The organism is Cytophaga sp. FL35, from assembly GCF_014349235.1.
Lineage (GTDB): Bacteria > Bacteroidota > Bacteroidia > Flavobacteriales > Flavobacteriaceae > Euzebyella.
In genome coordinates this window covers 1-57,671 of sequence record NZ_JACSOH010000027.1, presented here as the reverse complement: position 1 = coordinate 57,671, position 57,671 = coordinate 1, and the positions used below count along the sequence as shown (strand labels likewise).

The 57,671-nt window shown below is 40.9% G+C and carries 45 protein-coding genes (1 of these 45 running past the window's edge); 35 read left to right on the top strand and 10 right to left on the bottom strand.

All coding sequences use genetic code 11. The features are described 5' to 3' along the window. Window positions 1–507 carry the final stretch of a hypothetical protein gene (locus tag BIZ36_RS17425; RefSeq protein WP_187459174.1) on the top strand. Its footprint begins 597 nt before the window's first position, so 507 of the gene's 1,104 nt are visible here — the last part of the coding sequence; its start codon lies off the left edge, out of view; the stop codon is at window positions 505–507. Between the two features lie 247 nt (window positions 508–754). On the opposite strand, the gene groL is transcribed toward BIZ36_RS17425, so the two are convergent. From groL to miaB, 7 genes are all read right to left on the bottom strand, one after another. Continuing rightward, complete coding sequence (gene groL / locus BIZ36_RS17420) at window positions 755–2,392, bottom strand: chaperonin GroEL (RefSeq protein ID WP_187459173.1); 1,638 nt, start codon at window positions 2,390–2,392, stop codon at window positions 755–757. A 105-nt stretch (window positions 2,393–2,497) separates the two neighbouring features. Further along, window positions 2,498–2,776, bottom strand: coding sequence for a co-chaperone GroES (locus BIZ36_RS17415; protein WP_187459172.1), 279 nt, complete (start codon window positions 2,774–2,776; stop codon window positions 2,498–2,500). Window positions 2,777–2,918: 142 nt separating this feature from the next. Then, window positions 2,919–3,281, bottom strand: coding sequence for a preprotein translocase subunit SecG (gene secG / locus BIZ36_RS17410; protein WP_187459171.1), 363 nt, complete (start codon window positions 3,279–3,281; stop codon window positions 2,919–2,921). 7 nt (window positions 3,282–3,288) lie between these two features. Further along, on the bottom strand, window positions 3,289–4,209 hold the full coding sequence (locus BIZ36_RS17405; protein WP_187459170.1) for a DUF8458 domain-containing protein: 921 nt from the start codon (window positions 4,207–4,209) through the stop codon (window positions 3,289–3,291). Between the two features lie 23 nt (window positions 4,210–4,232). Next, window positions 4,233–4,721, bottom strand: coding sequence for an LptE family protein (locus BIZ36_RS17400; RefSeq protein WP_187459169.1), 489 nt, complete (start codon window positions 4,719–4,721; stop codon window positions 4,233–4,235). Window positions 4,722–4,779: 58 nt separating this feature from the next. Continuing rightward, the gene (locus BIZ36_RS17395) at window positions 4,780–6,048 is read right to left on the bottom strand and encodes a sigma-54 interaction domain-containing protein (protein WP_187459168.1); all 1,269 of its coding nucleotides are present in this window, start codon (window positions 6,046–6,048) and stop codon (window positions 4,780–4,782) included. A 51-nt stretch (window positions 6,049–6,099) separates the two neighbouring features. Continuing rightward, the gene (gene miaB, locus BIZ36_RS17390) at window positions 6,100–7,596 is read right to left on the bottom strand and encodes a tRNA (N6-isopentenyl adenosine(37)-C2)-methylthiotransferase MiaB (protein WP_286174927.1); all 1,497 of its coding nucleotides are present in this window, start codon (window positions 7,594–7,596) and stop codon (window positions 6,100–6,102) included. Window positions 7,597–7,693: 97 nt separating this feature from the next. Here miaB and BIZ36_RS17385 point away from each other — a divergent pair, with 97 nt between their 5' ends. The 9 genes from BIZ36_RS17385 (at window position 7,694) to BIZ36_RS17345 (ending at window position 19,838) form a co-directional block, all read left to right on the top strand. Continuing rightward, complete coding sequence (locus BIZ36_RS17385; RefSeq protein ID WP_187459167.1) at window positions 7,694–8,431, top strand: hypothetical protein; 738 nt, start codon at window positions 7,694–7,696, stop codon at window positions 8,429–8,431. A gap of 71 nt (window positions 8,432–8,502) precedes the next feature. Further along, the gene (locus BIZ36_RS17380; RefSeq protein WP_187459166.1) at window positions 8,503–9,804 is read left to right on the top strand and encodes an LVIVD repeat-containing protein; all 1,302 of its coding nucleotides are present in this window, start codon (window positions 8,503–8,505) and stop codon (window positions 9,802–9,804) included. A 118-nt stretch (window positions 9,805–9,922) separates the two neighbouring features. Further along, a complete protein-coding gene (gene topA, locus BIZ36_RS17375; protein ID WP_187459165.1) occupies window positions 9,923–12,406 on the top strand; it encodes a type I DNA topoisomerase in 2,484 nt (827 codons plus the stop codon). 155 nt (window positions 12,407–12,561) lie between these two features. Further along, entirely contained in the window at window positions 12,562–13,719 is a 1,158-nt protein-coding gene (locus tag BIZ36_RS17370; RefSeq protein ID WP_187459164.1) for a formimidoylglutamase, read from the top strand. A 190-nt stretch (window positions 13,720–13,909) separates the two neighbouring features. Then, window positions 13,910–15,265, top strand: a complete 1,356-nt coding sequence (gene porK / locus BIZ36_RS17365) for a T9SS ring complex lipoprotein PorK/GldK (RefSeq protein WP_187459163.1) — start codon at window positions 13,910–13,912, stop codon at window positions 15,263–15,265. A 170-nt stretch (window positions 15,266–15,435) separates the two neighbouring features. Continuing rightward, a complete protein-coding gene (gene porL / locus BIZ36_RS17360; RefSeq protein WP_187459162.1) occupies window positions 15,436–16,089 on the top strand; it encodes a type IX secretion system motor protein PorL/GldL in 654 nt (217 codons plus the stop codon). A 56-nt stretch (window positions 16,090–16,145) separates the two neighbouring features. Continuing rightward, window positions 16,146–17,693: a type IX secretion system motor protein PorM/GldM gene (porM, locus tag BIZ36_RS17355; protein WP_187459161.1), complete on the top strand. Its 1,548-nt coding sequence runs from the start codon at window positions 16,146–16,148 to the stop codon at window positions 17,691–17,693. 60 nt (window positions 17,694–17,753) lie between these two features. After that, window positions 17,754–18,656: a type IX secretion system ring subunit PorN/GldN gene (gene porN, locus BIZ36_RS17350; protein WP_187459160.1), complete on the top strand. Its 903-nt coding sequence runs from the start codon at window positions 17,754–17,756 to the stop codon at window positions 18,654–18,656. Window positions 18,657–18,782: 126 nt separating this feature from the next. Beyond that, window positions 18,783–19,838, top strand: coding sequence for an NAD(P)/FAD-dependent oxidoreductase (locus BIZ36_RS17345; protein WP_187459159.1), 1,056 nt, complete (start codon window positions 18,783–18,785; stop codon window positions 19,836–19,838). Here the strand turns inward: BIZ36_RS17345 and BIZ36_RS17340 are convergent. Continuing rightward, window positions 19,828–20,217, bottom strand: a complete 390-nt coding sequence (locus tag BIZ36_RS17340) for a DUF983 domain-containing protein (protein ID WP_187459158.1) — start codon at window positions 20,215–20,217, stop codon at window positions 19,828–19,830. The two genes, BIZ36_RS17345 and BIZ36_RS17340, sit on opposite strands and share 11 nt — an antisense overlap. A 128-nt stretch (window positions 20,218–20,345) precedes the next feature. Here BIZ36_RS17340 and BIZ36_RS17335 point away from each other — a divergent pair, with 128 nt between their 5' ends. The 7 genes from BIZ36_RS17335 to BIZ36_RS17305 all read left to right on the top strand — a co-directional run bounded on the left by BIZ36_RS17335 (window position 20,346) and on the right by BIZ36_RS17305 (window position 30,551). Beyond that, window positions 20,346–22,265: an ABC-F family ATP-binding cassette domain-containing protein gene (locus tag BIZ36_RS17335; RefSeq protein WP_187459157.1), complete on the top strand. Its 1,920-nt coding sequence runs from the start codon at window positions 20,346–20,348 to the stop codon at window positions 22,263–22,265. 163 nt (window positions 22,266–22,428) lie between these two features. After that, a complete protein-coding gene (locus BIZ36_RS17330; RefSeq protein WP_187459156.1) occupies window positions 22,429–23,313 on the top strand; it encodes a leucine-rich repeat domain-containing protein in 885 nt (294 codons plus the stop codon). 159 nt (window positions 23,314–23,472) lie between these two features. Next, a complete protein-coding gene (locus tag BIZ36_RS17325) occupies window positions 23,473–24,600 on the top strand; it encodes an efflux RND transporter periplasmic adaptor subunit (RefSeq protein WP_187459155.1) in 1,128 nt (375 codons plus the stop codon). Window positions 24,601–24,610: 10 nt separating this feature from the next. Then, window positions 24,611–27,889 (top strand): efflux RND transporter permease subunit, encoded by a 3,279-nt coding sequence (locus BIZ36_RS17320; RefSeq protein ID WP_187459154.1) that lies wholly within the window; start codon window positions 24,611–24,613, stop codon window positions 27,887–27,889. 6 nt (window positions 27,890–27,895) lie between these two features. Then, a complete protein-coding gene (locus tag BIZ36_RS17315; RefSeq protein ID WP_187459153.1) occupies window positions 27,896–29,251 on the top strand; it encodes a TolC family protein in 1,356 nt (451 codons plus the stop codon). 90 nt (window positions 29,252–29,341) lie between these two features. Next, the gene (locus BIZ36_RS17310; RefSeq protein WP_187459152.1) at window positions 29,342–30,358 is read left to right on the top strand and encodes a Gfo/Idh/MocA family protein; all 1,017 of its coding nucleotides are present in this window, start codon (window positions 29,342–29,344) and stop codon (window positions 30,356–30,358) included. Between the two features lie 10 nt (window positions 30,359–30,368). Beyond that, window positions 30,369–30,551: a CPXCG motif-containing cysteine-rich protein gene (locus BIZ36_RS17305; RefSeq protein ID WP_187459151.1), complete on the top strand. Its 183-nt coding sequence runs from the start codon at window positions 30,369–30,371 to the stop codon at window positions 30,549–30,551. A 2-nt stretch (window positions 30,552–30,553) separates the two neighbouring features. Here BIZ36_RS17305 and BIZ36_RS17300 read toward each other — a convergent pair whose 3' ends face one another. Then, the gene (locus BIZ36_RS17300; RefSeq protein ID WP_187459150.1) at window positions 30,554–31,237 is read right to left on the bottom strand and encodes a head GIN domain-containing protein; all 684 of its coding nucleotides are present in this window, start codon (window positions 31,235–31,237) and stop codon (window positions 30,554–30,556) included. Between the two features lie 200 nt (window positions 31,238–31,437). Between BIZ36_RS17300 and BIZ36_RS17295 the strand changes: the two genes are divergently transcribed. The 7 genes from BIZ36_RS17295 to BIZ36_RS17265 all read left to right on the top strand — a co-directional run bounded on the left by BIZ36_RS17295 (window position 31,438) and on the right by BIZ36_RS17265 (window position 40,463). Continuing rightward, complete coding sequence (locus tag BIZ36_RS17295) at window positions 31,438–32,481, top strand: formylglycine-generating enzyme family protein (protein ID WP_187459149.1); 1,044 nt, start codon at window positions 31,438–31,440, stop codon at window positions 32,479–32,481. Between the two features lie 63 nt (window positions 32,482–32,544). Continuing rightward, a complete protein-coding gene (locus BIZ36_RS17290) occupies window positions 32,545–33,072 on the top strand; it encodes a YceI family protein (protein ID WP_187459148.1) in 528 nt (175 codons plus the stop codon). A gap of 17 nt (window positions 33,073–33,089) precedes the next feature. Beyond that, window positions 33,090–34,280 carry a M20 metallopeptidase family protein gene (locus BIZ36_RS17285; RefSeq protein ID WP_187459147.1) on the top strand — a complete coding sequence of 397 codons (1,191 nt, stop codon included), beginning with the start codon at window positions 33,090–33,092 and terminating at the stop codon, window positions 34,278–34,280. A gap of 162 nt (window positions 34,281–34,442) precedes the next feature. Next, complete coding sequence (locus BIZ36_RS17280; protein ID WP_187459146.1) at window positions 34,443–36,782, top strand: PSD1 and planctomycete cytochrome C domain-containing protein; 2,340 nt, start codon at window positions 34,443–34,445, stop codon at window positions 36,780–36,782. 3 nt (window positions 36,783–36,785) lie between these two features. Beyond that, complete coding sequence (locus BIZ36_RS17275) at window positions 36,786–38,246, top strand: DUF1501 domain-containing protein (protein ID WP_187459145.1); 1,461 nt, start codon at window positions 36,786–36,788, stop codon at window positions 38,244–38,246. After that, window positions 38,246–39,685 carry a c-type cytochrome domain-containing protein gene (locus BIZ36_RS17270; RefSeq protein ID WP_187459144.1) on the top strand — a complete coding sequence of 480 codons (1,440 nt, stop codon included), beginning with the start codon at window positions 38,246–38,248 and terminating at the stop codon, window positions 39,683–39,685. The genes BIZ36_RS17275 and BIZ36_RS17270 overlap by 1 nt, the downstream gene beginning before the upstream one ends. Window position 39,686: 1 nt before the next feature. After that, complete coding sequence (locus tag BIZ36_RS17265) at window positions 39,687–40,463, top strand: SDR family NAD(P)-dependent oxidoreductase (RefSeq protein ID WP_187459143.1); 777 nt, start codon at window positions 39,687–39,689, stop codon at window positions 40,461–40,463. On the opposite strand, the gene BIZ36_RS17260 is transcribed toward BIZ36_RS17265, so the two are convergent. Continuing rightward, the gene (locus BIZ36_RS17260) at window positions 40,460–41,056 is read right to left on the bottom strand and encodes an RNA polymerase sigma factor (RefSeq protein WP_187459142.1); all 597 of its coding nucleotides are present in this window, start codon (window positions 41,054–41,056) and stop codon (window positions 40,460–40,462) included. The two genes, BIZ36_RS17265 and BIZ36_RS17260, sit on opposite strands and share 4 nt — an antisense overlap. A 117-nt stretch (window positions 41,057–41,173) precedes the next feature. Between BIZ36_RS17260 and BIZ36_RS17255 the strand changes: the two genes are divergently transcribed. The 11 genes from BIZ36_RS17255 to BIZ36_RS17205 all read left to right on the top strand — a co-directional run bounded on the left by BIZ36_RS17255 (window position 41,174) and on the right by BIZ36_RS17205 (window position 57,281). Continuing rightward, on the top strand, window positions 41,174–42,334 hold the full coding sequence (locus BIZ36_RS17255) for a FecR family protein (protein WP_187459141.1): 1,161 nt from the start codon (window positions 41,174–41,176) through the stop codon (window positions 42,332–42,334). A 142-nt stretch (window positions 42,335–42,476) separates the two neighbouring features. Beyond that, on the top strand, window positions 42,477–45,776 hold the full coding sequence (locus BIZ36_RS17250; RefSeq protein WP_187459140.1) for a TonB-dependent receptor: 3,300 nt from the start codon (window positions 42,477–42,479) through the stop codon (window positions 45,774–45,776). A gap of 23 nt (window positions 45,777–45,799) precedes the next feature. Continuing rightward, entirely contained in the window at window positions 45,800–47,281 is a 1,482-nt protein-coding gene (locus BIZ36_RS17245; RefSeq protein WP_187459139.1) for a RagB/SusD family nutrient uptake outer membrane protein, read from the top strand. A gap of 111 nt (window positions 47,282–47,392) precedes the next feature. After that, window positions 47,393–48,925, top strand: a complete 1,533-nt coding sequence (locus BIZ36_RS17240) for a sulfatase family protein (protein WP_187459138.1) — start codon at window positions 47,393–47,395, stop codon at window positions 48,923–48,925. 26 nt (window positions 48,926–48,951) lie between these two features. Then, window positions 48,952–50,649, top strand: a complete 1,698-nt coding sequence (locus tag BIZ36_RS17235) for an FAD-dependent oxidoreductase (protein WP_187459137.1) — start codon at window positions 48,952–48,954, stop codon at window positions 50,647–50,649. A gap of 8 nt (window positions 50,650–50,657) precedes the next feature. Then, window positions 50,658–52,091 (top strand): carbon starvation CstA family protein, encoded by a 1,434-nt coding sequence (locus BIZ36_RS17230; RefSeq protein ID WP_187459136.1) that lies wholly within the window; start codon window positions 50,658–50,660, stop codon window positions 52,089–52,091. 76 nt (window positions 52,092–52,167) lie between these two features. Beyond that, window positions 52,168–52,818 carry an SGNH/GDSL hydrolase family protein gene (locus tag BIZ36_RS17225; protein WP_187459135.1) on the top strand — a complete coding sequence of 217 codons (651 nt, stop codon included), beginning with the start codon at window positions 52,168–52,170 and terminating at the stop codon, window positions 52,816–52,818. 7 nt (window positions 52,819–52,825) lie between these two features. Further along, complete coding sequence (locus BIZ36_RS17220) at window positions 52,826–53,668, top strand: sialate O-acetylesterase (protein ID WP_187459134.1); 843 nt, start codon at window positions 52,826–52,828, stop codon at window positions 53,666–53,668. Window positions 53,669–53,679: 11 nt separating this feature from the next. After that, a complete protein-coding gene (locus BIZ36_RS17215) occupies window positions 53,680–55,377 on the top strand; it encodes a GMC oxidoreductase (RefSeq protein WP_187459133.1) in 1,698 nt (565 codons plus the stop codon). Between the two features lie 3 nt (window positions 55,378–55,380). Continuing rightward, the gene (locus BIZ36_RS17210; RefSeq protein ID WP_187459132.1) at window positions 55,381–55,956 is read left to right on the top strand and encodes a gluconate 2-dehydrogenase subunit 3 family protein; all 576 of its coding nucleotides are present in this window, start codon (window positions 55,381–55,383) and stop codon (window positions 55,954–55,956) included. Between the two features lie 62 nt (window positions 55,957–56,018). Beyond that, a complete protein-coding gene (locus BIZ36_RS17205) occupies window positions 56,019–57,281 on the top strand; it encodes a glycoside hydrolase family 88/105 protein (protein WP_187459131.1) in 1,263 nt (420 codons plus the stop codon). Window positions 57,282–57,671 lie beyond the last annotated feature (390 nt).

Genomic DNA, 57,671 nt, shown 5'->3' with positions numbered 1-57,671 from the left:
TCTATTGATGTTAACAATGGTAAGTTGTTACACCAATGGTCGGCATACCCAAGTAGTTTCACCATGAGCGGTTATACCGTATCTAAAATAAACCCTTCTTGTTGTAGTATGTTAGATGAACAAGAGAATAAATTAATAGGGTTTAATCACTTTACCTTGTGGAAAATTGATTTACAAACTGCAAAACTATCAGCCTTTGATTTACAAGAACAATTTAAAGTCCAAGATTTATATTCAATTCATCATATAAAAGGGTTTGTGGTTAATACAACACATTATATAATTTCGGCCAAAACCAGTTTTAAAGAACAGCTAAACCGTAGGTTAGATTGTTTAATTGCAATAAATAAAGAAACTCTAGCAATAGACTGGAAACAACAATTTAAAGACAATGAAGCGTTAAAAACGGATATCCCACAGTATGCCAACGATAAATTATATCATTTAGATTGGAATAACACCTTACACATTTTTGAAAAGGAGAATATTGACAATACCATAAGTTAATACCCCCGCTAGCACGATCGTCACGCTCGTGCCAACAGTAGAAAAAAGTAAAGGCAAGGATTTATAATAAGCTAAAACAATTACAGAACACCCCTAAAGTCCCCTCAAGGGGACAATAATTCCCCCTTTGAAGGGGGGGCGAAGGGCGGGGGATGTATTCTTTCAATATTGAATCTTGAATTACGTTGAATAAAAAAAGCCGTTCCAAAAATTTTGGAACGGCTTTTTGTTTTTTTGGATGATGGAATTACATCATTCCTGGCATTCCACCACCACCGTGAGGCATTCCTCCTCCGGCAGGAGCTTCTTCCTTAATATCTGTCAAGGCACACTCGGTAGTTAAGATCATTCCTGAAACAGATGCAGCATTTTCAAGGGCTACACGAGTCACTTTCTTAGGATCGATAATACCGGCCTTTAACATCTCAACATATTTCTCAGACTTGGCATCGTAACCGTAGTCCGCTTTTCCGTCAAGAATTTTAGCTACTACTACAGAGCCTTCACCACCAGCATTCTCTACAATGGTACGCAACGGAGCCTCGATAGCTCTTGCAACGATTTGTAGACCAGTCTCTTCATCAGAGTTCTCAACAGTTACTTTGCTCAGTACGGTTTTGGCACGTACCAAGGCAACACCACCACCGGCAACAATACCTTCTTCAACGGCAGCTCTCGTTGCGTGAAGGGCATCGTCTACACGGTCTTTCTTCTCTTTCATTTCAACTTCAGAAGCGGCACCTACGTAAAGTACGGCAACACCACCGGCCAATTTGGCCAAACGCTCTTGAAGTTTCTCTCTGTCATAGTCAGAAGTAGTAGTCTCAATCTGAGATTTTATCTGGTTTACACGGCTCTTGATATCCTTTTGTACACCACCACCGTTTACAACTGTAGTGTTATCCTTATCGATGGTTACTTTTTCGCAAGTACCCAACATATCAATAGTTGCATTATCCAAAGAGAAACCTCTTTCTTCAGAGATAACAGTACCACCGGTCAAGATGGCGATATCCTCTAACATGGCCTTTCTTCTGTCACCAAAACCAGGAGCTTTTACAGCCGCGATTTTCAATGAACCTCTTAATTTGTTAACTACCAAAGTGGCAAGGGCTTCCCCGTCTACATCCTCGGCAATGATCAATAAAGGCTTACCAGATTGGGCTACAGGCTCCAATACAGGTAGCAAGTCCTTCATGGCAGAAATTTTCTTGTCGAACAAAAGAATATAAGGATTCTCTAAATCGGCAGTCATTTTCTCTGAATCGGTTACGAAGTAAGGAGAAAGGTATCCCCTGTCAAACTGCATACCTTCAACAACGTCTACATATGTATCCGTTCCTTTAGCTTCTTCAACAGTAATTACACCTTCTTTTCCTACTTTACTAAAGGCCTCAGCAATCAACTCACCAATAGTTTCGTCATTGTTAGCGGAGATGGAAGCTACCTGCTTGATCTTCTCGGAAGAATCTCCTACTTTTTTAGACTGCTTGGCCAAGTTCTCAACAATAGCCTCAACAGCTTTGTCAATACCTCTTTTCAAATCCATAGGATTGGCACCTGCAGCAACGTTCTTAAGACCTTCTTTTACGATGGCCTGGGCAAGTACTGTAGCGGTAGTAGTACCATCACCGGCAAGATCATTGGTTTTAGAAGCAACCTCTTTTACCATTTGCGCACCCATATTTTCAAGGGCATCTGCCAATTCAATCTCTTTTGCAACGGTAACACCATCTTTAGTTACTTGAGGGGCACCAAAAGACTTGCTGATGATTACGTTTCTACCTTTTGGTCCTAAAGTTACCTTTACTGCATTTGCCAATGCATCAACGCCTCTGCGGAGGCCGTCACGTGCATCGATATCAAATTTTATATCTTTTGCCATAATTATTTATCGTTTTTTAAAATTTAAAGTCCAATAATCCTACACCACGAGTTCTAGGATAATTCTTGGAATTTATTTGTATTTAAGTGTTGTTGATTTTTTAGCTTAGACAATTGCCAAAACGTCGCTTTCGCGCATCATAAGGTAGTCTGCACCTTCCAATTTTAGCTCAGTACCGGCATATTTTCCGTAAAGAACGGTGTCACCTACTTTTAGGGTCACTTTTTCGTCCTTAGTACCAGGACCCACGGCAACAACCTTACCTTGTTGCGGCTTTTCTTTTGCTGTGTCTGGAATGTAAATGCCGGACGCTGTTTTTGTCTCAGCAGCCATAGGCTCGATAAGTACTCTATCTGCCAATGGTTTAATGTTGACTTTTGCCATATTTTTAGTTTTTAGTTTGAAACATTATTAAACTCGTATCCTGTTTGGCAGAAATTATGCCATGCACTAAAAACTGACACATTGTTAAACAAAAATGCCAGCTTGTCATTCAAGCTGGCATTTTATACAATATTATCTCTTGTTAAAGGCTGTCAGACGGCGTAGTTGCCGGTGCAGGAACTTCTTCGGGAAGTGATTCCGGTACGGTTTCGGGAACCGTTGTCTCTATGTCATCCCCATTTAATAACTTGGAATCGTTGGTGCCAAAGTTACCTTTAAGCGCAATGTTGGAAGCTAAGATGAGAACTACCAACAAAATGGCCAAGGTCCATGTACTTTTATCCAGAAAATCCCCTGTCTTTTTTACACCTCCAACAACTTGGCTTCCGCCACCTCCAAAAGAAGAAGATAATCCTCCGCCTTTAGGGTTCTGTACCATAATGACCAGAACCAACAAAAAGCAAACGATGATGATAAGGATTAAAAAAATGGTAAACGTGCTCATAACTTCCTTACTTGTTATCTAATTGAATTCTTTCCACCGCTTTAATTCGGTCTGCAAAGAAACCACTTTTTTCCGGATATTTCAAACTTAAAATTTTATAGGCTTGAATGGCTTTTTTATACTTCTTTTGCTCGAGGTACACCTTTGCCAAAGTCTCCGTCATTAGCTCTTTTTTGTCGATTTTTATCGAATCTGAAATAACTACTTTTGGTACGTTTTCTTTGGGTTTAATTTTGGGGTTTTCCGCTATGAACTTATCAATTAGGTCAAATTTCTTCTTTTTGAGTACCTCTTCTTCCAAAGAACTATCTTCTTTGTTTGATTCTTTCTTTGGTTTGTTTTTAGAAGTCTCTTTCGGGGTATCTTCTCGCTTAACGGATTTAAATGCAGTAAGCTGAAGCCACTCTCCAAAACTGTATTTTTCCCGTTTTGTGAAAGGTAGGGGTTCGCCAATTTCCAAGTCTTTCTCCGCCTTTTGCTTGGACCTGGCAATTTCAGCATCAATACTGGGGTCTTTGGAAGAAAAAAGTTGCGGGTCAAGAATACTATCCGCCTCCTGTTTGGAAATGGGTATAGGTTCTTTGGTGTCCTCTTCTGCTTTATCGATTAAAATTTCCTCGGAGATAATTTCTGTATCTTCCAAGGAAGTGGACTTTCCGGATATGGTATCTGCAATGGCATTTTGTAAAAAATCTTGGGAAGTTATAAAATCGAAAAGTACATCACGATCCGTGGTGTAAGCCGCGGTCAATTTAAGGGCGTTGTTGTACTTAAAACTGTTGAGGTTTTTTAGGCCCTTTAAATGCAATGCCCGTGACGCCTGAAAATAGGGGTACTCCTCCAGAACCTCTTCCAGCTGATTGGTCTGAACAGGGTTTACCACCTTTTCCGGGTTTTGTAATAAGTATGTAAAATCCTTTACATTCATAGAGCTTTGCTAGTAGGCTTAGACTACCAATCTGCCAAAGAGGCATTAAAAATATCTTGGGTAATTCGTTCAAAAATTACTTCTAAGGCTTCGTCCTTAACGGCAGATAGCTGCAGATTATCGGCATAATCATAAAAGAAAGAAAATCGTTGGTCAAAATCTGCATCTTCTTTGGTTTTATTATAAAATCTCACCTTCACTGCCATGGAAAGTCTATTTTGTGCAGCCGTTTGCTGTGCCGTTGCACTCATGGGTGAAATTCTAAATTCTACTATTTCACCTTCATAGAGCAAATCCCCTCCGGAAGATACCAAGTTTAGACTGGTCTGGTTTTGAATACGGTCTTGCAAGGCCAGGGTGAAATCACGGTCAAGGCCCGGTTCAAAGGTGGAACCCGGACTTTGCGTGGCATAATTTTGAAATCTGGGTACACTAAAGGTGGTTGCTGTACCTACATTACCCCCCGTAAAATTATATACGCCACAACCACTTAAACTAAGGGTGAGTGCCATGCAACCAAGATAATATAAAATGCTTTTCAAGATTCTAGTTCTTAAGATATGAATGAATTTACAGATCGTACTGCTTTATTTTTCTATACAGGGTACGTTCAGAAATGCCCAGCTCCGCAGCAGCAGCCTTTCTTTTTCCACGGTTACGCTCCAAGGATTTTTTAATGAGTTCTACTTCCTTTTCCTGTAAAGATAGGGTTTCTTCTTCCTCTATTTCCTCGGCAAAGTGGTACTTGTCCTCTACTGGAGGTCTGCTCACCGGTGCTTCTACTTTGGGTTCAGGTAAATGCAGTACCTCTAGTGAAGAGCGGTCCATGTCTTCTACATCTTCGCCGTTTTCTCCGTAGATTTTTCTAATTAAACCTTCATTTTCTTCCTGTACCTTTTCGCCATTGTCATTCTTCATGAGCTCTAAGGTTAATTTTTTAAGGTCGTTGAGGTCGCTTTTCATATCAAAAAGAACCTTGTACAGAATTTCGCGCTCGTTGCTAAAATCGCTTTCCGCTTTCTTCTGGTTCACCACAGCCGGCAAATTGGTGCTTCCGGAATTTGGTAAATAACTATTTAAGGTAGACCAAGAAACCTGCCTGCTTTCCTCAAGAACCGAAATTTGTTCGGCGATGTTTCTGAGCTGCCTAATATTACCCGGCCAGCGATATTTGAGCAACAGTTGTACGGCATCATCATCCAAACGGATGGTGGGCATTTTGTATTTCTGACCAAAATCTGAGGCGAACTTTCTAAAAAGAAGGTGAATGTCTTCCTGTCTTTCCCGTAACGGCGGAATGTTTATTTCTACCGTACTTAATCTGTAATAAAGGTCTTCGCGAAACTTTTCCTTTTTTATGGCCTCGTACATATGTACGTTGGTTGCGGCCACAATACGTACATTGGTCTTTTGCACTTGGGAAGAACCTACTTTTAGAAATTCACCATTTTCCAAAACCCTTAAAAGCCTTACTTGTGTGGTCAGGGGCAATTCCCCAACCTCGTCCAAAAAGATGGTACCGCCATCCGCCACTTCAAAATAACCGCTGCGGGTTTGGGTAGCTCCTGTAAAAGCGCCTTTTTCGTGACCAAAAAGCTCACTGTCTATGGTTCCTTCTGGAATAGCACCGCAGTTAACGGCAATATATTTAGCATGTTTTCTATGGCTTAGGGAGTGAATAATCTTTGGAATGGACTCCTTACCAACCCCACTTTCTCCTGTAACCAATACGGAAATATCCGTTGGTGCTACCTGAACCGCTTTTTCTATGGCCCTATTAAGTTTGGGGTCATTGCCAATAAGTTCAAAACGTTGCTTTATAGCCTGTACACTTTCCATAATATGCCTAACCGTTAAAAAACGGTACTGTTATTAATATATGAATTGGGGTTAACCCTGATTTTTTGAATAGCCAACGGCCTTGCCCAAAAGCGTGGCAGAAGTACAATCCTCCATTTCGACCATGACAAAATCACCCACTTGGTAATGTTCCTTTGGAAAAACGGCAACCGTATTTTGCGAGGTTCGCCCCATCCAATGGTCGTCTGATCGCTTAGAACTTCCCTCAATTAGAACTTCTTGAACTTTTCCCAAGTTGGCTTGAATGCGTTCAAAGGAGTGTTGTCTTTGTAGGTCAATAATTTCTGTAAGCCTTCTTTTTTTAATATCGTCGGGCACATCATCCTCCAATTTTCTCTCAGCAAGTGTACCTGGCCTTTCGGAATAGGCGAACATAAAACCATATTCGTATTTTACATATTCCATTAAGGACAAAGTATCTTGGTGGTCTTCTTCCGTTTCCGTTGGGAAACCTGCGATCATATCCTGTGATATGGCACAATCCGGTATAATCCTTTTAATGTTGTCTATCAGTTCAAAATATTCTGCACGTGTATGTAGGCGGTTCATGGCCTTCAAAATACGGTCACTACCACTTTGAACGGGAAGGTGGATGTAATTACAGATATTTTCATATTTGGCCATGGTGTGAATAACATCCAAGGTCATGTCCTGTGGATTGGAGGTTGAAAACCTAATACGCATTTTAGGCTGTGCCAAGGCCACTTTTTCCAATAATTTTGAAAAGTTAACGGCCGTGGCGCGTTCCATTTCCGAAGCTTTGTCAAAGTCTTTTTTAAGCCCTCCACCATACCATAGATAGCTGTCCACATTCTGGCCCAATAGGGTAATTTCCTTGAAGCCTTTGTCCCATAGATCGTTCACTTCTTGGATAATGGACTGGGGGTCTCTGCTGCGTTCCCTTCCTCTAGTAAAGGGTACCACGCAAAAGGTACACATATTGTCACAACCGCGGGTAATGGAAACAAAGGCCGTGATTCCGTTTGTATTAAGTCTTACCGGTGCAACGTCTCCATAGGTTTCTTCCTTGGATAGAATGACGTTCACTGCATTGCGACCTTCATCTATTTCTTGAATTAAATTGGGCAGGTCTTTATAAGCGTCCGGCCCAACAACCATATCCACAATTTTTTCCTCTTCCAGAAATTTATGCTTGAGTCGTTCCGCCATACAGCCAAGAACGCCCACTTTTAAATGAGGCCTTTCTTTTTTTATCGCATTGAATTTCTCTAATCGCTTTCTAACGGTAAGCTCTGCTTTTTCTCGAATGGAGCAGGTGTTTACCAATACCAGGTCTGCCTCATTAAGCTGTTGTGTGGTATCAAAGCCTTCTTTTGAAAGAATGGAGGCCACTATCTCACTATCCGAAAAATTCATTTGGCAACCGTAACTTTCAATATAAAGCTTTCTTGCATTGCCATTTTTGCCGTCTAGGGAAAGTGCAGAACCTTGTATAGATTCGTCAATTGTTTTTTCCATGTATTTTTCCATCATAAATGCGGGCTGCAAATATAGGGCTTTATCCATCAGTGTGACAAATTGACAGTGAATTTTAATGGTATTTTAAACAAAGGTCAGTTCCTTATATTTGTTTCAAAACAATCAACCAACCACCACATTAATTATGGATTTTAACGAAGTTACCTCCCGAATTTCAAAAAGCAATAAATTGGAATTCGGAACTATTTTGACCAAGACTTTTGAATTGTATAAAAAAGTATGGCTTCAAGGTTTTATTACCCTATTATTTGGACTTGTATTGATTGCGCCATTTTACATACTGCTATATATGCCCATGATTGCGGCCGGAGTAACTGAGCCTGAAATGTTGAAATCCGAAGAAATGAGTCCGGTTTTGGGGTTAATGATGATGGGGTTAATGCCAATTTTAGTGGTTGCTGCCATGACCACGGCCATCGCCTTAAATGCTGCTTTTCTAAGAATTTGCCATCATAAGTACCACAATCTGGATGTGCCGGATGATTATTTTTATTTTTTTAAAAATGGCAGGTGGAAGAAGAGTTTGCTTCTTGGGCTAATTATGCTAGTTATGGCAATTGTGGGAGCAATGATGTGTGGGGTAGGTATTATTTATTTTATAGTGCCCATTTCTTTGTTGCCCGCATTTTTTGCTTTTACCGAAGGTCTTTCACCTGTTGAAATTACAAAAGCCAGTTTGCAATTGGCCAATAAGAATTGGTTGGTCATTTTTGGATTGATACTGCTAACGGGAATCATTGCGGAGCTAGGCATTATTCTTTGTTTTGTTGGGATTTTGTTCACCGCTATGCTATCTAAAATACCCATGTATTTTATTTACATGGATGCTGTGGAACGTAATTCTGAAACAGAAACTATTTAGTTAAATAATAGTTATGTTACGCAACTAAATGATGAATTTTTCATCTTTTGGGAAACAAACCACTTGCTATTATGAAAAAGACTTTTCTAGTATTGTTCGTAGCCTTCTCGGCACTATTTACCTCTTGCTCAGATGATGATAACGCTGAAAAAAAGGAATATCTCGTAGCGGTACCCCTTACTTCGGATTTAAGGGTTTTTAAAGAAGAGGCCGTTGATGTTATGGAACCAGAACCCATACAGCAATTCGGCAAGATTTATGCATACCAAGACTATGTGTTCGTTAATGACCTTTACAGAGGTATCCATGTTATTGATAATAGTAATCCGTCCAGTCCGCAAAATATAGCTTTCATTAAGTTGGAGGGTAACAATGACATCTCTATTAAAAACGATAGATTGTATGCGGATAGTTATGGTGATTTGGTAATTTTTGATATCTCGGACATCAATGATATACCTGCGGCGAAAAGAATTGAAAATGCTATTTACCAAGAATTTTGGTGTACGGTAGGTTTCGATGTGGATTGGCCTGAGGCCGATTATTTTGATTATAGCGAGTTTGATGCCGGAAATGAAGCTATAGTTGGTTGGGAAGTGAAAAGAGAACGCCTGAGCCAAGCAGAGTTTGAAAGTAGGTTTGGTTATAATGATTTGGCATTGCAAGATGGTATTGCTTTCAGTGAGTCTGCAAGAGGTGAAAGTACTGCTTCCGATAACAGTACCGGACAGAGTGGCTCCTTGGCCAGGTTCAAGATTGTGGGAAACTATTTATATGCAGTTGAATGGTCCAGTATCAGTATTTTTGATATTACGGATTTGGATAACCCCGTTACCTTAGAAGATGTGTATACCAACGGTGCCATCGAGACTATTTATAATCAGGGTGAAATTCTGTTCTTAGGAGGACCACAGGGAATGTACATCTACGATATTAGTAATCCTGAAAAACCGGTTTATGTATCGGACTTTCAACACGGCACAGCGTGTGACCCCGTAGTGGTCGATGGTGATTGGGCTTTTGTTACACTCAGGGGAGATACTTTTTGTGGCAATACAGAGAGTGGTCTTTATATAGTAGATGTGTCCAATTTGGCAAATCCATCCTTGTTTAGATTTTATCCGTTATCCGGACCTTTTGGTTTGGGCTTTAAAGAGGATTTATTGTTTGTTTGCGATGGGGCGGATGGTCTAAAGGTCTTTGATAAGAGCGATGTGGGCAACATTCAACTAATAAATCATTTTAAAGATATAGTTACTTATGATGTTATACCGCTATCACAGAGTTTGTTGATGATTGGGGATGGGGTACTCTATCAATATGCCTATTCTGAAGGGAATATTGAACTCTTAAGTGAATATAGTCTTAACTAATTTTACATAATAAAGCTTTTAACGCCCCGTTTTATCGGGGCGTTTTTATTTTGCTAGCATAGCTATTGTAAGGCAAATTAAAAATTTCAATTACTTTTGTTGCATCAAAAAACCATTAATGGCCAAGAATTTAGTAATAGTAGAGTCGCCCGCAAAGGCAAAGACCATAGAAAAGTTTTTAGGAAAGGATTTTAAAGTTGAGTCCAGTTTTGGGCATATTGCAGATTTACCTTCCAAAGAACTTGGCGTGGATGTAGACAATGATTTTGAACCCAAGTATATTGTTGATTCTGACAAGAAATCCTTAGTTAAGAAATTACGGGATTTGGCCAACAAGGCAGACACTATATGGTTGGCAAGTGATGAGGACCGGGAGGGAGAGGCTATTTCATGGCATTTGGCAGAAACGCTAAAACTGGATAGGGACAAGACCAAAAGAATTGTTTTCAATTCTATTACTAAAAGTGCCATTCAAAAAGCAATAGAGAACCCGCGTACCATTAATTATAATTTGGTAAATGCCCAACAGGCAAGGAGGGTGTTGGATCGTTTGGTAGGTTATGAACTTTCACCAGTGCTTTGGAAAAAGATAAAACCGGGCCTTTCCGCAGGTAGGGTACAATCAGTTGCCGTGCGTTTGATCGTTGAAAGGGAAAGGGATATAGAAGCTTTTACCCCGGAGGCGTCTTTTCGTATATCGGCAGAATTTAAAACAAAAGAAGGCAGTACGTTTACTGCAAAGTTGAATAAGACTTTTGCATCAAAACAGGAAGCTCAAAACTTTTTGGAGCAGAATATAGGTGCTGATTTTTCCGTTGGAAGCCTGGATAAAAAACCGGCAAAAAAGTCGCCATCCGCACCTTTTACAACATCAACTCTGCAACAGGAAGCCTCCAGGAAATTGTATTTCTCGGTGTCCAGGACCATGCAAGTTGCCCAACGTTTATATGAGGCCGGTCTTATAACCTACATGAGAACGGATAGTGTTAATCTATCCGGCGAGGCCATAAATGCAGCAAAGGATGCAATAATTAAAAATTACGGGGAGAACTATAGCACTGTTCGTAATTTTAAGGGCAAAAGCAAAGGTGCCCAAGAAGCACACGAAGCCATACGCCCTACAGATATCACCAATCAGTCACCTTCTTTGGAACGAGATCAGATGAAGCTTTATGAGCTTATCTGGAAAAGGACCATTGCATCGCAAATGAGTGATGCCCAATTAGAAAGGACCAATGTGAAAGTGGTGGCCAATACCCATCAAGAGCAGTTTAGTGCCAACGGGGAGGTTATCAAGTTTGATGGTTTCCTTAAAGTGTATATGGAAGGGGTAGATGAGGAGGACCTCGTCGAGGAACAAGAAGGAATGCTTCCTGCCATGGTAGAAGGGGAGGCTGTTTCCAATAACTATATCACCGCTACCGAAAGATTCTCGAGAGCCCCGTATCGTTTTACGGAAGCTTCTTTGGTGAAAAAGTTGGAGGAGTTGGGTATCGGGAGACCTTCTACGTATGCTCCAACCATTTCAACCATTCAGAATAGGGGATATGTAGAAAAAGGTACGATAGAAGGAACAGAACGCGCTTATGTGCAGTTATTGCTTGAAGCAAATTCCGTTCAGGAAAAGAAATTATCGGAGATGGTCGGTTCCGATAAGGGCAAATTGGTACCTACGGATATAGGAATGATCGTAAACGACTTTTTGGTAAGTCACTTTGCCAACATTTTAGATTACAATTTTACGGCCAAGGTAGAAGAGGATTTTGATGAAATCGCGGAAGGAGTAGAAGATTGGCAAAAGGTAATGAAGGAATTCTATAAGGATTTTCACCCTACCGTGCTGGATGTGGAGGAAAACGCCGATCGAGCCAGTGGAGAACGTATATTGGGAGAAGATCCAAAATCGGGTCGTCAGGTCTCGGTTAGATTAGGTCGTTTTGGGCCCATGGTACAGATAGGTACAGTAGAAGATGAGGAAAAGCCACAATTTGCAAGCCTTTTGCCAGATCAATCCCTAAATACCATCACCTATGATGAGGCAATGGAACTCTTTAAGCTGCCTAGAAAGTTAGGGGTTTATGAAGGAGAGGAGGTAGAGGCCAATGTAGGTAGGTTTGGGCCTTATGTGCGTTTTGGTAAAAAGTTCGTATCCTTGGAGAAAGGGGAAAGTGCTTTTGATGTGGATTTTGAGAGGGCCGTAGAGCTAATTAAGGAAAAGCAAAAGGCAGATGCCCCAATTTATAAATACGAGGATAAGGATGTAACCAAGGGTGTTGGTCGTTTTGGGCCTTTTATCAAATGGGACGGAATGTTCATAAATGTGAACAAGAAGTATGATTTTGATAACCTTTCTGAAGCCGACCTAATTGAACTCATTGAACAAAAGAAGCAAAAAGAGATTGAAAAGGTTGTCCAAAATTGGGAAGAAGAAGGGATTAGGATAGAAAAGGCCCGTTGGGGAAGACATAATATTATAAAAGGTAGGGTCAAAGTAGAATTGGCCAAAACCGTGGATGCCGCAAAAATGTCATTGGAAGAGGCCAAATCTTTAATTGAGGCCAAAACTCCAAAAAAGAAAACGCGAGCAAAGAAGAAGAAATAGAAGTTTTTTCTCAAAAGGAATAAAAAGCAGGCCTCAGATTCAAGGGAGCCTGCTTTTTTTCTTTTAAAGCCCCTTTTCAGTCGTAAACTTTCAAAGTGATAGTTATCTTTGAATTTATTGAACGTAACCTAGACTACTCGCAAACTTTTTAAGTAATGGAACTAGATTTTTTAGTGCCGGTGGATGATAGGGTTTTGGCCCATTGCGAACTTCTTCCCCAACAAGCTATTGGTAAACATGTAAAAATACATTCAAGACAGGAAGGCATGCCCCAGATGCATGGGGTTGCTCTGGCTATTTTGGGTGTGAAAGAATCCAGGAACGCTTTTGAAAAAAAGCCGGAAAAACTAGACGTATCCGCTATTAGAATTCAATTGTACAAACTGTTGTTGGGCAATTGGAATACCAGCTTGGCAGATATTGGGGACATTGAGGAAGGGGCAACCGTAGAGGATACATATTTTGTGGTGAAAAGCACCGTTGCGGCCCTGCTAAAGGAAGATATTGTACCCATCATTTTAGGTGCCACCCAAGATATTACCTATCCCGCCTACAGGGCTTTTGATGATTTAAAAAGTTTGGTCAACCTTGTTTCCATAGATAGCAGGTTCGATTTTGGAATGGACGATGAGCTCATTTCTTCCCATTCCTATATGAGCAAAATCATAACGGACAAGCCTAACAATCTATATAACTTTTCCAATATTGGGTATCAGAGCTATTTCAATGCCCAAGAAGAAATGGATTTAATGGAAAGGTTATTCTTTGATGCCTACCGCTTAGGGGAATTGGGTAACGATATAACATTGGCAGAACCGGTGTTGAGAAACGCTCATATGGTAAGTTTGGATGCCCGGGCGGTTAGAGCCAGTGAAATGGGCTACTCAGATAGTTTTTCACCTAATGGCTTTACGGGTCGCGAAATTTGTGCCATTGCCAGATACGCCGGTTTTGGGGATAAAGTAAGTGTTTTTGGTATTTATGAGATGGAGAACGCCAACCAATCCAGTCAATTGATAGCTCAGATTATATGGTACTTTATAGAAGGTTTTAATTTTAGGATAACAGAAAGCCCACTTGAGGAACTGGATAATTTTACCAAGTACAATGTGCCCTGCGATACGGAGCAGCTAACCTTTCATAAAAGTAGTCTTACCAATAGGTGGTGGGTAGAAGTTCCTTCGATCTTGACACCACACACTAAAACCAATTCAGTAGCGTTATTACCTTGCACAAAAACTGACTATTTACAGGCTTGTGACCAAATAATACCAGAAAGATGGTTAAAAGCCTATAAAAAAGGGTTCAATTAATTAAGGTTTGTTTCAAAAGGCTGTTGTACAAGGGTTTTGGAAAGAATCAAATCAAAAAGTAGAGAAGCCGAAAAAAAATTAAGTATATATCCTGTTGATACAATATTTTAAATAAATCACAGTTTTAGAGTGTAGAATTAAAGCATAGTATTTGCAGTTAATAACCAAGAATCGAAATTTAACCTAAAGTATGAAAAAGCTATTGTTATCATCTATAGCGTTTGTCTTTTTGCTGAGCAGTTGCGGCTCAAGAACAAAAGGAGAGCTAGTAGGGGCCCAAGGTAATAAGTGGTACCCGGAAAAGCCTTATGGTATGGAGCTCATTCCAAGAGGTTCCTTTATTATGGGTAAAACCGAGGAGGACCAGGCCAAGCTCTTGAACGCGCCAACAAAGACCGTAACGGTTCGATCGTTCTATATGGATGATACCGAAATTACGAATAGTGAATATCGTCAGTTTGTAGAATGGGTAAAGGACTCCATTACCAGAACAAGATTGGCGATTCTTGCAGATGAATTGGGCTTGGGCCCAGAGGATGGAGGTATTGGGGACTATGCATTTAAGGATGCGGATACTACTAAACTTTCTGCATACGATAAATACATGTTGGATAACTATGCCGGAATGGGAGAAACCGGTTTTGAAGGAAGAAGCTTGAATAAGGACGAAAATCTTATTTGGGATATTTCCGATTATCCAGATGAGTACTATACTGAGGTAATGGACTCATTGTACATTCCTGAAGAGGAATCGTATAACGGTCAGCGTACAGTAGACGTTACTAAATTGAAGTATAAGTACAGTTGGATGGATATTGAGGCCGCTGCTCGCTCTAGAAAAGGAAGTAGAAAGGACTTCATCCGTCAGGAAGAATTGGAAATCTACCCAGATACTACCGTTTGGATCAGAGATTTTGAATACTCTTACAATGAGCCAATGCACAATGATTATTTTTGGCACGATGCCTATAGTGACTATCCTGTAGTGGGAGTGTCCTGGGATCAGGCAAGAGCTTTTTGTAACTGGAGAACCAAATTCAAGAATGACGACCAAAAAAGCAGAGGCAAGCAATTTGTGAACCAATTTAGGTTGCCTACCGAAGCAGAATGGGAATATGCCGCAAGAGGTGGTATTGAAGGTGGAACTTATCCTTGGGGTGGTCCTTACGTAATTAGTGATACGGGTTGTTTTATGGCCAACTTTAAACCTCAGAGAGGAGATTACGCTGCTGATGCAGCTTTGTATACAGTGGAAGCTAAGTCTTATGAGCCTAACGACTTTAACCTTTACAATATGGCGGGTAATGTTTCTGAGTGGACCAACTCCAGCTATGATCCCAACTCTTATGAATTTGTGTCTACTATGAACCCTAACGGTGGTGATGGCGCCAACGAAAGAAAAGTGATCCGTGGAGGTTCTTGGAAGGATGTTGCTTACTTCCTACAGGTAAGTACAAGGGATTATGAGTATGCAGATTCTGCTAGAAGTTATATTGGCTTTAGAACCGTACAGGATTACATGGGTGAAGAAGATTCAACACAATAAAAAATATTTCCCATGCTTAACGGCTAAAATTGCCCTTGGGAAAGGCACATAATAATTTTTTCAAATACACCGTTCTGAATTATAGTGTTTTATCTTAGTCCAGAACAAAAATACAAACGTAAAACCAAATCTTTATTTTTAACATTAAATTTCAAATTAAATCTTAAATTATGGCACAGTCAAAATCAACAAAGAAACTGTTTAACATGGCCTACGGCCTTGGAGCATCGGTAGTAATTATTGGTGCGTTATTTAAAATCCTACACTGGGAACTTGGACCTCTTAACGGTGGAGTTCTATTAGCTATTGGTCTTATTACTGAAGCACTTATTTTCGCTATTAGTGCCTTTGAACCAGTTGATGACGAGTACGATTGGTCTTTGGTATATCCAGAATTGGCCGGTGGCGAATCTCAAGGTAAAAAGAGCAACCAAGCTGCTGAAATCAAAGAAGCTGAAGCTTCCTTATCAGCTAAATTGGATAACTTATTGAAAGAAGCTGGTGTAGATGCCAACTTAATGGAAAGCTTAGGTTCTAGCATCCGTAATTTTGAAGGTGCTGCTAAAGGAATCGCTCCTACGGTTGATGCAATGGAATCTACAAGAAAGTACTCTGAAGAAATGGTACAAGCTGCCGCTCAAATGGAGTCTTTGAACAGTCTTTATAAAGTACAGTTGGAGAGTGCTAGCAAGCAAGCTTCCGTAAACGAGGAAGTAGTTCAAAATGCTGCTGCCCTTAAAGACCAAATGGAGTCTTTGGCTACCAACCTTTCTAGCTTGAACGGTGTTTACGGTGGTATGTTGACTGCAATGAACAGAAACTAATTAGATATTAGTAGTTACCCCAAATCATTTATTTAATCAAAATCTAATTAGAAAACATGGCAGGAGGAAAACAATCACCACGTCAGAAGATGATTAACCTAATGTACCTGGTTTTCATCGCAATGTTGGCGTTGAACATGAGTAAGGAAGTACTTTCGGCTTTCGGTATTATGAACGAAAAGCTTGAGGCTTCCAACGCCAAAACTATAGAGAGTAACGAAGCCTACTTGGCGAACTTAGGAGTAAAAGCGGAAGAAAATGCAGCTAAGTACAAAGATTTGTACGCTAAAGCTCAGCAGATAAAAACCATGTCCAAAGAGTATTATGACTATTTGGAAGGTTTGAAAACTGAGATGATGGCAGAAGTTGAAGATCCAAAAGACTACATGGTAATGGATAAGTCAGATTATTTGGATCAGAAATTCTTCCAAGGAGATGGCCTTTCAGAAGGTGGACAAGAATTCATGAAGAGAATTCAGGATTACCGTACACAAGTAGCGGCTATTGTTCCTGATGGTATTAAATCATCTGTTGAAGCAAGGTTTGAGACTAACGAGGTTACCACTCGTGACGGTTCTAAGCAAGATTGGATCAATTATCACTACGAAGGCTTCCCTCAAGTGGCTTCTTTGGCCAAATTGACTGCGCTACAAGCCGATATTAAGGCTACCGAAGAGTCTGCTTTAAAGGCGATGCTGGAAGGTGAGTTGAGCGATCAAGTATCCTTGAAGAATTTTCAAACTTCTTTGTTCGGTAGTAAGTCTGCTTACTACAGTGGAGAGAAATACGATGGTAAGATCATCATTAGCAAAACTGATAACAGTTCTAAGCCTGTAAGAGCAGAGTTGACTTTGGATGGTCGTAAGCTTTCAGAAGGTTCAGACTACCAATTGGAAGAAGGTGGTGTTAAAATGTTGATCAGTGCCGGTTCTCCTGGTGACCACGAAGTGAAAGGAAAGCTTTTCTTTTCTCAAGATGGTGAGGAAATCGAAGTACCTGTAAACAACACTTTTGCAACTATCAGTAAGCCAAATGCTGCTTTAATAGCCGCCGATAAAATGAACGTAGTTTATAGAGGTGTTGCTAACCCAATGTCTATCTCTATTCCTGGTATTCCTAATAACAAGGTTACTGCATCTGCTCCTGGTCTTAAATCAGCTGGAGGTAGTAAATACGTTATGAACCCAAGTACGGGTAGAACTGTAACTATCACCGCTAGCGGTAAGTTACCGGATGGTCAAACGGTTTCTTCTAAGTCTGAATTCAGAATTAAGGATATTCCAAGACCTGCAGGTACTGTAAGTAAGCAAGATGGTACGGTTAAAATGCCAAGAAACAACATGGAAATCGCTACTATCGGTGCAATGTTGGAAGACTTTGACTTTGATTTGAACTTGGCTGTTAGTGGTTTTAAATTCAAAGTTCCTGGTCAACCTACTGTAAGCGTCAACGGTAACAAATTGAACGGTATGGCCAAAACTGCTCTTAAGAGAGCTAAGAGAGGTGATGTAGTTCAGATTTTTGATATCCAAGCTTATATTACCAATAACAAAAGCTACAAGCTTAAAAAAGTATCTCCTGTAGTTGTGGAGATTACAAACTAATAAATATGTTGAAAACCGGGTGGTCCCAGGACCACCCGGTAATTTTAAAAATTGAAAAACATGAATTGGAAGAATGTTTTACTAATAGGAGCAGTAACCTTGTTGCCTGTTTCCCTTATGGCCCAGGCGAACATATTGAACGCCAAGAAGCCTGAGGATATTGGTGTAAAGACAGAGGCACAAAAAGCCTTGGACAATGACGCTCCATTGGAATATGGTTACGTAGATGATCGCGATATCTTATGGTCCAAGACCGTTTGGGAAGTGGTTGATCTAGATGAAAGGGTGAATTTTCCATTATATTATCCAACCGATACCATTGATATAGGTAATGACCGTAGGTCCCTTTACGATGTGTTATTAAAAAGTATTAAAAATGGTGAATTAGAAGATGTATATGCTGATTCTTACTTTACCGACAAACGAAAATTCAGTGACCTTTCCGCTACTTTGCAAAAGGTAGATACTACGGATTACGGCTATGAGCAATTAAATGCCGGGGAACAAGTTTCTCCTGAGTTTATCATGAAAAGAGATATCACAGCTGCCGATATTGAAGAATATCGCATCAAGGGTATGTGGTATTTTGACAAACGCCAAGGGGAATTAAAATACCGCCTTTTAGGTATAGCCCCAGTAGCACCGGATGTCAACTTTATAGATGATGATTCTATGGATCCTGCTGATGCCAAGGTTGAGTTGTTCTGGGTATGGTATCCAGATGCAAGAAAAATTCTTCATGAGGCCAAGGTCTTCAACCAAAGAAACTCTGCGCAACCCATATCATTTGATATGTTGTTGAACGCACGTAGGTTCAATGGTGTAATCTATAGGGAAGATAATGTTCATGGAGATCGAAAAGTGAACGATTATATACCGGATAATGCATTGTTTCAATTGCTAGAAGCCAATAGAATTCAAGAAGTCATTAGAGACCGCGAACAAGACATGTGGGCCTACTAAGCCTTAAAAAATATTCCAATTCAATAGTAAAATCCCCGAAAGCTACAACTTTCGGGGATTTTATCTTTTTAGGGTTTTCTACGAATATAATTCAGTGCACAGGGCTGATTGGTTACCTTTGTGCAGATGGTAGATTATTTAATCGTTGGCTTGGGTTTGGCCGGGGTTTCGTTCTGTGAGAAACTATCGGAAAATGGAAAATCCTTTAAGGTAATTAGTGATTCATCCCAAAACTCTTCCCTTGTGGCTGGAGGTTTGTACAATCCGGTAATTTTAAAGCGATTTACGTTAGCTTGGAAGGCGGACGAGCAATTGCAATTGGCCAAACCTTTTTATGGTTCCCTGGAACGAAAACTAGGGGTGCAATTGGATTATCCCCTTAGAATTTTTAGAAGATTCAATTCCATAGAAGAACAAAACCAATGGTTTGAGGCAGCCGATAAAAAGTCGCTTAGCCCATTTCTTTCCACAACACTCCATAGCAACAAAAATGAAAGTATAGATGCGCCATTGGGTTATGGTGAGGTTTTGAATGCCGGTAGGATAGATACCCGTTTGCTAATTCAGGCCTATAATAGTGAGTTGTTAAAAAAGCAGCTGTTGATTCAAGAAACATTTCAGTATCAAAATCTTCTTGTTGAAGCTTCTCAAGTGGTATATAAGGATATTACTGCTAAAAGAATTGTTTTTGCAGAGGGTTACGGGCTTAAGGCTAATCCCTATTTCAATTATTTGCCTGTAAACGGTAGTAAGGGCGAGTATGTAATTATTAAGTCCGAGAAATTAAATGAGGAGAAGGCCATCAAATCCTCGTTGTTCGTAATCCCATTAGGTGATGATCTATATCAGGTTGGAGCTAATTATGAATGGAAGGATAAAACCAACTCCCCTACACCAAAAGGCAGGGATTGGGTATTGGAACGACTTGATAAATTAATTAGGTGCGATTATGAAGTTGTAGGCCAAATGGCGGGAGTAAGACCCACGGTTAGTGATCGAAGACCTTTGATAGGAGCTCATCCAGAGAAAGAGAACTTGTTTTTACTCAATGGTTTTGGATCAAGAGGTGTGCTTATAGCTCCGTTTGCTACAGCTCAACTGTATAATTTCATAGAGAATGGAGGGGCTTTGGAACCAGAAATGGACGTAAATCGTTTCTCTAAAAAGTGGGTTAGCCGTTGACCTCCCGTTTTTTCGAGTCAAATTTTACAAATAGATTGATCCAGATATTTCTGGAGAGTCTAATAATTATTGGCAGAAAGACAACTAAGGTACCTACAATTGCAAAAAAGGAGTTGATAAGTGAAGCACCTACCATTAAATAGCTAATTACAAAGGCTGCGACTGCAAATGCAACCCCAACGGCATAACTTACATACATGGCCCCATAAAAAAAAGACGGTTCCATTTTATATTTAAGACCGCAATGTGAACAACGTTCGTGCATTTTAAAAAGATTTCCAAAACTATAAGGATTCTTAGTGGTATACATGCTCTCCTCATTACATCTAGGGCAACTTCCTGTTAAAATGCTGTATAGTTTGTTTCCTTTTTTTAACATTTGCAAAACTTTATGCAAAGATAAGTATAACCCTAAATTTACAGGTTGCTTTTCTTGGTTTCCCTGGTGTTTTGTAAGGGTGCAAATAGTGATAATAGGCCTTGGCCAAATAAAATAATGCTTGCCAAATGTTGAATATTCATAATCTTTCCGTCTCTTTTGGGGGAGAATATCTTTTTGAGGAAATATCTTTTAGGTTAAACGGAGGTGACCGTGTTGGGTTAATTGGTAAAAATGGTGCGGGAAAGTCAACTTTATTGAAACTCTTGGCAAAGGATTTTGCTCCGGACACAGGTACCATTGCGACGGAGAAAAATATTAGAATCGGTTTTCTTAGACAGGATATCGATTTTGAACTGGGTAGAACCGTTCTGGAAGAGGCATATCAAGCTTTTGAAGAGATAAAAGAGTTGGAACTCCAATTGGATAATGTAAATGAACAATTGGCAGAACGAACTGATTATGAAAGCGAAGGATATAATCAGCTCATTATAGATTTAAGCGACCTCACACATCGGTACGAAATTCTTGGGGGATATAATTACCAGGGGGATACAGAAAAGATTCTCCTTGGTTTAGGTTTTAAGCGAGCGGATTTTGATAGACAAACCGAAACATTTTCGGGAGGATGGAGAATGCGAATAGAACTCGCAAAGCTTTTGCTACAAAGTAATGATGTGTTACTTCTGGATGAGCCTACCAACCATTTGGATATTGAATCCATAATTTGGTTGGAGCAGTTTTTGAATAATTATTCCGGGGCCGTAGTCATTGTTTCGCACGATAAAATGTTCTTGGATAATGTTACCAACCGTACCATTGAAATATCCTTGGGGCGTATTTATGATTATAACAAGCCTTATTCCAAATTTTTGGAACTGCGCTCAGAGATCAAGGAGCAGCAGATGAATGCCTTAAAGAACCAAGAAAGGGAGATTCAACAGGCAGAAAGGTTGATTGAAAAGTTTAGGGCCAAGAGTAGTAAGGCTTCTATGGCGCAATCCCTTATCAAAAAACTTGATAAGATGGAGCGGATAGAAGTTGATCAAGATGATAATGCCGTAATGAACCTGCGTTTTCCTGTTTCTATTACACCGGGTAAAGTGGTAGCGGAGATTGAAAGCTTGTCAAAAAATTATGGTGAGAAAGAAGTCTTGAAAAATATCAATTTGCTTATTGAGCGCGATAGCAAGACAGCCTTTGTAGGACAAAATGGTCAAGGGAAATCCACATTGGCCAAGATTATGGTAGGCGAAATTGAACATCAGGGCAAAATGAAGCTGGGCCATAATGTGCAAATTGGATATTTTGCTCAAAATCAAGCGGAGTATCTAGACGGTAATAAGACCATTTTAGATACCATGATAGATGCGGCCAATGAAAAGAATAGAAGTACGGTCAGGGATGTTTTAGGTTCTTTTTTATTTCAGGGGGATGATGTTGAAAAGTACGTAAAGGTTTTATCCGGTGGGGAGCGTAATAGATTGGCATTGGCCAAAATGTTATTGCAACCATTTAACGTACTCGTAATGGATGAGCCTACCAACCATTTGGATATTAAGTCTAAAAATGTGCTTAAGCAAGCTCTAAAGAATTTTGGGGGAACATTGGTGGTCGTTTCCCATGATAGGGATTTTCTACAGGGACTTACCAACAAAGTATACGAATTCAAGGATAAAAAAATCAAAGAATACCTAGGGGACATTGACTTTTATCTGGAACAAAGAAAGGCCGAAGATTTTAGGAAAATTGAACAAAAATCTGAATCGGATAAGAAGGGGAAAGAAAAAACCAAGGGTGGCAACGAATTTAAGGATCAGAAAAAAATGAAATCCTTAAAAAACAAGTTAAGTTCCGTTGAGAGCAAAATTGCCACATTGGAAAAGGAAATAGCAGAAATAGACCATGAGTTGTTAATGGATTACGATGCTACCATCGCGAAACCTAATTTCTTTGACGGCTACCAACGAAAGAAAAGGGATTTGGAAGGCTTAATGGAAAAATGGGAATTGATCACCTTGGAATTGGAAGAAATAGGAGCCCATTAAATGAAGTAGAAAGACCTAATTTTCCTTCACCACAAAATAACTAGGTTTCACAACATTATAGGGTAGTTGACCGATATTTTTTGGTTTTTGTCTACTTATGAACGTAGTTTGTAGGGTGTTTCTTTAAAAACCCAATTTTACTTACATAAGTGATTATCCAATTATGAAAAACCTACTTTTACTTTTTATAGTTTTATTCTCCTCTTCTCAAGTCCTAAAGGCTGAGGTGCCAGAATCAGAAAAACAAGCCCTAATTGATTTATTCAATTCTACAAATGGATCGGATTGGACCAATAAATGGAATTTAGATACAGATGTTTCCAAATGGTACGGAGTAACGGTTGTTAATGATCACGTTACAGAGATCAATTTGTTCAGGAACAACCTTAGTGGAGTTATTTCATCCAAAATAGGAGAATTGAAAAACCTTCGCTCCCTTAATCTTGCTTTTAATTCTTTGACCGGAGAATTACCATTGGAATTGGTGAACCTTTCCAAATTGAGAATATTAAAGCTGGAAATGAACAGAATTAAAGGGGAGTTGCCAGAATCTATCGGAAAACTTAAAAGCCTTGAGGAGTTCACGGCATTCAATAATTTTTTAACGGGCACTATCCCAAGTAGTATCGGAAATATCAAAAATTTAAAAGTTTTGAACCTTTCCAGCAATAGTTTAAATGGAAGTATTCCAAAGTCCATGGGAAGTCTTTCTTCATTGGAAAGCCTAGGACTATTTGAAAATACTTTGGAGGGTCAAATTCCGTCAGAAATGGGTAGGCTTAGTAAATTGAAAGAATTGGTTTTGGCCAATAATAGCCTTGGAGGGGAAGTGCCGGCAGAATTTGGTCAATTAGCAAGTTTGGAAGTATTTCAAATCCAGAACAACAAATTTAAATCTGTAAAGAATTTGGAGTATATGAAATCTGCCAATGATTACCTGGTCTTTGATTATGATAAAGAGGAGTTGAATATTGACTTTAAAGACCCGAATTTTAGCGAAACTAGAATGGCGGATACTAAATTTGAAGATGAAGGTATAGATGAATAGATTACCATAATTTATTAGTTAGTTTGGTTAAAAGGGACGCAATTATGCGTCCTTTTTTTTTACGAAAAATTAAAAAGACCTACATTTAAGATACATTTAACTTATCTCGCTTAAACTATTGGATAGATTTGTGGTCTAACCACCAGCTAACTTGAACTTATGGATACGCGTAAAATTACCCTTTCGGTAATTGGGGTGTTATTGATTATTGCTTCTGTCTTCGCGGCAAAGGCAATCATAGACAGCAAAACTACTCCTAAACCTAGGCCCCAGAAAATTGTGAAAACTGTGTTTGTGGATACAGTTATAAATGGGCAAGTTCTTATTAAAGTTCCAACCAATGGTAATCTTATTGCCAAGCAACGTGTGGAATTATACTCTGAGGTACAAGGTGTATTTAGAAAAGGCGCTCATTTGTTTAAGCCCGGCCAAAGATATAGAGCTGGGCAAACCATCATAAGAATAGATGCTGCGGAGTATTCAGCAAGTGTTCAATCTGCCAAAAGCAATCTTTACAATCTTATAACTTCCATAATGCCGGATTTAAGGTTGGATTATCCGGAAATCTATCCTAAATGGCAGGAGTATCTGTTAAGTTTTGATGTAAATAAAACAACTCCGGCCTTACCGGAAATGACCACCGAAAAGGAGAAATTCTTTATATCCGGAAGAGGAATTCTAACGGATTATTACAATATTAAAAATCTTGAGCAGCGTTTGGCTAAGTATACCATTTCAGCTCCTTTTAATGGTGTGCTTACAGAAGCTTTGGTAACCGAAGGCACCTTGATCAGGTCCGGTCAAAAATTAGGTGAGTTCATAGATACGGGAATATACGAGTTGGAAGTTTCCGTGAGTAAAACCTACAGCGATCTTTTAAAAGTAGGGGAAACGGTTGAACTCGTAAATCTGGATAGAACAAAAACGTATGAGGGTAAAGTGGCAAGAATCAATGGAAGTGTAGACCAAGCTTCACAAACCATAAAGGCCTATATAGATGTTAAAGATAGCAATTTAAGGGAAGGTATGTATTTGGAGGCCAATCTCAATGCAAAATCTGAAGAAGATGCCATAGAAGTAGATAGAAACTTGCTTCTAGAGAATGATAAAATATTTGTGGTTCGTGATTCCATTCTAGATCAAATAGATGTTAAACCTGTTTATTTTTCAGAAAAAAAGGTAGTGTTAAAGGAAGTGCCAGATGGCACAACCATTGTTTCCAAGCCTGTGGTTGGTGCCTATGTAGGCATGCTGGTTAAGGTGTTTGAAGAAAAAAGCAACCCCTAACATTTAAGGAATGAGGAGTATAATTTCCTATTTTATAAAGTACCATGTAGCGGTAGATGTTTTCATAATTGCGTTCTTCATCTTTGGGGTGTTTGGAATGCTAAGCCTTAACTCTTCCTACTTCCCGCTTTCGGATTCAAAAAATATTACTATCAATATTACCTATCCTGGAGCATCCCCTCAAGAGGTGGAAGAGGGTATTGTTCTAAAGATCGAGGATAACCTTAAAGGTTTAGAGGGTATAGATAGGGTCACTTCCACTTCCCGAGAGAATAGCGGTATTATTAATGTGGAAATTGAAAAGGGCCGCAATATAGACTTCATGCTTTTGGAAGTGAAGAATGCGGTAGACCGTGTGCCTTCTTTCCCAACAGGTATGGAGCCCCTAGTGGTTTCGAAGTTGGAGGCAATTAGGCAGACCATTAGCTTTGCTTTGAGCGGGGAGAACGTTCCGTTGGCTACACTTAAGCAAATAGGTAGACAGGTAGAAAATGAACTTAGGGCTATAGATGGAATAAGTCAGATAGAAATGACCGGTTTTCCAGATGAAGAAATCGAAATAGCCTTAAACGAAAATAGCCTCTTGGCATATGACCTCAGCTTTAGTGATGTAGCCCAAGCTGTTTCAAGGGCCAATATTCTGGTAACTGGCGGAAATATCAAGACTGATGCCGAAGAGTATTTGATCAGGGCCAATAACCGTTCCTATTACGGCAAGGAGTTGTCCAACTTGATAATTAAGGCAGATGCGTCTGGCCAAACGGTACGATTAAAGGATGTTGCCATTGTGCGCGACCGCTTTGCAGAATCTCCCAATGCCTCTTATTTCAATGGTGAACTTTCCGTAAATACCGAAATTACAAGTACCAATACAGAAGACCTTATTTCTTCGGCAGATCATGTGAAGGAATACATTGAAGATTTTAACCATAAATACAATAACGTTCAATTGCATGTGGTAAGCGATCAATCAAAGACGCTTAATCAACGTACCGAACTGCTAACGGAGAACGCTATTGTAGGGATGATTCTGGTACTTATTTTCCTCTCCTTGTTCCTAAATACAAGGTTGGCCTTTTGGGTGGCCTTTGGTCTACCGGTTTCCTTCTTGGGAATGTTCATGCTTGCGGGAAATTTTGATGTTACCATTAACGTGCTGTCCTTGTTCGGAATGATAATTGTCATTGGTATTTTGGTGGATGATGGAATTGTTATTGCCGAAAATATATACCAGCATTACGAGAAGGGAAAATCGCCCATACAGGCGGCTATCGATGGTACAATGGAGGTAATACCTCCCATTGTTTCGGCAATTATCACCACTATATTGGCTTTTTCCATCTTTCTTTTTCTTGATGGTAGAATTGGGGAGTTTTTCAGTGAAGTATCGGTCATTGTAATTCTAACGTTGGTTGTTTCTCTAGTAGAGGCACTCATCATTCTTCCGGCACATTTGGCCCACTCCAAGGCTCTTGCCCCGATGCCCAAGAAGCCAAAAACAAAAATAGGGATGGCATTTGCCAAGCTTCGAAATATCAATGAAATGGGAGACCGTCTAATGCTATGGATGCGAGATAAAATGTATAGCCCGGCGCTTCGATTTGGACTAAAGAATAAAATTTTGACGTTCTCTTTCTTCGCCATGGCCCTTATTTTAACCATAGGTTCTATGGGGGGTGGTATAGTCCGGACCTCTTTTTTCCCAAGAGTAGCGAGTGATAGGGTTTCAGTAGAGCTTTCCATGCCCAATGGTACCCACGAAGATGTGACTGATTCCATCATTTCTTTAATAGAGGAAAAGTCAATAATTGTAAATCAAGAATTATCTGAAAAGTACTTGAAGGGTACGGGTAAGGAATTATTTGAAAATACCATTCGTAGATTAGGCCCCGGTTCTTCAACCGCCACTTTGACCATCAATTTATTACCTGGTGAGGAAAGACCGGATGAAATTAGGTCGGACATGGTAACCAATAGGCTTCAAGAATTGGTAGGGCCTGTAGTAGGAGTAGAAAGCCTTATTTATGGCAGTGGTGGCAATTTTGGAGGTAATCCGGTTTCCGTAAGTCTATTAGGTAACAACATTGAGGAATTAAAGGCGGCCAAAGCAGAATTAAAAGCAGAGCTGCTGAACAATTCCCTATTAAAGGATGTGGCGGACAATGACCCGGCCGGAATCAAGGAAATAAGGCTGGAGTTAAAAGAAAATGCGTATTTATTGGGGTTGGACCTTCAAACAGTTATGAATCAGGTGAGAGCCGGTTTTTTTGGTGCTCAGGCACAGCGCTTTCAGAGAGGTCAGGATGAAATTCGGGTCTGGGTAAGGTATGATAGAACCAATAGGTCTTCTATTACGGATTTGGATGAAATGCGGATTACCACCCCAAGTGGAAGCAAAGTTCCTTTAAATGAAATTGCCAACTATACCATTGAACGGGGTGATGTGGCCATTAACCATTTGGAAGGCCAACGGGAAATACAGGTTTCTGCAGATTTAAAGGACGAAAAAACAACCACGGCGGCTGATATAATGAGTGACATAAAGGAAAATGTCATGCCGGAAATACAGTCTAAATACCCAACGGTTACCGCTTCTTATGAGGGGCAGAATAGGGAGGCCAATAAAATGACGAGCTCTTTAAGGGTGGTAGGGTTATCTGTACTGCTACTTATTTATATAACTATTGCCTTCACCTTTAGAAGCTTTAGTCAGCCATTACTTTTGCTTTTAATGGTTCCGTTTAGTCTTACTGCTGTTGGATGGGGCCATTATATTCATGGCTTCCCTGTGAATATGCTATCTCTTTTGGGAATTATTGCACTTATTGGAATTATGGTAAATGACGGCTTGGTCCTCATTAGTAAATTCAATGGTAATCTTAGGGATGGTATGAAGTTCGATGATGCTATTTATGATGCCGGGCGTTCCCGTTTTCGTGCCATATTCTTGACCTCTGTAACGACCATTGCGGGTTTAGCACCTTTGTTATTGGAGAAGAGTAGGCAGGCACAGTTTTTAAAACCTATGGCTATTTCAATTTCCTACGGAATTGGGTTTGCAACTATTCTAACATTGTTGTTATTGCCCCTTTTTCTTTCCTTTAGCAACAGGATCAAGGTAGGTAAAAAATGGTTGATTAAAGGAGGGGATGTTACCAAAGAAGAAGTTGAAAGGGCAATTAAGGAACAAAAGGAGGAAGAAGAAATGAATAAAGTGGCCAGACCATCCTTAAATGGAACTTCTAGCCATGAAGAGCCCGTAGTAATTGAATTACAGGGTAAAGAATAACAGCTAATGAGTTTACTAAAAAAGTGTTTTTTCTTAGGGGCAATCTTAATATCGGTTGCTACAACTGCCCAAGAACAAGAACTTCTTTCCAAGGACGACGCCATAAAATTGGCGCTGCTCAATAATTTTGATATTAAGATAGCCCGTAATCAAGTAGATGTGGCAAAGAATAATAAGAGCGTTCTTAATTCCGGTTATTTACCAACGGTTACAGCAACTTCTGGTGCAAATTATTCCAGGGATGACTCCACAATTGAATTCCCGGGTCAAACTTTGGACGATGGAAGTCCCAGGCCAGATTTAAGCCTGTACAAGGCAGAAGCACAACGATACAATTCGGCCGTCAACGTCAACTATACTCTTTTTGATGGTTTAGGAAGGTTGTATACCTACAAACAGTTGAAGGAGCAATACCAGCTAAGTGAACTTCAGGCCAGGGAAACTATAGAGAATACCCTACTTCAATTATTTAGCGTGTACTTTGAAGTGGCTCGCCTAACAGAAAATAAAAATGTATTACAGCAGGCTTTGGAAATTAGTACACAGCGAATTACAAGGGCCGAGTATTCTTTTGAGTACGGCCAGAATACCAAATTGGATATCTTAAATGCCCAGGTAGATGTTACTAACGACAGCATCAACCTTTTGAATACCCTACAGCAATTGGAAAATACCAAAAGAGATTTAAATGTGGTACTTAACAGGGATTTAAATGCCGGATTTGAAGTAGACACGCTTATTTCTTTTATACCAAAATTACAATTGGAAGAATTGGTTTCCCAAGCGCAGATGAACAACGTTGCCATTTTGCAATCGCAAAAAAATCTAACCATTAATGAGTATGATATAAAAGTAAGTAGATCAGGATATCTACCCACTGTGGGGCTTAATGGGACCTATGGTTGGAATTTGAACCAAAGCGCTCCCTCTGCATTTTTTCCCGGTACTAACAATGAAACTTGGAATTTTGGTCTAGGTGCTAGTCTAACCTGGAATCTGTTTGATGGAGGTGGAACTACGGTCCGAATGAAAAATGCTAAAATAGCTTACGATACCCAAGAATTAGTACTGGAGCAGATTGAACTTCAAGTAGAAAGGGATATCCAAAATGCCTTGGCCATTTATGAAAACAGGTTGAATATCTTTCAGATTCAGGAACAGAATGTACTTACCAACCAAAACAACTTTGATCGTTCCAAAGAACAGTTTCAGCTGGGCCGTATTACATCCATAGAATTTAGGCAGGCGCAAATCAATCTTTTAAATGCCCAAACCAATAAGAACTTGGCCAAGTATGACGCTAAGCTTGCAGAGCTTCAATTACTTCAGCTAACCGGTCAACTGCTAAATATTCAGATTTAAATCAAAGACCTATTCCTAAATGGACATGGACTCTAGGTTGCAGATAAACTAAATTCTTTGTAACATAGTCGTAACTTAATTTAACTGCACATGTCATCCATAGGAATAGGAATTGTAGGTACAGGGTCGATCGTTAATAATTACATCAAATGCATTTCTGAGTTGGAAAATGCCCATTTGGTGGCTCTTTTCACCAAATCATCCGATAGGGTAGAGGCGGTAAAAAAGCAATTTGGGGTCGCGGCCTTTAGTAATATGGATGAATTTCTCTCCCAAGATATACAGTTAGTGTGTATTTGTAATGAAAGTGGTAGACATGGTGAAGCCATTGAAGCTGCAGCCTTAGCGGGAAAACATGTGCTAAGTGAAAAGCCATTGGAAGTTACGACCCAAAAAATTGATCAAGCTATAGAGATTTGTAAAAAGCAGGGAGTGCAACTTGGTTGTGTGCTGCAAAACAGATGCAGTGCAGATTATCGTTTGTTAGAGAAGGCAGTAAATGAGGGGAGACTAGGAAAAATCTTAATGGGCAATGCCCATATTAACTGGTACCGTTCGCATGAATATTACGCGGGTAGCGATTGGAGAGGAACTCTTGAATATGATGGAGGTGCAGCTTTTATGAATCAGGGAATTCATACCATAGATCTGTTAACAAATCTATTGGGAGATGCCAAATCTGTGTATGGTAAAGTAAAAACAAGTGTTCATCCCATAGAAGGAGAAGATGTAGGTAGTGCTATTGTTGAATTTGAAAACGGGGCTATCGGCAATATAACAGCAGGAACCGCTTTGGTCCCTGGTTATCCGGAAAGACTTGAAATCTATGGGGAAAAAGGTAGTGTGCTCATGGAGGCCGGTAAAATTGTACAATGGAATGTTCCTGGTACAGATTCCCCAACAATAGTCCAAAGCGGAGATGCTTCAGGTGCCGCAGACCCTACCGCCATAGGTCATCAAAACCATAAGGAAGTCTTGGCAAATATGCTTCAAGTGATTTTGGCAGGAGGAGAGCCCATGGTAAATGGAACAGAAGCCCGTAAAGCGGTCGCAGTGATCAATGCCATATATGATTCTTCGAGGAAAGGTGAATTAGTGCATCTCTAAAATCTATAGAATGTACGAGCATTTTTTTCAATGCCCCTACTGCTGGGAAGATATTTCAATGCTGGTAGACCCTTCAATAACCAGACAGGTATATGTGGAAGATTGTGAGGTTTGTTGCAATCCAATAGAAGTGGAGCCAATTTTTGAAAACTCTGAACTGATCGCTTTTGAAGCCCGAAGCATAGAGCAATAGGATTAGTCCACTTCTTCTATTTTACCTCCAAAAACTTTATCCTTTTGTATTTCTCTTGGGGTACCATAGATATAAATGGAACCTCCCGCTCTTACTTTTGCTTCTACTTTGTCCGATGCTTTAATGTCTGCACGGCCACCCGCATTCACCACCACTACGGTCTCTTTGGTATCCAGTTGTTTGTTGTAAATTTTTCCACCGGTATTGACCATTACCTCTTGGGTGTTTGCAGAACCGTTTAAGGTGATCTCTCCACCGGAAATAGACTTGGTATATAAATCATTCAATGCAACCTTCAGGTCAATTTTGCCTCCCTCTTGGGTTTTAATTTCTATGCGTCCGTTTTGTTTTAAGACCTCGTCAGAATTGATTTTTGCATTTTCATTGGCGTCAATAAGTGCCAAATCTTCCGTGTAATATAGTGTTGCTTTTGCTTCGTCCCCGTCCATGAAATTGTCAAATTCCATTTTTATTTTGAGGAGTCCGTTTTTATTGGAAATATTGACTTCATCCTTATCGTCTCCGGTAATCACGAGTTTGTTCTCCGAACTCTTGACCAAGGTAACCACTATTCTGTCATAGGCTTTTAACTCGGTGAATTTTTCAAGGGTTTTGGTATTGGCTTTTTGTGACAAAAGTGGTGTAGTGGCCAAGAAGGTACAAATGATAAGTACTGATTTTTTCATTTCTTTGGTTTGATGTGTGCTGCTTCAAAGATAATTCATTTAGGTATATGGTATTCTTGTTATAAAAATCAGTGTGTCATAGCGATAAGTTATAAGCCGAACAAGTATGGCACTTCTGTATCGATTAAGAGTTTATTTTGCTTTTTTGATCGGAAAAAACCTTTAATTTTAGCGAAATCCAAACAATTTAAACTATCTAAATGAAGAAAATTATTTACTGCCTGGCCATCGTCGGAACCCTTACCTATTCATGTACGGCCAAAAAGGTGGCAGTTGAAAAAACCCCTGAAACCGTTAGTGAAACGCAGGAAGCCCCAAAATTACTTTCGCCTGCCCAAAGTTCTAATGCCAATGGCTATACCGAAACAGTACCGGCTACCGAAGTAAGTTTTGATATGGTGGCCATACCTGCCGGAAGTTTCATGATGGGTAGTCCTGAATCCGAAGCAAATAGAAAAGCAGATGAAGGCCCTCAGAAGAATGTGGAGCTAGATGCTTTCTATATGGGGAAGTATGAGGTTACCTGGGACCTTTTTGAGCTGTTTTTCAAACAGAATAAAGAAATGTTCGTAAAGCTGGAAAATGATAGGGTCATGAAGGTTGATGCCATTACCAGACCAAGCCCGCCTTACGAGGATCCTTCCTATGGAATGGGGAAAGATGGCTTTCCCGCGGTAAGTATGTCTGCTTATTCGGCATTGGTTTTTTGTAAATGGTTAAGTACCATCACGGGCAAGTTTTATCGGTTGCCCACGGAAGCGGAATGGGAATATGCGGCAAGAGCAGGTACTACCACCGCTTATAGCTTTGGCGATGATTTGAGCCAAATGGATGAATATGCGGTTTATTATAAGAACAGTGAAAGCAAATATGCCAAGGCAGGAAGTAAAAAACCAAACCCATGGGGGCTGCACGACATGCATGGCAATGTCGCCGAATGGACGTTGGACGAGTACAAGGAAGATGCTTATGCCAAGACAGACCCTAAAAATCCTTGGGTGACACCTACGGTAATTCACCCTCGTTCGTATAGAGGCGGGTCATGGGATGATGATGCCGATAAATTGCGGTCTGCCGCAAGAACCGCCTCTAGCTTAAAGCAGCAAAAAAGAGACCCTCAAATTCCAAAAAGTTTCTGGTGGTTTACAGATTCCAATTATGTTGGTATGCGATTGGTAAGTCCAAAAGAACAGCCTTCCGCTGACGATCAGAAGAAATTTTGGCAAACTGTTCTAGATGAGTAGGTCGTTTCTTCTTAGTATTCTGATAAACAATAATCCGGAGAATATCCATTAAAAAATATACAAATGAAATTTTTGATGACCCTTGTTTTGGTTGTTTCCTCATTTTGTCTTCAGGCACAAGAAACGTACAGCCTACAAGATGATAGTACCTTGAAAATAAATGGCACCTCTACCATACACGATTGGACGGTGGCAGCTGAGCAGCTCAATGGAAAATTGACGGCAGATAGCAATGCTCCAAAGTCAATTGATTTTGATGTAGTTGTTGAGGGAATTAAAAGTGAGAGGGGGCCTACAATGGACAATAAAATGTACGATGCCCTTAAGAAAGATGAACATCCTAAAATTAACTTTACGCTCAAAGAGGTGAAAAAATCATCGGTTTTAGTGGGTGCACTTAGCATTGCAGGGCAAAGTAAAAATGTGGAAATCCCTGTAACGTTAGATCATAAGGGAGATAACATCAAACTCGCTGGAAAATACGGAATAGCATTGGCTGATTTTGGTATCGAACCTCCAACTGCCATGTTCGGACAGATAGTAGTTGGTGAAAAAGTGGAGGTGGAATTCGATTTGTATTTTTCAAAGTGATAAAGCGCTAAGCTTCTATGCAAAATGCCCATCTAATTGAAGAATTAAAGAATCTATCAAAGTCCTTCTTGCCAGAATTTATTTCGGTGAGAAGGCATCTTCATTCCCATCCAGAGCTGTCTTTTCAAGAGTTTGAAACATCTACATACCTTCGAAATTATTTGAATTCTATAGGTGTAGATGCAATAAAATCAGTGGCAAATACCGGATTACTGGCTACCATACAAGGGAAATCCAAAGGACCTTCCGTTTTATTGCGTTCGGATATGGACGCCCTGCCCATCACCGAAGAAAATACCTTTGAGTTTGCATCACAAAATTTGGGAGTTATGCATGCTTGCGGACATGACGCGCATATGGCTTCGCTTCTCATGTGCGCCAAAATACTGATACAGCTAAAAAACGAGTTTGTGGGCGAGGTGCAATTGTTGTTTCAGCCAGCGGAAGAGTTATGGCCGGGGGGAGCAACTAAGGTGCTAGAAGAAAAGGCCTATAAGGATTTGGGTGCAATACCGCATGTTGGGCAACATGTGAGACCAGATTTGCCCATAGGTAAGGTGGGTTTCCGTTCTGGTAAGTTTATGGCAAGTATGGATGAAATTTTCCTTACCGTGAAAGGAAAAGGAGGTCACGCGGCCATGCCAGAAATGGCTGTAGACCCCGTTTTGATCAGTTCGCATATTATAGTGGCCGCTCAACAGCTGGTAAGTAGAATGGCATCGCCTAAAACACCTTCTGTGCTTTCATTTGGTAAAGTGATTGCCGATGGAGCCATTAATGTGCTTCCTAATGAAGTTTATATTGAAGGTACTTTTAGAACTATGGATGAGGCCTGGAGGTCAGAAGCCCTAAAAAAACTGGAAAAGTTGATAGAGGGCATTGCAGAGTCTATGGGAGGCACCGCTGAACTGACTTTTAAAAATGGCTATCCTCATTTGATAAATAATGCCCATCTAACCCCCTTACTTCAACAAAAAGCTATGGAATATTTGGGTCCCGAAAATGTGGTTGAAATGGATCAATGGATGGCGGCTGAAGATTTTGCCTACTATACCCAAAAGGGCCCCTCTTGTTTTTATATGTTGGGTGTTGGCAATATTGAAAAGGGCATTGTTTCTGGCTTGCACACTCCCACTTTTAATATAGACGAAAGTGCCATGGAAATAGGCGGCGGGTTAATGGCTTTTTTGGCTTTGTCCCAATTGTAAATTTTATACCTTCTATAGTAATTTTCTTTCTTTTTCTTCCTGAACTCCCCCTAATTTTGAGTTTGTGGTATAAATTGGGCCATTCATTGCATAAATAGCATTGGACAAGAGTGTTTAAAATCACTACATTTAAATGCCAATTTACCTCACCAATTACTAACTATGAAACTCAAATTTACATTACCTCTCATTTTCTTATTGTTGATAGTTGTACTATACGGCTATGTGGATGGGTGGTTTTCTCCCAAGCCAAAAGAATATGCTTCCTTAAAAATTCCCGAGGTTGTGGATTACAACTTTCATATCAAACCTATTCTTTCCGATAATTGCTATACCTGTCACGGTCCGGATGCGAATAAAAGAAAAGCTGGATTGCGTTTGGATATAGAAGAGACCGCTTTCGAGGAGCTTTCCGAAAGTTCCGGTTATGCCTTGGTGAAAGGAAAACCTCATAAAAGTAAGGTCTATGAGGTAATTATTAGCGATGACCCCAAAATTATAATGCCACCCACTGATTCAAAACTATCATTAAGTACGTACGAAAAAGATTTAATTAAGAAGTGGATTGAGCAAGGAGCCGAATTTGAAAAACATTGGGCCTATATCGTTCCCAAAAAAGAAGAGCTTCCCCAAAGTGAAATATCGGATTGGGGAAATAATGAAATCGATGCCTTTGTACTTGAAAAATTAGAGGAAAAAGAACTTCAGCCTTCGGAAAAAGCTTCGGACGAAATTCTAATCAGGCGAATTAGTCTAGATGTCACAGGTTTGCCGCCTTCTCCGGAAATGGTAGAAAAGCTAATGAAAGATACTTCCGAAGAAAGAATTGAAAAGGTCATTGATGCATTTTTGGCCTCACCCGCATATGGCGAACGTATGACACAATCTTGGTTGGATGTTGCCAGGTATGCAGATTCCCACGGATATCAAGATGATAGTTACCGCACCATGTGGCCTTGGAGGGATTGGGTCATCCATGCTTTTAACAGCAACCTTCCTTACGACGATTTTTTAACATGGCAAATAGCAGGAGATTTACTCCCCAATGCCACTAAAGAGCAAGTATTGGCAACCGCCTTCAATAGAAATCATCCCATTACCCAAGAGGGTGGGGTTATTCAAGAAGAATACCGCGTAAACTATGTCTTGGACCGTACCAATACATTGGGTAAGGGCATTATGGGACTTACCTTGGAATGTGCCCGTTGTCATGACCATAAGTATGATGCAATTTCGCAAAAGGACTATTTTCAGTTTTATGCTTTTTTCAATCAGGTAGACGAAAAAGGCCTGCAAATGGATGCCGTACAGGCTAAAAACCAAAAGTTTTTTGCCGATCCTCCATTTATTGAAGTAAGTGCCAAGGACACGTTGGATGTTCTGTCATTTATAAATATGCACAAGACCGAAAAATTGAACGTGATGGTGATGAACGATTCCGCCCCTAAAACTACTTATGTCTTAAATAGGGGAGAATATGATCAACCTACGGATTCTGTTTATCCCGGTACGCCATCTAATATTTTTCCTTTTTCGGAAGATTTACCGAAAAACCGCTTAGGATTGGCCCAGTGGTTAACCGATAGCAAGAATCCGTTAACGGCAAGGGTTTTTGTTAACCGAATTTGGGGAATGCTTTTCGGAAAAGGTCTCGTGGAAACAGCAGAGGATTTTGGGGTGCAAGGGAGCTTGCCTACGCATCCGGAATTGCTGGATTGGTTGGCGGTTGACTTTATGGAAAATGGTTGGGACGTTAAATATTTGCTTAAGAAAATAATGCTTTCCGCTACTTATCAGCAGAAATCCGAGCTAACCCCCGAATTGAAAAAAGCCGACCCCGAGAATATTTGGTTGGCCAGGGCGGAGCGGTTTCGTATGAGCGGTGAGATGATCAGGGATTACGTTTTGGCCACAAGTGGCCTCCTTAACAAGGAAATAGGTGGACCTAGCGTACGTCCCTATCAACCTGAAGGGTTGTGGGAGGAAACCAACGCCGGTGGAAACAGAGGGGTTTTGACCAAATACATACCTGATGAAGGCGATGATTTGTATAGGCGCTCATTGTACACTTTTTGGAAACGAACTTTACCTCCGCCTTCCATGACCATTTTTGATGCACCCAACCGTGATTTTTCCGAGGTAAGGAGACAAAAGACAAATACGCCCTTGCAGGCGCTGGTCCTACAAAATGACGTTCAGATTTTAGAGGCGGCCCGTGTCATGGCAGAGAAAATGGTTCATGAGAATCCAGAGGATAAGGATTACGTATCCAAGGTATTTAAAAGAATATTGGTTCGTAGTCCTAAAAAAGAAGAGTTGCTCACTTTGACAGCCTACTACCATGATGCCCTAAAAACCTATACTGAGAATTTGGTGGAAGCTGAAAAATTGGTGGCTGTAGGCAATTACGAAAAATTGAAGGTAGACCCATCTAAAACGGCTGCCCTCATGTTAACGGCCCAAGTTATTTACAATTTAGACGAAACCATTACCAAAGAATAAGCTATGAAAGAGAAGAACGAACAGAAAGAAAATCCTTTAAAGGTCAATAGGAGACATTTTTTCTCACAATTGAGTGTAGGTATTGGATCGTTGGCACTAGGTTCTTTATTGATACCCGATTTATTTAAAAACGAAGGAAAAATAAGTGCAGATATGCCTTTGGGCATCCCGCATTTTGCACCTAAGGCCAAGCGCGTCATTTACCTTTTTCAGGCAGGTGCTCCTTCGCAATTGGAAACTTTTGATTATAAACCTACCCTGCGCAAACGCATGGGAGAGGATTTGCCGGAGTCCATTAGAAACGGGCAGCGGTTAACGGGGATGACCGCTAATCAGGCAAAATTTCCATTAATGCCTCCCGCTGTCAATTTTAAACAGTACGGACAAAGCGGAACATGGATCAGTGATTTTTTTCCTCACATTGCTAAAATTGCCGATGAGATTACGGTAGTCAGAAGTATGCATACGGAAGCCATTAACCACGATCCCGCCATTACCTTTTTTCAAACGGGGAGTCAGATTTCCGGACGTCCTAGTATGGGGTCTTGGCTCAGTTACGGTTTGGGTAGTGAAAATAAAAACTTACCCTCTTTTGTGGTGTTGACCTCTAGAGGAAAAGGCAATAGCCAAGGTTTGTATTCCAAGTTATGGTCCAGTGGCTTTTTAGATTCTAAGCACCAAGGGGTTTTGTTGCGCTCAGGTAAAGATCCGGTTTTGTATTTAAATGATCCTGACGGAATTTCCCGAAGCGAAAAGCGCGATTTTCTAAACGAGGTTTCAGAACTCAACAAACTCCACCATGTGGAAACGGGAGATGATGAGATAGAATCTAGAATTGCACAATATGAAATGGCCTATCGCATGCAAATGTCCGTTCCTGACGTGATGGATATTTCAAAAGAACCGGAGTCCATTGTAAAATTGTACGGTGAAGATTGTCAAGTGCCCGGCACCTACGCGGCAAACGCTTTACAGGCAAGAAGGTTGGCAGAAAACGGGGTGCGATTTATACAATTGTACCATCAAGGTTGGGACCAACACGGCAATCTGCCCAATGAAATGGCCGGCCAGGCAAAAGATGTAGATCAAGCTTCGGCAGCTTTGGTTATGGATTTAAAACAACGGGGTATGTTAGAGGACACTTTAGTTATCTGGGGTGGCGAATTTGGCCGTGGCAATTACTGCCAAGGTAAATTTGATCCTGCCAATTATGGTAGGGACCATCACCCAAGGGCTTTCAGTATTTGGATGGCTGGAGGCGGTATTAAACCGGGTCTTAACTATGGACAGACGGATGAGTTTGGTTATAATGTAGTAGAAAATCCGGTTCATATCAATGATTTTCATGCCACCCTTATGCATGCCCTTGGTTTGGATCATGAACAACTTACCTATAAATATCAGGGCAGAAGGTTTAGGTTGACCGATGTTGCTGGAAATGTAGTTAAAGACCTTTTATCGTAATGACAGACTCAAATTCTAAAAGTTCATGGGTGGATTATGTCATTTTGGGTCTATCCATTTTTCTGGTTTTTTGCCTCATTTTTGAATCCCGTATAGAACTTCCAAGCCTGGTAGGTTGGTTGGGCCGTTGGCATCCATTGATACTGCACTTTCCCATAGTTTTGATTATCATTACCGTTTTCCTTGGTTTTACGAAAATGACTTTTCCGAAACTCCTGCTGGAAATCATGGTGATTTCTGTTTTGGTTACTGCCATTTCGGGTTTCTTTCTTGGGAAGGAAGCCGGTGAAAAGGGCGATTTACTTTTTTGGCATCAATGGCTAGGTGCAGGATTAGCTTTTCTGTTGGTAATTTTTTATCAGGTAGAAAGGAGGTTGTTGGGTAAGGCGATTGTAAAAAAAACGCTCTTGGTGTTCATGCTGGTGTTGGTAAGTTTAACGGGCCACTACGGCGGTATGGTGACACACGGCGAAGATTATTTAGCGCTTCCTACAGGTAAGAAATCAAAGGAATTACCAGAAAACCCTTTGATATACGCGCATGTGGTGGCTCCTATTTTAGAAGATAAATGTGTTTCCTGCCATAATCCTAACAAGCAAAAAGGAGCATTGTTAATGCATAACCTTGAAGGTTTATTTAAAGGAGGGGAGCATGGTAATACGCTTGTCATTGGAAATCCAGAAGAAAGTGAGTTAATAAAACGGTTGCACCTCCCGCTTGAAGAAGAGGAGCACATGCCGCCGGAGGGGAAGACCCAATTGGATTCTGATGAGATTGCCATTTTGGAAAGTTGGATTGCTTTGGGTGCTTCCGATACCTTGAAATATGCTTCACTTCCACCGACGGAACCTTTACAGGCCTTGGTAAAAAAATTAATGGAGCCAAGTGCCGAAGATAGATGGAAAGAATTGCCTATAGTTGCGGATAGTACGCTGCAAAACTTGGCCAGTGATTATTTGACAATTACGCGAATGGCAGGTAATTCCAATGCTTTGAGTATTGATGTCTATTTACCGCCTGAATATGACTCCAAACCCATACGTAACTTGGAAAGAATTGCCGGAAATATTGTGGAATTTGATTTGAGTGGTATTCCTATTGGAGCTGAAGAGGTAAATCTATTAGCAAAATGCCAAAATTTAGAATGGCTTGAATTGGATAAGACCCCAATCACAGACCAAGATTTAGGTCAATTGAAATCACTAAACAACCTGAGTCTCTTAAAATTATACGAGACGTCCGTAACTGATAAAAGCATTTCTACTTTACTCGCCTTTCAAAATCTAAAAAGGCTTTACATTTGGGGAACCAAAATTTCAAGCAAAGGCTTGGAAGAATTGACAAACCAAAAACCAAGTGTAAAAATTGACAATGGTATGGATAATGAGATAAAAGACTTTTTTGTTTCAAAAGATACCTTGTCTTCCAAAGAAAAGTAAAATGAAGTTTGATTTATCGGGAAAAAAAGCCATTGTCACAGGTGGTGGTAGTGGAATAGGAAGAGCCATTTCGGCAAACTTGGCCCTTCAGGGCGCTGAGGTGCATATTTTGGAACTAAAGGCAACCAACGCTAAGGAAGTATTGGGCGAAATTGAGGGAAAAGGAGGAAAAGGCTTTGTGCATGAATGTAATGTTTCAGTCCAAAAAGAAGTAAAACAAGCGGTAGAAAAGGTGGCCTCCGGTCATGGGATTGATATTTTAGTGAACAACGCCGGTATTGCCCATATTGGCAATGTTGAGCTCACAAAGGAAGAAGATTTTGATAGAATTTATCAGGTAAACGTCAAAGGGGTTTACAATTGTATTCATTCCGTTATTCCTTTTATGAAAGAAAAGGGAGGTTCCATCATCAATATGGCTTCCATTGCCGCTACCGTGGGTATAAAAGATAGGTTTGCCTATTCCATGTCAAAAGGAGCGGCCTTGACCATGATGTATTCGGTAGCAAAGGACTATTTGGAATATAACATCCGTTGTAATAGCATATCTCCAGCTAGGGTACATACTCCTTTTGTGGATGGTTATTTAAAAAACAATTTTCCGGATGCCATTGAGGAAAAGTTTCAACAACTTTCCAGGACACAGCCAATAGGTAGAATGGGTAAACCTCAAGAAATAGCCGATCTGGCCCTTTATTTGTGTTCAGATGAAGCGTCTTTTGTTACGGGAACCGATTTTCCCATAGATGGCGGTTTTATTCGTTTAAACGGGGATTAGTTCCTTACCGTAAACTCTTTTTTATTAAATATAAAGAAAAAGACAGTCTCGTATTGGTCACCAAGGCTATCTCGAAGTCTGTTATAGGCCTTTCTCATTTGAACTTCAACCGTTCTAATGGATATGGATAGGTGTTCTGAGATTTCCTTATTGGTAAGTCCCTCCTGTTTGCTTAGTGTAAATATTTCTCTGCACTTGGGGGGGAGTTTTTCTATTTCTTTGGAAAGAAGCCCCAGAAAACGTTCTAATTTGTATTCATTGGTTTCCTCAAGAACCTCGAACATGTGCTTGTAATATTTATCCTCAAGAGGAAGTAGTTTTTTACCCTGCCTGTATTCATCAACAAATTCATGATAGGCCATTTTATATAAAAAACTCTGGATGGAATGTTCGGGTTTTAGTTTTTTTCTAAAACGCCAAGTTTTAATGAAAGTGTTCTGGACAATATCCTGGGCTAGGCTGCGATCATGGATTAAAGTGAGGGTATAGCTGAAGAGTTTTTTATGATATTTTTCCAGTAAAAATATATATGCATCTTCCTTTCCTTTGCTTAATCCATTGATTAAAACCTCATTGTTATCGTATTTCTGCATATTGATGATATACTAAATATTGAACTAAAAATTGGTTGAATATAAAAAATTATCAAGAAAAAGTAAGTGTATTGTAAATTTTGAACGTAATAATTAAAAGAGCAATTAAAAACTTGTATGAATTTAAGTTCCCTCGAAAGGCTTCTTATTAAATTTTTGGGTAATTCTGCCAATGGTGAGGATTTAGATGAGCTGGATACATATTTTGGCAAGGAAGAATACAAGGCCTTCATCAAGAACTATTTAAAAACGCACTTTGTTGCTTTATATAAAATGAACCAACCAAATCTGGAGGAAACAAAAAAAGAGCTCCTAAAGGAAATCAGGAAAGACAAAAGACTCACTCTACGCAGAAATGTATATACTGGGCTTCAATATGCGGCTATTTTGCTTTGCTTTTTAGCAGTGGGACTGTATTTGTACAATGGTAGTGACCAAGTTGAGGAGACAAACATTTTACCTAAAGAAAATACCATCACCTTGGAGCACTCCAATGGTATGGTAGAAGAAATATCAGAATTAGGTTCTGTATCCATTAAGGACAAGGATGGGAGTGTTATTGCCAATCAAACTGGTAATAGAATCAGTTTTCAATCTAACAAGCCCGCTAAAGAAATTGTTTACAATACCATTACGGTACCCTACGGTAAAAATATAACCGTGGCCCTTTCGGACAGTACGGAGGTTACCATGAACGCCGGTAGCCGTATGACCTTTCCTTCCCAGTTTAAAAAAGGATTAAAAAGAAAGGTGAAATTATCCGGTGAAGCTTTTTTTAAGGTAAGCCATGATAAAACACATCCTTTTGTGGTGGCTTTAGATAGCTTGGATGTTCAAGTGTTGGGTACCACTTTTAATGTGGCCAACTACAATGAGGATGCCACTACGGAAGTGGTTCTTGTTTCCGGTTCGGTTCAGTTGGTACCCAATAAATCGAAAGAAGAAAAACCCGTGCTTTTAAAACCGGGTTTCAAGGGGACTTTTTATAAGAACTCGTCCAAAATTGAAACGGTAGAAGTACCTACTGATTTGTACACCTCTTGGGTAAATGGGTATGTAGTGTTCAGGAATGCGCCTTTCAACAATATTTTAAGAAAATTGGAAAGACATTACAATGTGGTTATTTCCAACCCCCAAAACCATTTGGAAGGGGAGCGGTTCAATGCTACCATAGATGTGCAGAATGAATCCATTGGGCAGGTTTTGGAATACTTCAGTAAAATCCACAATGTTCAATTCCAAATATCGGAAGATAAAATAACCATCATTAAAAAATAGGGCTTATGAAATGACTTAGTTAAAGCCAGCGCAACCCGGCAAAAAGGGTTCAATGATCGAAAAAAGAAAAATCGGAGAATGTTCGCACCATCCTCCGATTGTAAGCGATTATCAATAATAACCACTCTAGATATTCAAAATTATGAAAAAACGGTTGAATTCCGCAGGAAGAACGTCCTGTCTATTCAAATTACAGATGAAATTATCGCTATTACTCCTTACGGTGACCATTGCGATGCAAGCCAACTCAACTTATTCCCAGAAAAAGATAACCCTTGATTTGGAGAACGTCACTCTCTCAAGGGTCATAGATGAAATTGAAGCGAATACAGACTTTAAATTCATCTTTAACTCAGAAACTGTCAATACCAATAGGGTATTAAGCTTGCGCATTCGCAACGGAGAAATCAATAGGGTCTTGAATATGGTTTTTAAGCAAAGCCTTATTGATTATGAAATTTACAGAGACAAAATCTTGTTGTTGCCAAAAAAGGCCGGTGAAAGGGCTGCTATGGAAACCAAGGTTGCACCTCCGCAACAATTGGAGGTTTCCGGAACTGTGACAGATGAAGCAGGTACGCCGTTGGCCGGTGTAAACATTGTAGAAAAGGGAACCGGAAACGGACAGATTTCCGATTTTGATGGAAATTATTCTATTTCGGTTGCCGGAAGGGAAACGGTACTCGTGTTCAGTTACCTAGGTTTTGAAACCAAAGAGGTATTGGTAGGCGATAGCACTGAACTAAATGTAACTTTAAAAGAAAGTGCCCAAGGTTTGGAAGAAGTGGTAGTTGTAGGTTATGGTTCCGTTAATAGGAGCGATCTTACCGGCTCTGTTTCCACGGTTGACGCCGAGGAAATTACAGCCTTGCCTACCACAGATGTGCAACAGGCCTTAAAAGGTAGGTCTGCCGGTGTTAGGGTTACCCAGAATTCGGGTCAACCTGGTTCTTCGGTTCAAATTCAGATACGTGGTGGAAATTCTTATTTAGGTGATAACAATCCTCTTTATGTAGTAGATGGTTTTCCTATTACGGGCGGCATTGATTTTTTAAATCCTTCCGATATTGAGTCCATAGATATTCTTAAAGATGCCTCAGCTACTGCCATATATGGTTCTAGGGGCGCCAATGGGGTCGTCATGATTACTACCAAAAAAGGTAAAAAAGGTCAAAGGGGTGTGGTAGATGTACAGAGTTACTATGGTATTCAAAATGTGATGAAAACCTATGACATGCTCAATTCTCGACAGTTTGCGGAATTAGCGAACGTAGCGGCCGTTAATGAGGGAAATACAGAACCTTTTGACTTGAACAATCTTCCCAATGTCTATACAAACTGGCAAGACGAGGCCTTTAGGGCGGCGCCGATCCAAAGCCATACATTGACATTTTCCGGTGGTAGTGAAAGTTCTTCCTATTCCGCTTCTGCCAACTATTTTGAGCAAGAGGGTATTATCTTGAATACGGGACAAAAAAGGGGATCCGTAAGATTGTCCATGGATAATCAAGTAAATGATTGGATCAGATTGAGTGCCAATACGGTATTGACACGTAGCAAGACCAATAGGGCGAATGTAAACAATGGTAATTCCGGAAACAATATTTGGTCGGCTACCTTACAGGCACCACCAACAGTAGCTCCTTTTGATGCCGATGGAAATTATAGCGAGATTGATTTCTATGATTTTAGCCCGGTTTCCATTGATAACCCATTGTTGTATGCCGAAGTTAAGGATGAAGTCTTTACCTCCAAGGTTTTGGGGAATATTGCTGTGGAATTTGAACTGGCAGACCGTTTAAAATTGAAGGTTTTGGGTGGTACGGAACAGGAATTTAGGGAGCGTAATTTTTACTCTCCGTCCATCTTGAAAAAAAGAACGCCTCAAGGATCGGCCACTTTCAATATGTTCAGGGGCATTTCCTATCTAAATGAAAATACCCTTTCCTATGATGCCACTATTGGTGAAGATGATAGGTTGTCTGCTGTGGCAGGTTTTACCGCTCAAACGTTTAGAGGTAAAACTAATGAATCCAGTGCAACAGGCTTTACTACGGATATTCTACAGGATAACGCTTTGGGTACCGCAGAAAGTACCTTGCCAAACTCTAGTGACGTAAGCGATTGGAAACTGTATTCATGGTTAGGGAGGGTCAATTACAGCCTTAATAACAAATATTTGTTTACTGCTAGTGTACGAGCAGATGGTTCCTCTCGATTTGGCGATAACAACAAATGGGGGGTATTCTCCTCAGGGTCTTTCGCATGGAGGTTGAGCAATGAGGAATTCCTTTCAAATTGGGAATCCCTTTCGGATCTAAAACTAAGGGTAGGTTACGGTGAAACCGGTAGTACCGCTATTAATCCTTACCAATCATTGAATACGTTGGGTGAGGCCAGAACTACTTTTGGTAATTCAGATGTAGTAGGTTTTGCCAATGTTTCCGCTCCAAACCCCGATTTAAAATGGGAAACTACCGCACAAATGGGGGCTGGTATTGATGCCTCTTTCTTGGAAGGTAAATACCGTTTCACAATTGATTACTACAAGAAAAACACCAACGATTTATTGGCTATAATTCCGTTGCCAGGTTCAACAGGTTTTACATCTTTGGTAACCAACTTGGGTGAAATTGAGAATACAGGTATGGAATTTAGTGCTGGAGCCACCTTTGGCAAGAGTGATTTTACTTGGGATGTCAATGCACAGTTGTCCTTTAACAAGAATGAGGTGATTACCATTGGAGAGGATATTTTTGGAGGTTCTTTGGATATTCCATTCAACTCTCCGGTGAACATAGCTAGAGAAGGTGAACCGTTGGGTATGTTCTACGGCTTTCAAGAAGATGGATATGATGACCAAGGGGTTATTCAGTACAAGGACTTGAATGGGGATGGTGAGGTAACCAATGAAGATCAGACCATTCTAGGAGGGCCATATCCAGATTTTATTTATGCTTTGAACACAACGCTTAATTACAAGGCGTTGAGTCTAAACCTATTCTTTGAAGGTTCTGAAGGTAATGAACTGTTCTGGGCTACAGGAGGATATATAGCCAACTCTTTCAGTACAGGGGGTAACCAAATTGTAGATGTCTATAATGATTATTGGACACCCCAGAATACGGATGCCGCCTATCCTGCTCCAAGTGAAAATAGGGCACAGTTAAGAGTTTCCGATCGCTTTGTTAAAGACGCCTCTTATTTAAGGTTGAAGAACATTAAACTGGCCTACAACATCCCGGTAAAAAATATTCAACCGGATATTGCAGGGTTGCAAGTGTACCTGAGCGCCCAAAACGTATTTACCGTTACGGATTTTCCAGGTTTGGATCCAGATGTAAATACAAGGGGCGGTGCCGGTGACCTAAGACTGGGTATTGCACAGACCTCTTACCCAAGTTCACGTACCATTACGGTAGGTATGAATCTGAAGCTTTAATTTTTACAAAACAATTTAAAGAGATGAAAAAATATATATACATCATAAGCGGTTTGGTTTTGGGGCTGCTGTTCACTTCGTGTGAAGAGGCCTTGATGGAAGAGCCCGAAAGCCTTTTGGTAAAAGAGAATTTTTACAAGAACGAAACGGATGCCTTTTCGGCCCTGGCAGCAGTTTACGGAACCTTTCGTTCTGGAGGAGACCGTTATTTCCCGGTTACCTATTTTATGGCCACCTTGGAAAATAGAGCGGAATATTCAAACGGACGAGGTAGCCAAGCAGGTTTCAGTAATTACGATGGGCCTCTGGACAATACCAGCCAAGAGCGTGTGTTTGCAGCTTATAATGATATTTACCTTGGTGTAAATAGGGCAAATTCGGTCATATCCAATGTGGCAAAAATTGAGGATATGAAAGAAGACCTTCGAAAGCAATACGTGGCCGAAGCGCGTTTTTTAAGGGCTTTTTTCTATATGAACTTGGTCAAGTATTGGGGCGGTGTTCCTTTAAGAACTGAAGAATTTACCAGTTTGGACCAGATTCCGGCTCCAAGAGCTTCCGTAGACGAGGTTTGGGAATTTATCATCAGTGAGCTAAATGCGGTGATTCCTGATTTGGCCGATAGTTTTTCAGATTCAGATTCCGGTAGGGCTACCTCATGGACGGCCAAGGCTGCCTTGGCAGATGCCTATTTGAATACAGAAAACTGGCAATTGGCTGCGGATACGGCAGATGATATCATTGTAAACGGGCCTTATACCTTAGTGGAGGTGGCTGTAGCCGATGATTTTATGAATATTTATGGTCCTGAAGTGGTTACCCATTCCGAAGATATCTTTTCGGCGCACTATTCGGAGACCAATGGTATGGACGTCCCAAGATTTATTCATAGGGCCAATACGGGCTTCTCTATTGGTGGTTTTCACGCTTGGTTGCCTGTTCAGAATTCTATATTAGGTTCATGGGATACTAATGATTTACGTAGACAATTTAGCCTCTATACGGAATATATAGACGATAACGGGGAGGTACAGCAATTACCCGAGGATTCCCCCTTGTTATTTCATAAATATCGTGATCCGGGAGCGGCTAGTGGGCCACAGAGTAGAAACAATATTCCGTTTTACAGACTCCCCGAAATGTACCTAATCTATGCGGAGGCTACCGCCGAAGCCAGTGGGGCGCCAACTTCTTTGGCAACGGAGAGATTGAATATTGTTCGTAGAAGGGGCTATGGTTTTCCTTTGAATGCTGCTTCTGTGGAGGATTATCCTTCAGGAATGTCCGCTACGGACTTTAAAAATGCCGTACTGGATGAAAGGGTGTATGAAATGAACCTGGAGATGAAACGCTGGAACGATCTTCTTAGAACAGGTAGGGCACAAGAATTTGTAGAGGCCACTGGTAAAACGTGGAGTGATGTATCACTTTTACTGCCCTTGCCAATTGATGAAATAAATAATAATCCGGCCATGGGTCCTGGCGATCAGAACCCAGGGTATTGATCATGATTACTGTTAGTTGATGTTAGTTTCTATAAGCCGGGCCGTAATTAAGGTCGGTCCGGTTTATTTATTGGGGAATTAACTTTTAATTCAATTGCTTGAAAATAAACAATGAAAATCTACCAACTACCAAAAACCAAATTCTTACCATTTGCTTTTTTTGCCATTTTAGCAAGCTTTTCTTGTAAGGAAGCTAAAGAAAAAGCTCCGGCAAAGCCTAATGTTATTTTTATCTTGGCAGACGATTTAGGCTATGGGGATATTGGTGCCTACAATACTAATTCAAAAATACCTACCCCTAATCTTGACCAATTGGCCAAAGAGGGAATGATGCTCACCAATGCATATTGCCCTATTTCTGTTTGTTCACCATCAAGATATGCCTTAATGACGGGTGTTTATCCGTGGAGAAGTTGGAATAAACATGGAGTAATGAGAAACTATGAGCCTTCTATGATGGAGGCCGATATGGTTACTTTAGCAGAAATGTTTCAGCAATCGGGATACCGTACGGGCGGATTTGGAAAATGGCATTTAGGTACCACTTTTCCGACCTTGGATGGGGAAAAACCAATGGGTTACGGGAAATTTTATGCAGCTAATAATGGGGCTAACCTAGATTTTTCCAAGCCTGTTTCCGATGGTCCTACCGATCACGGTTTTGACCAATGGTACGGTTTTAGTTGCGCCAGTGAATGCTGGATTTTTGAAAATGATAAGGTAAAAGCCTATTTGGAGCACGATTATTACACGGTTGAGAAGGCCCCGGGTTCAGACAAATTACAGCCTATTCCCATGGATGGCTTTTTAAATGAAATAACCGATCGTTCCTTGGAATTTATTTCAAAGGAATCTAACAAAAACCAAGAACCATTCTTTTTGTATTACGCGCCCTATGTGCCACATGTTCCATTGGCCGTTAGTGAGCCTTTTTTAGGAACTACGGAAGCCGGTACTTACGGGGATTATGTGAATGAATTGGATTTTAATATTGGTAAATTGCTAAAAGAATTGGAAAACAGAGGCTTAAAAGACAATACTATGGTTCTTTTTGCAAGTGATAATGGTTCCGTTTTTAGGGAAACTTACAAGGGGATGACAGCTTCTGATGATAACAATAGGGTTCCTGGTCATTATAAGGATACTGTTGGCGATAGCTATCCAGATTTGCAAGCTCCTGATTTTAAACATATACCCAACGGTGGACTCCGAGGGTGGAAACGCACCGGATGGGAAGGTGGTGTCCGCACTCCTTTTATTGCCAGATGGCCGGGTCGTTTTCCTGAAGGAGGTAAAAGTGAGGCTATTTTTGCCTTGAACGATGTACTGCCCAGTCTAGCTTCCATGTTGAATTATAATTTTCCCGTGGATATGAAAATGGATGGCGAAAACCATTTTTCTGCTTTGGAAGGTTCAGGTGAGGGAAGGAAATCATTGGTAATCCAATCTGGTAATAACGTCTTTGGTTACAGAAAGGGTAACTGGAAACTAATTGTTTTAAAGGATGGTAATACGGATGGTATAGTTAATTATTTCTATGAGTTGTATAACTTACAGGACGATCCCAGCGAATTGAACAATCTGGCCGAAAAACATCCGAAAAAAGTGGCGGAAATGCACGATGAATTGCAACAATACCTTTAACCGAACCATACCAATAAAAGTAAAAAATGAAAAGTATAAGATATTATAAAAAAATCTCGCGTCTCCTGGCCCTAACGGCTTTAACAGTGCTTTTAGTAGCTTGCAAGGAAGAAAAGACCGTGGTAGAGGAAAATCTATTTACGGCAGATGTCATTGTTTATGGGGGAACTTCGGCAGCGGTAACCACAGCGGTTCAAGCAAAGCAAATGGGCAAATCCGTATTGGTGGTTTCACCGGATAAGCATTTGGGCGGTTTGTCCTCTTCCGGTTTAGGATATACGGATACCGGAAATAAAGAAGTAATCGGAGGTTTGGCACGTGAGTTTTATCAAAAAATATATCAGTATTACCAAAAGGATGAAACTTGGCAGTGGCAAAAAAAGGAAGAATACGGAAATGTTGGTCAAGGCACGCCGGCCATTGATGGTACCAATAGAACTATGTGGATTTTTGAACCGCACGTAGCGGAGCAGGTTTTTGAAGATTTTATTACTGAAAACGATATTACCGTTTACCGGGAGGAATTTTTGGACCGGTCCAATGGCGTTACCCTTAACGATGGTAAAATAACACGGATAGAGACCTTATCCGGAAAAAAGTTTGGGGGAAAGGTTTTTATCGATGCCACGTATGAGGGAGATTTAATGGCGGCCGCAGGGGTTACCTACACCGTGGGCAGAGAGGCCAGAGAAACCTATAACGAGGAGTGGAACGGTGTGCAAGTAGGTATTTTACATCATCAGCATCATTTTGGCGATATGAATATCAGTCCATATAAAATTCCCGGCGATAGTAGCAGTGGGATAGTTAATGGAGTATCTACTGAAGACCCAGGAAAACGTTGGGAGGCAGACAAAAGGGTACAGGCCTATAATTTTAGGATGTGCTTGACCAAGGTGGAAGAAAATAGGGTGCCCTTTGAAAAACCGGACGGGTACAATCCTGAGAATTATGAATTGTTGGCAAGGGTATATGAAGCCGGTTGGGACCAGACCTTTAAAAAATTCGATCCCATTCCCAATCTGAAAACGGATACCAACAACCATGGACCATTCAGTACGGATTTTATAGGTATGAACTATGATTATCCGGAGGCGAGTTATGAAAGGCGTGCCGAGATTATCAAGGAGCACGAGAATTATCAAAAAGGCCTTTTGTATTTTGTGGCTACTGATGAAAGAATTCCTGAAGAGGTACAAAATGAATTTAAACAATGGGGCTTGGCCAAAGATGAATTTGAGGACAATGGTCATTGGCCGCACCAAATTTATGTACGGGAAGCACGCAGAATGATCGGGGATTATGTAATGACGGAGAACGATATTTTAGGAAAACGTGAAGTTCCCAATTCCATAGGAATGGGGTCTTATACCATGGATTCTCATAATACGCAGCGATACATTACTCCGGAAGGTTTTGTGCAAAATGAAGGGGATATAGGAGTACATGCCAAGGAGCCGTATAAAATTGCCCTGGGCACTATTCTTCCTAAAAAAGAGGAAGTAAGTAACTTGATAGTACCCGTGGCGGTTTCCAGTTCCCATATTGCATTTGGATCTATTCGTATGGAGCCGGTATTTATGATTTTAGGTCAAAGTGCGGCGGCCTTGGCCGGATTGTCCATTGATCAAGGTAAAGCTGTTCAGGAGGTGGCCTATGCAGATTTGCAAAAGGAGTTGTTGCAAAAAGAGCAACGGTTAGAAGCCCCGAAAAAAGATAAATAAAAAGTTAGATGGTCTCATTCTTACTTTCCATAGTTGTACTGATCATAGGATACTTGGTGTATGGGGTATTCTTGGAGAAAGTCTTGGGTATTGATAAAAACAAGAAAACACCGGCCTATGAACTTAGGGATGATGTAGACTATACCCCTTTACCCACCTGGAAGGTATTTATGATCCAATTTTTGAATATTGCCGGGCTGGGTCCCATTTTTGGTGCCATTGCAGGCGCTATGTTCGGGCCGTCCGCATTTTTATGGATCGTGCTCGGTAGTATTTTCGCAGGGGCCACGCACGATTATTTTTCGGGGATGTTGTCCGTAAGGCATAAGGGTTTAAGCATTAGTGAAGTCGTGGGAATCTATTTAGGACCCAAGGTAAAACACCTCATGCGCGCTTTTACCATCATCCTGCTCATTTTTGTGGGGACGGTTTTCCTGGTAGGACCGGCAAAAATTATAGATGGTTTGACCAGTGAGAGCATGGGAGTGCCTTTTTGGGTGCTACTAATATTGGTCTATTACTTTTTGTCTACGTTGCTGCCCATAGATAAACTGATAGGCAAATTGTACCCGGTTTTCGGTTTGGCCATGCTGATTATGGCTTTGGGATTGTTCGTTGTTCTAATGACCGGCGATTTTACCATACCAGAAGTCACTTGGGGAAATCTAAGGAACATGACCTCCAATCCCACGGAAACACCCATTTTTCCAGTGCTTTTCGTGACCATTGCCTGTGGGGCCATTTCAGGTTTTCATGCCACACAATCGCCTCTAATGGCCCGTTGTATGAGAAATGAAAGCAACGGGAGGATCATTTTTTCGGGTACTATGATTACGGAAGGTATTGTAGCCCTCATTTGGGCGGCTGCCGCTATGGTCTGTTTTGGGGATGTGGGCGCCCTCAATTCCACCATGGCTGCCAATAACAATAATGCCGCTTGGGCCGCAAACGAAATTACCTTATCCATGCTGGGGCAAGTAGGTGGGATTTTGGCCGTTTTAGGAATTATAGCAGCTCCCATAACCTCGGGGGACACGGCTTTTAGGTCGTGCAGGCTAATTTTGGCCGATGTCTTTCAACTCGACCAAAAAAAGTATATCAAAAGGTTTTACATAAGCTTGCCATTGTTCGTCATCGCTTTTGCCCTTACGCAGGTGGATTTTGGAATTATCTGGCGGTATTTTGCATGGAGCAACCAAACCCTGGCCACCGTAGTACTCTGGACCATTACAGCCTATCTCATTTTTGAGAAGAAAAATTATGTGGTGTCCTTGGTGCCGGCCATTTTTATGACCATGGTTTGCAGTACCTATATTTTGATTGCCCCCGAAGGTTTTTCTATTGAAAATACCTATGCCTATTGGGGTGGGGCCGTTATAACTATATTGGTAATTGGGCTTTTTGGATGGTACGTTACCAAGGGAAGATTGCAAATGGCTTAATCCTTAATCGATGTGGAAATTGCTTTTAGGGCTATTTGCCCCACTTATTTTATGCTTTCAAATAAACGCGCAACAAATGGAAATATTAAATGCCGGAATTTCCGGAAACAATACTAGGGATTTATTGGTTCGCCTTCCCCAAGTACTGGAGGAAAAGCCAGATTGGGTGTTATTGATGGTGGGTACCAATGATATGCTCAATTCCAACAAATTTGTCTCTTACGAAGCGTATCGACAAAACCTGAATTCGTTGATTCAAAAAGTAAGGATAAATGGAGCTTCGGTAGTTTTGGTTACCCCGCCTACGGTGGATTCTATATACCTTTTTGAGCGCCATAATTCCAAAAACTTTCAACAGGCACCGAGGGAAAAACTGGAGTTCGTTAGGACTTGTATGCAAAAATCGAGCAAACAGGAAGGCGTTTACTTGGTAGATGTTTTTCAAGCATTTCTAAATGCGAATATCCCGGACCATAATGAGGATGGATTGATCATGAACGAAAAAAATTCCAATAAACGGGATGGGGTGCATCCCACACCGGAGGGGTACAAGTTCATCGCCAAAATTATTGCTAAATCTTTGGATGACCAGCAATTGCAACTGAACGGAAAGGTGGTCTGTTTTGGTGATTCCATCACTTTTGGATTGGACGTTAAAGGAGAAGGCACAGTAGAGGGCGAAACCTATCCGGCCTACTTAAGACAAATTTTATCAGAAAAAGAATAAGCAATTGATGAGGAGGAAAGAAAGTGTTTTGAAAATTCTTGTGGTTGGAATGGGTGTATGCCTTTTGGGAACATCGGCCTGTAAAGAAAATAATACAAAAAAGGAGATAGGTCATTCGAAAGAAATAAGTGCTGTTAAAAGTCCCAAATTGATTGTTTTGGCCGGCCAAAGCAATATGGTTGGGGGTGGTAATAGAACGAATACCGATTTGCCGGAATCCTATCCGAATATCACTTACGTAAATCAAGGTTTTAGCTCAGGGTTGAAAAGACCTGGGTCACATTCTTTTGGTCCTGAACAGGGCATCATGCTTCAACTTGAAAAAAAGTTCCCCAATCAGGAATTTGTGGTCTATAAATATGCTGTAGGAGGTTCTTCCCTTTACGATTGGTTACCGGAACAAGATTCGGCTAAGGTTGCGGAAATGGGACATCCAAAATTTGGAAGTCTCTATGATAGCCTGTTAAAATACTTACCTAAGGAGTTGGATGGACGAAAATTACAACCGGACGCCTTTTTGTGGATTCAAGGGGAGACCGATGCGCGTTTTCCGCAAGCGGGAGCGGAATATTTTGAAGGGTTTAAAAATTTGCTGCATCGCTTCCGTAAAGACGGGGGAAATCCTGAAGTTCCTGTCATCATTGGACAAGTAAACCCACCAGCGGAAAGATATCCTGCAGCTCTAGCGGTGATGGAGGCACAATCAAAAATGACATCGGCCTTGCCAAACGTAAACATAGTGAGTCTGGAGGGTATTAGCAAACGGGAAGACAATTTACATTACAATACACCAGGCCAGATTGAAGTGGGCAAGCGATTAGGAAAAATGTTGAATTCCATTTTGGAGTAAATCAAAAGCATATGAATATTAACGGAGCGGATAAAAAAGCCAATACCTATGACGCCATTGTTATTGGCTCTGGAATTAGCGGAGGATGGGCGGCCAAGGAACTTTGCGAAAAAGGGCTCAAGACCTTGGTACTAGAGCGAGGGAGGAACCTAGAGCACGTAATTGATTATAAAACGGCCAATACGCCTATCTGGGACTTTCCTCATAGGAACAAAATTCCGCTTGAGATGCGAAAGGAGAATCCTATTATCAGTAGATGTTACGCTTTTAGGGAGGCTACCGAAGATTTGTTCGTAAAAGATGCGGTCCATCCCTATGTTCAGGAGAAACCTTTTGATTGGATCAAGGGCTATCAGGTAGGCGGAAAATCGCTTATGTGGGCGCGCCATACCCAGCGATGGAGTGATCTGGATTTTGAGGCCAATGCCAAGGAAGGCATAGCGGTGGATTGGCCCATTCGCTATAAAGATTTGGAACCATGGTACAGTTATGTGGAGAAGTTTGCGGGGATAAGTGGTAACCGAGACGGTTTGGAGCAAATACCCGATGGGGAATTCCTGCCCCCCATGGATATGAACTGCTTGGAGACCCATTTTAAAGGGGAATTGAAAAAGAAATTTCCTGATCGTGACCTGGTCATTTCCCGCACCGCCAACCTTACCGAAGGTAAAAAGGGTAGGGGCCCTTGCCAACATCGTAATCTGTGTAAACGCGGTTGTCCGCTAGGAGGTTATTTTAGTTCCAATTCGGCAACTTTGCCTGCAGCGAGGGAAACCGGAAATTTAGAGCTGAAAACCCATGCCGTTGTACATTCCATTCTCATAGACCCGGTAACCAGCAAAGCCACTGGGGTTCGGGTAGTGGATGCCATTACGAAGGAAATTAGGGAGTACTACGCCAAAATCGTTTTCCTGAACGCAGCCACCCTTAACTCCACTTTGGTCTTGATGAACTCCATTTCAGAAAGATATCCAGAAGGTCTGGGCAACGACAGCGGTGTATTGGGCGAAAATTTGATGGACCACAATTATAATGCTCGAGTTCAAGGCGATTGGGTAGGTTTTGAGGACAAGTACTACGAAGGCAAGAGGCCTACCAGTACTTATTTGCCACGCTTCCGAAATTATAAGGGAGACAAGCAAAAAGATTATTTGAGGGGATTCGCCTATTCCTGTGGCGGTTTTAGAACTGCCGGTACGCCGGAGCAACGCTTTTTAATGGGCGATGCCCTTATGGACAACCTGTTGCAGGTAGGTCCTTGGAAATGGAACATGTTGGGAATGGGGGAGTGCTTGCCCTACAAAGAGAACAAAGTGACCTTGAGCAAGGATCAAAAAGATGCCTGGGGCATGCCGTTATTACAAATCGATGCCCAGTACCGGGAAAACGAGCTTAACATGCAAAAGGACATGGTGAACGCCGCCATGGAAATGTTGGATACGCTCGGGTTCAAGAATGTTAGGGATATGGGTGAGAGACGTAATTTTGGGCTCAACATTCATGAAATGGGAACTGCTCGTATGGGCCGGGACCCAAAGACCTCGGTCCTTAATGGTAACAACCAGGTGTGGGGCACGCCCAACCTCTTTGTAACGGACGGTGCCTGTATGACTTCCAGTGCCTGCCAAAACCCTTCCCTGACCTATATGGCCTTGACTGCAAGGGCCGTCGATTTTGCGGTAAAAGAGTTGAACAAACAAAACCTGTAAGTGATGAAAAGAAAGGATTTTTTAAGATTGTCAGGTTCCTTGGCCGTGGGTACGGTCACCACTGCCCCCGCCTTTTTGGTCAGCGGATGTGAACCCGTACCGCCAGTACCAAGGGAAACAGTGACCGAAAAGGATGTTCCCCTTCTAAATGACATTGCCGATGCCATTTTACCAGGAAAAGACGAGGTGCCGGGAGCCAAGGCGGCAAAGACTGGGGAATACATGTTCATGATGTATTCCGATATGCTAAAGGAAGACGACAAAGAATTGATGCTCAACGGACTCAACCGCATAGATGCGGATGCCTTTGAACTATTTAAGTCGGATTTTGGATCTCTTGAAAAAGAAAAAAAGGAATTTCTGCTCAAAAACTATCACAATGAAGCTTTTGCTTATGGGCAACAAAAGGCGGCAGGATTGCCCACCGATGACCATTTTTATAGCCTTTACAGAAGTTTGACGTTGTCTGGGTATTTCAGTTCGGAAATAGGTTCCACCAAGGCCAGGATCTATAATCCCGTTCCGGGAGGATTTACGGGCTGTATTCCCTTAAAACCGGGGCAGAAGCCGCTAGGGTAATGGTCAAGAACGACCCTTGGCCACTTAATATAATATTATACAACCCTTTTTTATACTAACCTATGAAGAACGCGACCAACCTCTTTTTTATTATGGTAATTTGTTTGATCAGTTTTACGACGCAGGGACAAAAAAGCCACCCAGACCCTGTTCAGGATATTGAGCGGGTATTGCGGAACGTTGCTGGGAACATTGTTCAGAACACCAGCTTTACAATCGTTGACAAGGAAACGGGCAAAACTTTCAAAGACTCAAAAAAACTGCCTCTAAAAGCGGGTTACGTGGTAGAAAGCCCCTATAATGAATGGAAGTACTGGAATGGGGTATTGAATATAGGTTTTATGGCTATGGGTGAGGAGCTAAAGGATGATCAATATATAGATTACGCTAAACAAAATGTGAATTTTGTCTTTGACCATGACACATTCTTTCAAAAACTGTACGGTTCCCAAAACCAAAAAACCGGGATGGAACAAAAATTCCGAATGTCATTGCTAGATGATGTGGGCGCTATGGCCGCATCCGTATTGGCGGTTCATGAAATAGCGCCCCAAGAGCGTTATCGTAAATATTTGGACAGTGCGGCTACCTACATTTTGACCAAGGAAAAGCGGTTGGATGATGGGACTTATGCACGCACGTTTCCGTCCGATATGACGGTTTGGGGAGACGACCTCTATATGAGTGTTCCTTTTCTGGCGCGAATGGGAGCACTTACAGGAGAGCAAAAGTATTTTGATGAAGCAGCCGAGCAGGTAGTCTTGTTCAACAAGCATCTCTGGAATCCTAAAACAAACCTTTTTTATCATGCCTGGTATGATGATATTAAGCAAAATGGTGTAGCTCATTGGGGCCGTTGTAACGGTTGGATTATTATGGCACAGATTGAATTGCTGGACCAACTACCGGCCAACTATCCGCGCCGCCAAGAATTAATAGAGCTTTTAATCCGGCAAATTGTGGGTCTTAGTCGCTATCAGGATGGTTCGGGACTGTGGCATCAATTACTTGATCGGGAGAACAGTTATCTGGAAACTTCGGCAACGGCTATTTTCACGTACGCTGTTGCAAAAGCCATTAATGAAGGATGGTTGGACTCCCGATACGCCTATATAGCGGCACAGGGATGGGAGGGAGTATCCTCTAAAATTTTGGCCGATGGGCAGGTGGAAGGAATTTGTATGGGTACCGGTATTAGCACGGCTACTTTTTATTATGCTAATAGGCCTACACCTTTGAATGATATCCACGGGTTGGGAGCAACCTTATTGGCCGGTTGCGAGGTAATCAAATTATACCGAAGTGGTATTGAGTTTAACTGGTAGAAAATTTGAGCATTGCTGTAATGATAAGAATATTTGCAGCTAATCATACTTTAGCGGTACCTATTAAACCCTTCCGTACAATTCTTTAATATTTCTCCATCTTCCTCCATTTTGGATAGGCCGGGATATTTATTTATGTTCTGGGAGAATTCATGGGCTGTATTCGCTTAAAATCGGTGGTAGAAGCCTTTGGGGTTGCCAAAAAATTATAAATCAATAAAAAACCCTCAAAATCGAAGGATTAAGAGGGTTTTTCTGTACTCGAGATGGGACTTGAAACTTTAGATTTTTGATATTTTACAACATGCCTGAAATCTTATGTGAACTATATATTTTAAAGGGTTTTTGGTAATTCCGTTTTTATCAGATAGTCTAATTTAATTATTTGAA

What these genes read in the sequence shown, in the direction of transcription:
- BIZ36_RS17305 (WP_187459151.1), top strand. Translation starts at nt 30,369, where the DNA reads ATGTACGAGCATTTTTTTCAATGCCCCTACTGCTGGGAAGATATTTCA.
- BIZ36_RS17270 (WP_187459144.1), top strand. Translation starts at nt 38,246, where the DNA reads ATGACAGACTCAAATTCTAAAAGTTCATGGGTGGATTATGTCATTTTG.
- BIZ36_RS17250 (WP_187459140.1), top strand. Translation starts at nt 42,477, where the DNA reads ATGAAAAAACGGTTGAATTCCGCAGGAAGAACGTCCTGTCTATTCAAA.
- BIZ36_RS17235 (WP_187459137.1), top strand. Translation starts at nt 48,952, where the DNA reads ATGAAAAGTATAAGATATTATAAAAAAATCTCGCGTCTCCTGGCCCTA.
- BIZ36_RS17330 (WP_187459156.1), top strand. Translation starts at nt 22,429, where the DNA reads ATGAAAAACCTACTTTTACTTTTTATAGTTTTATTCTCCTCTTCTCAA.
- BIZ36_RS17345 (WP_187459159.1), top strand. Translation starts at nt 18,783, where the DNA reads ATGGTAGATTATTTAATCGTTGGCTTGGGTTTGGCCGGGGTTTCGTTC.
- BIZ36_RS17315 (WP_187459153.1), top strand. Translation starts at nt 27,896, where the DNA reads ATGAGTTTACTAAAAAAGTGTTTTTTCTTAGGGGCAATCTTAATATCG.
- BIZ36_RS17370 (WP_187459164.1), top strand. Translation starts at nt 12,562, where the DNA reads ATGGAACTAGATTTTTTAGTGCCGGTGGATGATAGGGTTTTGGCCCAT.
- BIZ36_RS17210 (WP_187459132.1), top strand. Translation starts at nt 55,381, where the DNA reads ATGAAAAGAAAGGATTTTTTAAGATTGTCAGGTTCCTTGGCCGTGGGT.
- BIZ36_RS17295 (WP_187459149.1), top strand. Translation starts at nt 31,438, where the DNA reads ATGAAGAAAATTATTTACTGCCTGGCCATCGTCGGAACCCTTACCTAT.
- BIZ36_RS17285 (WP_187459147.1), top strand. Translation starts at nt 33,090, where the DNA reads ATGCAAAATGCCCATCTAATTGAAGAATTAAAGAATCTATCAAAGTCC.
- BIZ36_RS17340 (WP_187459158.1), bottom strand. Translation starts at nt 20,217, where the DNA reads ATGTTAAAAAAAGGAAACAAACTATACAGCATTTTAACAGGAAGTTGC.
- BIZ36_RS17290 (WP_187459148.1), top strand. Translation starts at nt 32,545, where the DNA reads ATGAAATTTTTGATGACCCTTGTTTTGGTTGTTTCCTCATTTTGTCTT.
- BIZ36_RS17415 (WP_187459172.1), bottom strand. Translation starts at nt 2,776, where the DNA reads ATGGCAAAAGTCAACATTAAACCATTGGCAGATAGAGTACTTATCGAG.
- BIZ36_RS17405 (WP_187459170.1), bottom strand. Translation starts at nt 4,209, where the DNA reads ATGAATGTAAAGGATTTTACATACTTATTACAAAACCCGGAAAAGGTG.
- BIZ36_RS17380 (WP_187459166.1), top strand. Translation starts at nt 8,503, where the DNA reads ATGAAAAAGACTTTTCTAGTATTGTTCGTAGCCTTCTCGGCACTATTT.
- BIZ36_RS17310 (WP_187459152.1), top strand. Translation starts at nt 29,342, where the DNA reads ATGTCATCCATAGGAATAGGAATTGTAGGTACAGGGTCGATCGTTAAT.
- BIZ36_RS17215 (WP_187459133.1), top strand. Translation starts at nt 53,680, where the DNA reads ATGAATATTAACGGAGCGGATAAAAAAGCCAATACCTATGACGCCATT.
- BIZ36_RS17320 (WP_187459154.1), top strand. Translation starts at nt 24,611, where the DNA reads ATGAGGAGTATAATTTCCTATTTTATAAAGTACCATGTAGCGGTAGAT.
- BIZ36_RS17385 (WP_187459167.1), top strand. Translation starts at nt 7,694, where the DNA reads ATGGATTTTAACGAAGTTACCTCCCGAATTTCAAAAAGCAATAAATTG.
- BIZ36_RS17230 (WP_187459136.1), top strand. Translation starts at nt 50,658, where the DNA reads ATGGTCTCATTCTTACTTTCCATAGTTGTACTGATCATAGGATACTTG.
- BIZ36_RS17220 (WP_187459134.1), top strand. Translation starts at nt 52,826, where the DNA reads ATGAGGAGGAAAGAAAGTGTTTTGAAAATTCTTGTGGTTGGAATGGGT.
- BIZ36_RS17300 (WP_187459150.1), bottom strand. Translation starts at nt 31,237, where the DNA reads ATGAAAAAATCAGTACTTATCATTTGTACCTTCTTGGCCACTACACCA.
- porN (WP_187459160.1), top strand. Translation starts at nt 17,754, where the DNA reads ATGAATTGGAAGAATGTTTTACTAATAGGAGCAGTAACCTTGTTGCCT.
- BIZ36_RS17245 (WP_187459139.1), top strand. Translation starts at nt 45,800, where the DNA reads ATGAAAAAATATATATACATCATAAGCGGTTTGGTTTTGGGGCTGCTG.
- porL (WP_187459162.1), top strand. Translation starts at nt 15,436, where the DNA reads ATGGCACAGTCAAAATCAACAAAGAAACTGTTTAACATGGCCTACGGC.
- BIZ36_RS17255 (WP_187459141.1), top strand. Translation starts at nt 41,174, where the DNA reads ATGAATTTAAGTTCCCTCGAAAGGCTTCTTATTAAATTTTTGGGTAAT.
- BIZ36_RS17325 (WP_187459155.1), top strand. Translation starts at nt 23,473, where the DNA reads ATGGATACGCGTAAAATTACCCTTTCGGTAATTGGGGTGTTATTGATT.
- BIZ36_RS17265 (WP_187459143.1), top strand. Translation starts at nt 39,687, where the DNA reads ATGAAGTTTGATTTATCGGGAAAAAAAGCCATTGTCACAGGTGGTGGT.
- BIZ36_RS17240 (WP_187459138.1), top strand. Translation starts at nt 47,393, where the DNA reads ATGAAAATCTACCAACTACCAAAAACCAAATTCTTACCATTTGCTTTT.
- BIZ36_RS17280 (WP_187459146.1), top strand. Translation starts at nt 34,443, where the DNA reads ATGAAACTCAAATTTACATTACCTCTCATTTTCTTATTGTTGATAGTT.
- BIZ36_RS17335 (WP_187459157.1), top strand. Translation starts at nt 20,346, where the DNA reads ATGTTGAATATTCATAATCTTTCCGTCTCTTTTGGGGGAGAATATCTT.
- porK (WP_187459163.1), top strand. Translation starts at nt 13,910, where the DNA reads ATGAAAAAGCTATTGTTATCATCTATAGCGTTTGTCTTTTTGCTGAGC.
- BIZ36_RS17395 (WP_187459168.1), bottom strand. Translation starts at nt 6,048, where the DNA reads ATGGAAAGTGTACAGGCTATAAAGCAACGTTTTGAACTTATTGGCAAT.
- BIZ36_RS17275 (WP_187459145.1), top strand. Translation starts at nt 36,786, where the DNA reads ATGAAAGAGAAGAACGAACAGAAAGAAAATCCTTTAAAGGTCAATAGG.
- secG (WP_187459171.1), bottom strand. Translation starts at nt 3,281, where the DNA reads ATGAGCACGTTTACCATTTTTTTAATCCTTATCATCATCGTTTGCTTT.
- BIZ36_RS17225 (WP_187459135.1), top strand. Translation starts at nt 52,168, where the DNA reads ATGGAAATATTAAATGCCGGAATTTCCGGAAACAATACTAGGGATTTA.
- BIZ36_RS17260 (WP_187459142.1), bottom strand. Translation starts at nt 41,056, where the DNA reads ATGCAGAAATACGATAACAATGAGGTTTTAATCAATGGATTAAGCAAA.
- miaB (WP_286174927.1), bottom strand. Translation starts at nt 7,596, where the DNA reads ATGGATAAAGCCCTATATTTGCAGCCCGCATTTATGATGGAAAAATAC.
- groL (WP_187459173.1), bottom strand. Translation starts at nt 2,392, where the DNA reads ATGGCAAAAGATATAAAATTTGATATCGATGCACGTGACGGCCTCCGC.
- topA (WP_187459165.1), top strand. Translation starts at nt 9,923, where the DNA reads ATGGCCAAGAATTTAGTAATAGTAGAGTCGCCCGCAAAGGCAAAGACC.
- BIZ36_RS17205 (WP_187459131.1), top strand. Translation starts at nt 56,019, where the DNA reads ATGAAGAACGCGACCAACCTCTTTTTTATTATGGTAATTTGTTTGATC.
- BIZ36_RS17400 (WP_187459169.1), bottom strand. Translation starts at nt 4,721, where the DNA reads ATGGCACTCACCCTTAGTTTAAGTGGTTGTGGCGTATATAATTTTACG.
- porM (WP_187459161.1), top strand. Translation starts at nt 16,146, where the DNA reads ATGGCAGGAGGAAAACAATCACCACGTCAGAAGATGATTAACCTAATG.